The 55,620-nt window shown below is 74.0% G+C and carries 52 protein-coding genes (1 of these 52 cut by a window edge); 27 read left to right on the top strand and 25 right to left on the bottom strand.

Annotated features, from left to right (window positions below; genetic code table 11):
* The 3 genes in view from AB0C78_RS30830 to AB0C78_RS30820 are tightly spaced (at most 11 nt apart) and all read right to left on the bottom strand, a layout consistent with a single transcriptional unit that may run on beyond the window.
* Positions 1-510, bottom strand: the 5' portion of a protein-coding gene (locus AB0C78_RS30830) for a nitroreductase family protein (RefSeq protein ID WP_360754588.1). 138 nt of this gene lie to the left of the window's left edge; only the first 510 of its 648 coding nucleotides appear in the window; its start codon is at positions 508-510; the stop codon falls past the left edge of the window.
* Between the two features lie 11 nt (positions 511-521).
* Complete coding sequence (locus tag AB0C78_RS30825) at positions 522-1,025, bottom strand: MFS transporter (protein WP_360754585.1); 504 nt, start codon at positions 1,023-1,025, stop codon at positions 522-524.
* Complete coding sequence (locus AB0C78_RS30820) at positions 980-1,918, bottom strand: MFS transporter (RefSeq protein ID WP_360754634.1); 939 nt, start codon at positions 1,916-1,918, stop codon at positions 980-982. Before AB0C78_RS30820 ends, AB0C78_RS30825 begins: the two co-directional genes overlap by 46 nt.
* A 137-nt stretch (positions 1,919-2,055) precedes the next feature.
* On the opposite strand from AB0C78_RS30820, the gene AB0C78_RS30815 reads away from it, so the two are divergent.
* The gene (locus tag AB0C78_RS30815; protein ID WP_360754582.1) at positions 2,056-2,505 is read left to right on the top strand and encodes a MarR family transcriptional regulator; all 450 of its coding nucleotides are present in this window, start codon (positions 2,056-2,058) and stop codon (positions 2,503-2,505) included.
* Positions 2,506-2,567: 62 nt separating this feature from the next.
* On the opposite strand, the gene AB0C78_RS30810 is transcribed toward AB0C78_RS30815, so the two are convergent.
* From AB0C78_RS30810 to AB0C78_RS30800, 3 genes are all read right to left on the bottom strand, one after another.
* Complete coding sequence (locus AB0C78_RS30810; protein ID WP_151539842.1) at positions 2,568-2,918, bottom strand: MerR family transcriptional regulator; 351 nt, start codon at positions 2,916-2,918, stop codon at positions 2,568-2,570.
* Between the two features lie 123 nt (positions 2,919-3,041).
* A complete protein-coding gene (locus tag AB0C78_RS30805; protein ID WP_360754579.1) occupies positions 3,042-3,482 on the bottom strand; it encodes an Hsp20/alpha crystallin family protein in 441 nt (146 codons plus the stop codon).
* A 172-nt stretch (positions 3,483-3,654) separates the two neighbouring features.
* Positions 3,655-4,125, bottom strand: a complete 471-nt coding sequence (locus AB0C78_RS30800) for a MarR family transcriptional regulator (RefSeq protein ID WP_360754576.1) — start codon at positions 4,123-4,125, stop codon at positions 3,655-3,657.
* A 287-nt stretch (positions 4,126-4,412) separates the two neighbouring features.
* On the opposite strand from AB0C78_RS30800, the gene AB0C78_RS30795 reads away from it, so the two are divergent.
* Positions 4,413-5,504 (top strand): endonuclease/exonuclease/phosphatase family protein, encoded by a 1,092-nt coding sequence (locus AB0C78_RS30795; RefSeq protein WP_360754573.1) that lies wholly within the window; start codon positions 4,413-4,415, stop codon positions 5,502-5,504.
* 28 nt (positions 5,505-5,532) lie between these two features.
* Here AB0C78_RS30795 and AB0C78_RS30790 read toward each other — a convergent pair whose 3' ends face one another.
* A complete protein-coding gene (locus tag AB0C78_RS30790; RefSeq protein ID WP_360754570.1) occupies positions 5,533-6,198 on the bottom strand; it encodes a dihydrofolate reductase family protein in 666 nt (221 codons plus the stop codon).
* 208 nt (positions 6,199-6,406) lie between these two features.
* Here AB0C78_RS30790 and AB0C78_RS30785 point away from each other — a divergent pair, with 208 nt between their 5' ends.
* The gene (locus AB0C78_RS30785) at positions 6,407-6,538 is read left to right on the top strand and encodes a hypothetical protein (protein ID WP_264159695.1); all 132 of its coding nucleotides are present in this window, start codon (positions 6,407-6,409) and stop codon (positions 6,536-6,538) included.
* A gap of 25 nt (positions 6,539-6,563) precedes the next feature.
* Entirely contained in the window at positions 6,564-6,959 is a 396-nt protein-coding gene (locus tag AB0C78_RS30780) for a VOC family protein (RefSeq protein ID WP_360754567.1), read from the top strand.
* Between the two features lie 56 nt (positions 6,960-7,015).
* On the opposite strand, the gene AB0C78_RS30775 is transcribed toward AB0C78_RS30780, so the two are convergent.
* Positions 7,016-7,636, bottom strand: coding sequence for an acetate uptake transporter family protein (locus AB0C78_RS30775; RefSeq protein WP_151539838.1), 621 nt, complete (start codon positions 7,634-7,636; stop codon positions 7,016-7,018).
* A 428-nt stretch (positions 7,637-8,064) separates the two neighbouring features.
* Between AB0C78_RS30775 and AB0C78_RS30770 the strand changes: the two genes are divergently transcribed.
* Positions 8,065-8,898: a glycoside hydrolase domain-containing protein gene (locus AB0C78_RS30770; RefSeq protein ID WP_360754564.1), complete on the top strand. Its 834-nt coding sequence runs from the start codon at positions 8,065-8,067 to the stop codon at positions 8,896-8,898.
* A gap of 129 nt (positions 8,899-9,027) precedes the next feature.
* Here AB0C78_RS30770 and AB0C78_RS30765 read toward each other — a convergent pair whose 3' ends face one another.
* The 4 genes from AB0C78_RS30765 to AB0C78_RS30750 form a co-directional block, all read right to left on the bottom strand.
* On the bottom strand, positions 9,028-10,377 hold the full coding sequence (locus tag AB0C78_RS30765) for a HAMP domain-containing sensor histidine kinase (protein ID WP_360754561.1): 1,350 nt from the start codon (positions 10,375-10,377) through the stop codon (positions 9,028-9,030).
* Positions 10,374-11,048 (bottom strand): response regulator transcription factor, encoded by a 675-nt coding sequence (locus tag AB0C78_RS30760; protein ID WP_151539836.1) that lies wholly within the window; start codon positions 11,046-11,048, stop codon positions 10,374-10,376. Before AB0C78_RS30760 ends, AB0C78_RS30765 begins: the two co-directional genes overlap by 4 nt.
* A 135-nt stretch (positions 11,049-11,183) precedes the next feature.
* Positions 11,184-11,648, bottom strand: coding sequence for a DUF5666 domain-containing protein (locus AB0C78_RS30755; RefSeq protein WP_360754558.1), 465 nt, complete (start codon positions 11,646-11,648; stop codon positions 11,184-11,186).
* A gap of 103 nt (positions 11,649-11,751) precedes the next feature.
* Complete coding sequence (locus AB0C78_RS30750) at positions 11,752-12,351, bottom strand: TetR/AcrR family transcriptional regulator (RefSeq protein ID WP_360754556.1); 600 nt, start codon at positions 12,349-12,351, stop codon at positions 11,752-11,754.
* A 57-nt stretch (positions 12,352-12,408) separates the two neighbouring features.
* Between AB0C78_RS30750 and AB0C78_RS30745 the strand changes: the two genes are divergently transcribed.
* On the top strand, positions 12,409-13,755 hold the full coding sequence (locus AB0C78_RS30745; protein WP_360754553.1) for an FAD-dependent oxidoreductase: 1,347 nt from the start codon (positions 12,409-12,411) through the stop codon (positions 13,753-13,755).
* A gap of 45 nt (positions 13,756-13,800) precedes the next feature.
* Here AB0C78_RS30745 and recQ read toward each other — a convergent pair whose 3' ends face one another.
* Positions 13,801-15,639, bottom strand: a complete 1,839-nt coding sequence (gene recQ, locus AB0C78_RS30740; RefSeq protein ID WP_360754551.1) for a DNA helicase RecQ — start codon at positions 15,637-15,639, stop codon at positions 13,801-13,803.
* A gap of 45 nt (positions 15,640-15,684) precedes the next feature.
* Positions 15,685-16,338 (bottom strand): HAD family phosphatase, encoded by a 654-nt coding sequence (locus tag AB0C78_RS30735; RefSeq protein ID WP_360754548.1) that lies wholly within the window; start codon positions 16,336-16,338, stop codon positions 15,685-15,687.
* A gap of 196 nt (positions 16,339-16,534) precedes the next feature.
* Between AB0C78_RS30735 and AB0C78_RS30730 the strand changes: the two genes are divergently transcribed.
* Together AB0C78_RS30730 and AB0C78_RS30725 are read left to right on the top strand one after the other, a co-directional pair.
* Complete coding sequence (locus AB0C78_RS30730) at positions 16,535-17,047, top strand: hypothetical protein (protein ID WP_360754546.1); 513 nt, start codon at positions 16,535-16,537, stop codon at positions 17,045-17,047.
* Positions 17,048-17,161: 114 nt separating this feature from the next.
* Complete coding sequence (locus AB0C78_RS30725) at positions 17,162-17,554, top strand: phage holin family protein (protein ID WP_225992454.1); 393 nt, start codon at positions 17,162-17,164, stop codon at positions 17,552-17,554.
* Between the two features lie 88 nt (positions 17,555-17,642).
* On the opposite strand, the gene AB0C78_RS30720 is transcribed toward AB0C78_RS30725, so the two are convergent.
* The 3 genes from AB0C78_RS30720 to AB0C78_RS30710 form a co-directional block, all read right to left on the bottom strand.
* Positions 17,643-20,348: a hypothetical protein gene (locus AB0C78_RS30720; RefSeq protein ID WP_360754543.1), complete on the bottom strand. Its 2,706-nt coding sequence runs from the start codon at positions 20,346-20,348 to the stop codon at positions 17,643-17,645.
* Between the two features lie 115 nt (positions 20,349-20,463).
* Positions 20,464-21,480 (bottom strand): hemolysin family protein, encoded by a 1,017-nt coding sequence (locus tag AB0C78_RS30715; protein ID WP_360754540.1) that lies wholly within the window; start codon positions 21,478-21,480, stop codon positions 20,464-20,466.
* On the bottom strand, positions 21,468-22,886 hold the full coding sequence (locus AB0C78_RS30710; protein ID WP_360754538.1) for a hemolysin family protein: 1,419 nt from the start codon (positions 22,884-22,886) through the stop codon (positions 21,468-21,470). The genes AB0C78_RS30715 and AB0C78_RS30710 overlap by 13 nt, the downstream gene beginning before the upstream one ends.
* Before the next feature lie 298 nt (positions 22,887-23,184).
* Here AB0C78_RS30710 and AB0C78_RS30705 point away from each other — a divergent pair, with 298 nt between their 5' ends.
* Genes AB0C78_RS30705 through AB0C78_RS30675 form a run of 7 tightly spaced genes read left to right on the top strand, consistent with a single transcriptional unit; the run spans position 23,185 to position 32,535 of the window.
* A complete protein-coding gene (locus AB0C78_RS30705) occupies positions 23,185-24,432 on the top strand; it encodes a hypothetical protein (protein ID WP_360754536.1) in 1,248 nt (415 codons plus the stop codon).
* Positions 24,429-27,011: a tetratricopeptide repeat protein gene (locus AB0C78_RS30700; RefSeq protein ID WP_360754533.1), complete on the top strand. Its 2,583-nt coding sequence runs from the start codon at positions 24,429-24,431 to the stop codon at positions 27,009-27,011. The genes AB0C78_RS30705 and AB0C78_RS30700 overlap by 4 nt, the downstream gene beginning before the upstream one ends.
* A gap of 2 nt (positions 27,012-27,013) precedes the next feature.
* Positions 27,014-27,958 (top strand): PP2C family serine/threonine-protein phosphatase, encoded by a 945-nt coding sequence (locus tag AB0C78_RS30695; protein WP_360754530.1) that lies wholly within the window; start codon positions 27,014-27,016, stop codon positions 27,956-27,958.
* Positions 27,958-29,421 (top strand): VWA domain-containing protein, encoded by a 1,464-nt coding sequence (locus AB0C78_RS30690; RefSeq protein ID WP_360754527.1) that lies wholly within the window; start codon positions 27,958-27,960, stop codon positions 29,419-29,421. Before AB0C78_RS30695 ends, AB0C78_RS30690 begins: the two co-directional genes overlap by 1 nt.
* 5 nt (positions 29,422-29,426) lie before the next feature.
* Positions 29,427-30,143, top strand: coding sequence for an FHA domain-containing protein (locus AB0C78_RS30685; protein WP_360754524.1), 717 nt, complete (start codon positions 29,427-29,429; stop codon positions 30,141-30,143).
* Complete coding sequence (locus AB0C78_RS30680) at positions 30,140-31,675, top strand: hypothetical protein (protein ID WP_360754521.1); 1,536 nt, start codon at positions 30,140-30,142, stop codon at positions 31,673-31,675. The genes AB0C78_RS30685 and AB0C78_RS30680 overlap by 4 nt, the downstream gene beginning before the upstream one ends.
* Positions 31,676-31,692: 17 nt before the next feature.
* The gene (locus tag AB0C78_RS30675) at positions 31,693-32,535 is read left to right on the top strand and encodes a glutamate ABC transporter substrate-binding protein (protein ID WP_360754518.1); all 843 of its coding nucleotides are present in this window, start codon (positions 31,693-31,695) and stop codon (positions 32,533-32,535) included.
* 22 nt (positions 32,536-32,557) lie between these two features.
* On the opposite strand, the gene AB0C78_RS30670 is transcribed toward AB0C78_RS30675, so the two are convergent.
* Positions 32,558-32,908 carry an STAS domain-containing protein gene (locus tag AB0C78_RS30670; RefSeq protein WP_151546572.1) on the bottom strand — a complete coding sequence of 117 codons (351 nt, stop codon included), beginning with the start codon at positions 32,906-32,908 and terminating at the stop codon, positions 32,558-32,560.
* Between the two features lie 456 nt (positions 32,909-33,364).
* Between AB0C78_RS30670 and AB0C78_RS30665 the strand changes: the two genes are divergently transcribed.
* Positions 33,365-34,042, top strand: coding sequence for a lysophospholipid acyltransferase family protein (locus AB0C78_RS30665; RefSeq protein ID WP_360754632.1), 678 nt, complete (start codon positions 33,365-33,367; stop codon positions 34,040-34,042).
* Between the two features lie 24 nt (positions 34,043-34,066).
* Here AB0C78_RS30665 and AB0C78_RS30660 read toward each other — a convergent pair whose 3' ends face one another.
* Together AB0C78_RS30660 and AB0C78_RS30655 are read right to left on the bottom strand one after the other, a co-directional pair.
* The gene (locus AB0C78_RS30660; RefSeq protein WP_360754515.1) at positions 34,067-34,630 is read right to left on the bottom strand and encodes a hypothetical protein; all 564 of its coding nucleotides are present in this window, start codon (positions 34,628-34,630) and stop codon (positions 34,067-34,069) included.
* Between the two features lie 145 nt (positions 34,631-34,775).
* Positions 34,776-35,828 (bottom strand): DUF4267 domain-containing protein, encoded by a 1,053-nt coding sequence (locus tag AB0C78_RS30655; RefSeq protein ID WP_360754512.1) that lies wholly within the window; start codon positions 35,826-35,828, stop codon positions 34,776-34,778.
* Between the two features lie 137 nt (positions 35,829-35,965).
* Here AB0C78_RS30655 and AB0C78_RS30650 point away from each other — a divergent pair, with 137 nt between their 5' ends.
* The 7 genes from AB0C78_RS30650 to hisC all read left to right on the top strand — a co-directional run bounded on the left by AB0C78_RS30650 (position 35,966) and on the right by hisC (position 44,303).
* Positions 35,966-39,208, top strand: coding sequence for a BTAD domain-containing putative transcriptional regulator (locus tag AB0C78_RS30650; RefSeq protein ID WP_360754510.1), 3,243 nt, complete (start codon positions 35,966-35,968; stop codon positions 39,206-39,208).
* Positions 39,209-39,291: 83 nt separating this feature from the next.
* Positions 39,292-39,993 (top strand): hypothetical protein, encoded by a 702-nt coding sequence (locus tag AB0C78_RS30645; protein WP_360754507.1) that lies wholly within the window; start codon positions 39,292-39,294, stop codon positions 39,991-39,993.
* A 243-nt stretch (positions 39,994-40,236) separates the two neighbouring features.
* The gene (locus AB0C78_RS30640; RefSeq protein WP_151543093.1) at positions 40,237-40,419 is read left to right on the top strand and encodes a hypothetical protein; all 183 of its coding nucleotides are present in this window, start codon (positions 40,237-40,239) and stop codon (positions 40,417-40,419) included.
* Between the two features lie 113 nt (positions 40,420-40,532).
* Positions 40,533-41,879 carry an SPFH domain-containing protein gene (locus AB0C78_RS30635; RefSeq protein ID WP_360754505.1) on the top strand — a complete coding sequence of 449 codons (1,347 nt, stop codon included), beginning with the start codon at positions 40,533-40,535 and terminating at the stop codon, positions 41,877-41,879.
* Between the two features lie 133 nt (positions 41,880-42,012).
* Positions 42,013-42,687, top strand: a complete 675-nt coding sequence (locus AB0C78_RS30630; RefSeq protein ID WP_151543091.1) for an NUDIX domain-containing protein — start codon at positions 42,013-42,015, stop codon at positions 42,685-42,687.
* Positions 42,688-42,792: 105 nt separating this feature from the next.
* A complete protein-coding gene (locus AB0C78_RS30625) occupies positions 42,793-43,077 on the top strand; it encodes a DUF6401 family natural product biosynthesis protein (protein WP_151543090.1) in 285 nt (94 codons plus the stop codon).
* 146 nt (positions 43,078-43,223) lie between these two features.
* A complete protein-coding gene (gene hisC, locus AB0C78_RS30620; protein ID WP_360754500.1) occupies positions 43,224-44,303 on the top strand; it encodes a histidinol-phosphate transaminase in 1,080 nt (359 codons plus the stop codon).
* Between the two features lie 114 nt (positions 44,304-44,417).
* On the opposite strand, the gene AB0C78_RS30615 is transcribed toward hisC, so the two are convergent.
* Positions 44,418-45,047 (bottom strand): hypothetical protein, encoded by a 630-nt coding sequence (locus AB0C78_RS30615; protein ID WP_360754498.1) that lies wholly within the window; start codon positions 45,045-45,047, stop codon positions 44,418-44,420.
* Positions 45,048-45,837: 790 nt separating this feature from the next.
* Here AB0C78_RS30615 and AB0C78_RS30610 point away from each other — a divergent pair.
* From AB0C78_RS30610 to AB0C78_RS30600, 3 genes are all read left to right on the top strand, one after another.
* Positions 45,838-46,317, top strand: coding sequence for a MarR family transcriptional regulator (locus AB0C78_RS30610; RefSeq protein WP_360754496.1), 480 nt, complete (start codon positions 45,838-45,840; stop codon positions 46,315-46,317).
* Between the two features lie 106 nt (positions 46,318-46,423).
* Positions 46,424-47,521 (top strand): FAD-dependent oxidoreductase, encoded by a 1,098-nt coding sequence (locus AB0C78_RS30605; protein WP_360754494.1) that lies wholly within the window; start codon positions 46,424-46,426, stop codon positions 47,519-47,521.
* A 40-nt stretch (positions 47,522-47,561) separates the two neighbouring features.
* On the top strand, positions 47,562-48,476 hold the full coding sequence (locus AB0C78_RS30600) for an LLM class flavin-dependent oxidoreductase (RefSeq protein ID WP_360754491.1): 915 nt from the start codon (positions 47,562-47,564) through the stop codon (positions 48,474-48,476).
* A 53-nt stretch (positions 48,477-48,529) separates the two neighbouring features.
* On the opposite strand, the gene AB0C78_RS30595 is transcribed toward AB0C78_RS30600, so the two are convergent.
* Together AB0C78_RS30595 and murA are read right to left on the bottom strand one after the other, a co-directional pair.
* The gene (locus AB0C78_RS30595; protein WP_192809019.1) at positions 48,530-49,858 is read right to left on the bottom strand and encodes a transcriptional regulator; all 1,329 of its coding nucleotides are present in this window, start codon (positions 49,856-49,858) and stop codon (positions 48,530-48,532) included.
* A gap of 865 nt (positions 49,859-50,723) precedes the next feature.
* Entirely contained in the window at positions 50,724-52,010 is a 1,287-nt protein-coding gene (murA, locus tag AB0C78_RS30590; protein WP_360754630.1) for a UDP-N-acetylglucosamine 1-carboxyvinyltransferase, read from the bottom strand.
* 272 nt (positions 52,011-52,282) lie between these two features.
* Here murA and AB0C78_RS30585 point away from each other — a divergent pair, with 272 nt between their 5' ends.
* Positions 52,283-53,326 carry a suppressor of fused domain protein gene (locus AB0C78_RS30585; protein WP_360754489.1) on the top strand — a complete coding sequence of 348 codons (1,044 nt, stop codon included), beginning with the start codon at positions 52,283-52,285 and terminating at the stop codon, positions 53,324-53,326.
* A gap of 2 nt (positions 53,327-53,328) precedes the next feature.
* On the opposite strand, the gene AB0C78_RS30580 is transcribed toward AB0C78_RS30585, so the two are convergent.
* Both AB0C78_RS30580 and purB read right to left on the bottom strand, forming a co-directional pair.
* Positions 53,329-54,114, bottom strand: coding sequence for an MOSC N-terminal beta barrel domain-containing protein (locus AB0C78_RS30580; RefSeq protein ID WP_360754486.1), 786 nt, complete (start codon positions 54,112-54,114; stop codon positions 53,329-53,331).
* A gap of 31 nt (positions 54,115-54,145) precedes the next feature.
* A complete protein-coding gene (gene purB, locus AB0C78_RS30575; RefSeq protein ID WP_360754483.1) occupies positions 54,146-55,456 on the bottom strand; it encodes an adenylosuccinate lyase in 1,311 nt (436 codons plus the stop codon).
* Between the last annotated feature and the right edge of the window lie 164 nt (positions 55,457-55,620).

The following is a 55,620-nucleotide window of genomic DNA, read 5'->3' as shown; positions in this document are numbered from 1 at the left end:
TTCGTGTTCGAGGGGGCCTTGAGCGGTGGTCCAGGTGGTGCCGAGGCCGCGGGCGCGGGCGGCGAGCATGAAGCTCCAGGTCGCGGGCAGGATGGACCCCCACGTGCCGGACTGGACGGTCGTCGAGGCCTGATCGGTGCGTCCTTCGATGGCGGGGATGACGAACGCCGGGACGCGGTGGATGTTGTCGGTCAGGTGCCGCAGCCCGTCGAACACGCCCTGGGTGGAGCGCGGGGCGTGGTTCATGCGGCGGATGTCGTGTTCGTTCAGCGGGTGCCCCTCCGCGGCGGCGAGCGCGCGGCGGAAGATGTCGCCGACCTTGCGGCGCAGGCGCGGCTCGGTGACCACGATGAAGTGCCAGCGCTGCCGGTTGCGTCCGGTGGGCGCCTGGGTCGCCAGGTCGACGCACTCCTCGATGAGCCGGCGCGGGACGGGCCGGTCGAGGTCGAGCCGCTTGCGGACGGCGCGGGTGGTGGACAGCAGTTCGTCGGGGGTCAGGTCGAGGGTCATCGAGGTGCTCCTCAGTCTCGTGTGGAGGTCGGTGCGGTGGTCGCCGGTTCGTCTGCTGCGTGTTCGGTGGTCGTGGGTTCGGCGCGGGTCCGCAGGCCGAGGTAGGCGATGAGGGCGCCGAGCAGCGAGAAGGAACCGGCGGTCAGGAACGCCGCGCGGTACCCGTCCAACGCGGACGCCGGGACGGCCATCGCCGCCGCGAGCACCGCCACGCCGATGCCGGCCCCGATCTGGACGGCGGAGGTGACCAGGCCGGAGGCCAGGCCTTGGCGGTCGTCGGGCAGGCTGGAGACCGCGGCGATGTTGAGGCTGGGGAACGACAGGCCGTTGCCGACACCGTGCACGATGAGCGCGGGCAGCAGCACCGTCGCGTAGCCGCTGGACGTGCCCGTCCGCAGGAACAGCAGGATCCCGGCGCCTTGCACCAGCAGCCCGAGCGCCGCTGTGCGCCGCAGGCCCCAGCGTCCGATCAGCCGTCCGGCCAGGTTGGCGGTGACGACGATGGCCAGGCCCATGGGGACGATCCCCAGCCCGGTGTCCAGCGCCGAGTACCCGAGCACGCCCTGCAGGTACAGGACGTGCTCGGGTACTGCCAGCCGATCGTCGCGCACGCCCACGCCAGCGCCGCCAGGTTGGCAGAGGCGAGCCGCCGTGAGCGCAGCACGTCCAGCGGCACCAGCGGGTTCCGCCGGTGCCGCTCGATCGCCACGAACGCTCCGAGCAGCGCCAGCGCCGCCACGCCGGCGGGCCAGCTGGTCTCGGTGAGCGCGTAGACCAGCAGCAGGACGCCGCCTGTGACGGCGCCGGCGCCCGCCGTGTCGAATCCCGTGCGCGGGCCGGTGGCGCGTCCGGCCGGGATCACCTTGGGGGCGGCGGCGAGCACGAGCAGCGCGACGGGCACCGGCAGGAAGAACACCAGCCGCCAGCTCACCTCGGTGAGCAGCCCGGATGCGATCAGCCCGGCACTGTAGCCGGTCGCTCCGGCCAGGGCGTACACGCCGAGCGCCCGGTTGCGGCGCGGCCCCTCGGCGAACGTCGTGGTGATCAGCGACAGTGCCGCCGGGGCGGTCAGCGCGGCCGCGACGCCCTTCACCACGCGGGTGGCGACGAGGAGCGGGCCGTCGGAGAGCAGGCCGCCCGCGAGGCTCGCCGCCGCGAACACCGCCAGCGACGCCAGGAACATCCGGCGCCGTCCGAGCAGGTCGGCCAGCCTCCCGCCGAGGAGCAGGAAGCCGCCGTAGGCGACCGCGTAGCCGGACATCAGCCATTGCAGCGTGCCTTCGGGCAGCGCGAGGTCGGCGCCGATGGCGGGCAGTGCCACGCCCATCAGCGACAGGTCCATCGAGTCCAGGAACACCGCCGCGCACAGCAGGATCAGGGCCGCCGTCGCCCGGCGGTCGGGACGCATCACCGGAGCACCACTCCATCTTTGAGCAGACGATCTGCAACGAGACGAAACCGTATGCTCGCAAATGATCTGCTGTCAAACAATTGACCGGCAGATGGTTCTGGTAGCCTCGGGCGGGTCGACAGTGCAGGAGACCCATGCCTTCCAAGCCCGCCCGGCCGGCGTACTTCCCGACGCTGGCGGCCGAACGCCCGGACATCGCGATGTGCCGCGCCTCGGCGTCCCTGGCCCGCGCCGCCGACGCCCACGCCACCCGGCACGGCCTCGGCGTCGGCCAGCACCTGGTGCTGAAGATGCTCGACGCCGTCGGCCCCTGCTCCCAGCAGGTGCTCAGCGAGGAACTGCGCATCGACCGCAGCGTCATGGTGAGCGTGTGCGACGACCTGGACCGGTCCGGATTCGTCCGCCGCGAACGCAACCCCGACGACCGCCGCTCCTACGCCGTCACCATCACCGGCAAGGGCCGCGAACGCCTCGCCGAGGCCGAGAGCACCGTCTCCTCCTACCTGGACGAGACCTTCGCCCCTCTCACCGCGAGCGAACGCGCCCAGCTCACCGCCCTCGTCGGCAAGCTCATGCAGCTCTGATCACGAAACAGGTGGAGGAAGCTCCGGCCGTCCCCGGACCATGGAGCGGCTCGGACGTCGCGTCACTCTCCCGCCGGGCGGGGCCCGGGCCGGGCGGCGGGGTCCTGGCCGAGCGCGGTCAGGCGCGCGGCGAGCGCGTCGCGTTCGCGGGTGAGCTCGGCGAGCTCGTGCTGCAGCTCGAAGATCCGCCGGATGGCGGGCAGGGTCATGCCCTCACCCATCATGGTGACGACCTGCTGGATGCGGCCGATCTCGGCGCGGCTGTAGCGGCGCTGCCCGCCGGCCGAGCGCTGCGGCGAGACGATCTGGTGGGTGTCGATGCGGCGCAGGAACGCCTGCTGGACCTGCAGCATGTCCGCGACCTGCCCGACGGTGAACAGCGCCGCGTGCTCGTCGTCCATGGGCAGTTTCACCGGCGCTCCTTCTTCCTCGTGCCGCCCGCATGCGGAAGGTCTGCCCGGCCGGGGCCGGGCAGACCCTCGGGTGCCGTGCCGGTCACCGCGGATCCGTGGCGGGCCGGCCGTTCCGGCTCGCGGTCACGTGCGGATGGCCTTCTGGTCGGCGGCCTGGACGGCGATCTTGCGGGGCTTCGCCTGCTCCAGGACGGGGATGCGGACGGCCAGGACGCCGTTGTTGTAGGCGGCCTCGATCGCGTCGGCGTCCAGGTGCTCCGACAGGTAGACGCGGCGGGTGAAGGCGCCCATCGTGCGCTCGCGGACGAAGACGCGCTCGTCCTCGCCGAACTCCTCCTCGCGCCGGGCGCTGACCGTCAGCACGCCGCGGTCCACGGTGACCTCGATCGAGCCGGGGTCGATCCCGGGCAGGTCGAACCGCAGGACGACGTCGTCGGCGCGGCGGATCCCGTCCATCGGCATCCCCGCACCCTCGCCGCGGCCGCTCAGCCCGGCCTGCCGGACCGCGCGGTCGAACTGGCGCTCGAACTCCTGCACGAACGGGTCGATCGACGTCAGCAGCATCGCTCGCTCACCTCCGAAGATCCCCGGGGCCTCCACGCCCGGGATTTGTCTCTGCCTCGCAGGGAGGAAGAACCCTGCAACTAGAATTATAAGTACCTTGCCGCGGCGTTCGTCAAACATCGACCGGCGCCGGCGGCGCGCTCGGTCGAGCCGTCTGCGTGAGAGCCGCTGGTCAGGGAGAGGCGTCGGCGGTCGGCACGGGCCCGCGGGCGCGGGCGTGGCGGGTGAAGGCGTCCAGGCCGCGCTGGAGATGGGTGCGTTCGGTGCCGGTCATGTGTTCCAGGACGGTCTGCAGGTCGGCGCTGCGGTGCCGGCGCAGGTCGTTGAAGAGGTCCGTGCCGTCCGGGGTGAGGTGAAGGGCGACCTGCCTGCGGTCAGCGCGGGCGGGGGCGCGCTCGAGCAGCGAGGCGGTCTCCAGGCGGTCGCACAGGCGGCTGGCAGAGGAAGGGAGGATGCGTAGTTCGTCGGCGAGTTCGCTGAGGGTGAGGCCGGGACGGACGGCGACGACCTCCATCGCGTCCAGCTGTACCGGTGACAGGTGCCCCGCGACGGTGCGGCGGGCCCGATGCCAGACGGCCAGCAGGGCACGGGCCGCTTCTTCCAGAGCCGAAACGCCGGGGGAGCTGCTGGATTCGGGTGCCATGCGAGGAGCGCACCGACCCTCCTGCGTATAGACGGTCACGGTCTGTGGCTTTGCGACGACAGTTCCCGGCGTCGCGAGCCTTATGCGTGACGAAAGCGGCCGGTGCGGCGCGTGTGCGCGGTTTTCGATACGCCGACGATATGCGTCGCTTCGTAGCATCGGGAGCCGAGACACCAGGTCAAGGGTCGGTTGGTCCTTGGCCCGTGGTCATCACTCGGCACGAACGACGACCCGCCGGATTCGCTGGCTCCTCGCGGCCTGATCACGGCAGTGAACGAGGACGGACGATGGCACAGGCGGACACCGCGGAGACCGAACGCGACGACGCCGAGGAGCGGCCCGCCGACGCCGGGACCTGGCGCGGGGGCGTCCGCGCGCGCGTCCGGCGGGTGGTCCGCGCCGGCTCCCGGCCGGAAAGTTGGAAACGCGGCCCGGTGCTCGTGGCGCTGGCGCTGCTGCTGGGCCTGGTCATGCTGCTGCACGCGGAGATCCCGAACCGGATCGGGAACCTCGGCAGCCTGGTGGAGAACCTGCTGCCATGGCTGGGCCTGTTCGTCCCCGTCCTGCTGGCCGGGGCGGTGTGGCGCCGTTCCCCCTCCGCGGTGGTCGCGTTGCTGCTGCCGGTCGCGGTGTGGCTGAACCTCTTCGGCGGGTTGCTCACCGACAAGTCCCACCCGGGCGCCGACCTCACGGTGGTCAGCCACAACGTCGGCGCCGACAATCCCGACCCGGCGGGCACCGCCCGCGACCTGGCCGCTTCCAAGGCGGACGTGCTGGCACTGGAGGAGTTGACCCAGCAGGCCAAGGGCACGTACGAGAAGGAGCTGGCGAAGGCGTATCCGTACCACGCGGTGCAGGGCACGGTCGGGTTGTGGAGCAAGCTGCCGCTGTCGGACACACGGCCCGTCGACATCGAGACGGATTACGGGCCGCTGGCGGCGACGAAGCCGGAAGCCCTCAAGCTGTCCTATTCCCGGGCGCTGCGCACCACGGTCGCCACGAAGCACGGACCGCTGGCGGTGTACGTGGCCCACCTGGGGTCCGTGCGGGTGAATCCCAGGGCCGGCTTCTGGACGGACTCGCGCGACCGGAACGCGCAGGCGCTCGCCAGGGCCATCGCCGCGGAGCAGAACAAGCGGGTCGTGCTGCTCGGCGACCTGAACGGCACCACGGACGACCGCGCGTTCGCCGGCATCACCTCGCGGCTGCGCTCCGCCCAGGTCGCGGCCGGCGACGGCTTCGGCTTCACCTGGCCCGCGGAGTTCCCGATGGTGCGGATCGACCAGATCCTCGTCCGCGGCGTGAAGCCGGAGAGCTCATGGGTGCTGCCCGCCACCGGCAGCGACCACCGGCCGGTCGCGGCCGGTATCGGCTGGTGAACGAGGTCCCAGCCCCGCCTGACCGGGTTCAGACTCCCCGGTCGGGCGCGCTCATGTCCCCCGTCGCCGGCGTGCCGTCGGCGAGCCCGTAGCGCAGGTACACGGTGCCCTTCGGGGTGGCCGCCGGCGGTTCGAGCAGCGTGACGTTCGCGGGCACCGCGCCGCCGTCGAACACCTTCTTCCCGACCCCGAGGACGATCGGGTGCACCCAGAGGTCGAGGCGGTCGAAGAGCCTCTCGCGCAGGAGGGTCTGCACCAGGTCCAGGCTCCCGACGACCTTCACGTGCTCGTGCCGGTCGCGGATCTCGCGCACCGCGGCGGGCAGGTCCGGGCCGAGCTGTGTGGACCCGGCCCACGGGAGGTCGGGCTCGCCGCGGGAGGCCACGTACTTCGGGACGCTGTTGAACAGCGTCGCGATCTCGTTGTCCTGCCCGCCCTCCTGGTACGGCCAGTAGGCGGCGAAGATGTCGTACGTCCGGCGGCCGAGCAGGAGCGCGTCGGTGCCCTCGTAGGCGGCGCCGATCTGCGCCCCGGCGACGTCGTCCAGCAGGGGCGCCTGCCAGCCGCCGAACGGGAAGCCCGCCGGGTCCTCGTCGGGGCCGCCGGGCGCCTGCCCGACGAGGTCGAGGGTCGCGAACAGTTCGATGTGGATGAGGCCCATGCCCACTCCCGCTGAGTCGGTCGGATCGGTCATGGGATAGACCTGCCCGCGCCGCCGGACTCATCGCCGCGCCGACCTGGGGATTCGGGCGGTGCCGGATTTTAGCTGACTTCGAACTTGTGTTCGATATCTCTGGCCTGGTCCTGGGTACGCTCCCCGTCGGAGGGGGCCGAACGGTGGACGTGGCACGTCCGTCCGGGAGGCGTCCCCGTGGACAGGCGGGAGAGGGAGGGTGATCTGGATGAGCAAGCCCCACCGTCGCTGGAACTGGCGGCAGATCGCGGCTTTCGCCGCTCTCGGGCGTTTCGCGCTCGAGGCCGCGCGCATCGCCTGGGACTGGCTGAACGACGACGGCCCCGGCCCGTCCCTCTGACCGGCCCGGCGGGGACACTGGGCGGGTGCGACTCGAACTGATCACGATCGTCGTGGACGACTACGACCGGGCCATCGCCCACTTCACCGGGGCGCTCGGATTCGACCTGGTCGAGGACTCGCCCTCGCGCACCAACGACGGGCGTCCGAAGCGGTGGGTCGTCGTCCGGCCGCCCGGGGCCCAGACCGGCGTGCTGCTCGCCCGGGCGGACGGGCCGCGCCAGGCCGCCGCCGTCGGCGAGCAGGTCGCCGGACGCGTCGGGTTCTTCCTGCGCGTCGACGACTTCGACGCCGCCCACGAGCGGATGGCGGCCGCGGGCGTCGAGTTCGTCACCGCGCCGCGGGACGAGCCCTACGGGCGGGTCGCGGTGTTCCTCGACATCGCCGGGAACCGCTGGGACCTGCTCGGCCCCGCGCTCTGAGCGGGGGACGGCGAAGGCCCCTCGCGAGGTGCGCGAGGGGCCTCCGGACGGGCGGGTCAGGGCTTGGTCGGGGTGAGGTTGAACATCGGCTTGCCGACGAACAGCGCGGTCCGGCCGAGCATGCCGTTGATCACGCCCGCGGCGGAGGTGTACCAGGCGACCAGCGCGGTGATCACCCCGATGTAGCCGCCGACCTTGATCGTCGTCTCGTTGGTGGAGAAGTTCCCGATGAACAGCACGATCTCGGTGATCTCCAGGGTGAGGAAGACGCCGAAGACGGCGAGGTTCACCTGCGTGCTCCACAGCAGCATGTACGTGTTGAAGATCGCGAAGGCGAGCAGGATCCAGCCGAGGTCGTTGGCGACCTGGTCGGCGTTGCCCTCCTTGGCGACGAGCAGGATGTACAGCCCGAGCCCGATCCAGAAGCCGCCGTACGTGGAGAAGGCGGTCGAACCGAACACGTTGCGGTTGCGGAACTCCCACATCCCGGCGAGGAGCTGGACGAGGCCGCCGTAGCCGAGCGCGTAGCCGAGCCAGGCGTCGGTGCCGTCCGTCCACTGGGCGTTCTTGGCGGAGAGAAGGAACGTGGTGAGGGCGAACGCGGCCAGCCCGAGCGGGGCGGGGTCGGCGACCGCGGGCGGGGTCTGAGGAGTGGACTCTTGCTCGACGTAGGTCATGTTGCCTCCTCGCTGGAGTCCCCACGTCGCGGCTTGCTCGGGAGCAGGCGGGGATGGACGAGGGAACGCGGGAACAGACGTTCGGAAAGGCCGCACCGGCGGGACAGGGACTCGCCTTGCCGCATGCTGGTCCGACCTCACCGTCATGCCGTGCATCTGGCGCGAGGTTGGACGCGCGTCAGATGCGCCCAGTAACTGCGGAGACCCGTAGTGTCGCTGGCCTCGAAGCGATCATAACTCCGCATGTGTCTCAGGTCACTGTCCTGTTTCACGTCGCTTCACCAAAGAATCGCCAGAAGATGACGGACGTCCGGTGCCCGATGCGGCGTTCGGACGGCGATGTGCTGAACAACGCGGAACATCGGTGGTCGTGGCGGTTCGCGGGGTGTTGCCTGCCTCCGACGGACCCCCGGTGAAGGGACGACGGGATGAGCGTGTTCGGTGTCGACTACGCGTGGGGACGCCCGGGTGCGTCCGCGCTGCGCAACGCGGGGGCGAAGTTCGTCTGCCGCTACCTCTCGCACGACACGACCGGCAAGAACCTGACGGCCGCCGAGGCGCGGGAGCTGTCGGAGGCCGGCCTGTGGCTGGTCGTCGTGTGGGAGAGCACGGCGTCGCGGGCGCTGTCGGGGCGGGACGGCGGCGCCGCGGACGCGCGGGACGCCGCCGCGCAGGCGAAGGCCTGCGGGATGCCCGGAGACCGGCCGATCTACTTCGCGGTCGACTTCGACGCGACGCCGCAGCAGCAGGCGGCGATCAACGCGTACGCGGACGGCGCGGCGTCCGTCCTCGGACGCGGGCGGGTGGGCCTGTACGGCGGGTACTGGCCGGTCAAGCGGGCTTTCGACGCGAAGAAGATCACGTTCGGGTGGCAGACGTACGCGTGGTCGGGCGGGAACTGGGACTCCCGCGCGCAGCTCCAGCAGTACTCCAACGACCACCGGATCAACGGGGTGGGGGTCGACTACGACCGGGCCGTCCACGACGACTACGGGCAGTGGAAGGTGGGCGGGGCATCGGCGCCGCACGCCCCGGCGTGGCCCGGACGGTACATCACGCAGCCGCCCGTCATGCACGGCGACGACGTGCGGACGTGGCAGACGCGGATGAAGGCGCGCGGCTGGTCCATCGCGGTGGACGGTGCGTACGGCCCGGCGTCGGAGGAGGTGTGCCGGGCGTTCCAGCGCGAGAAGGGCCTCGGCGTGGACGGCGTCGTCGGCCCGGCGACCTGGAAGGCGGCCTGGGACGCGCCGGTCACCTGACTCGCGAGGGCGGTTCCGGAAGGGGCATGACGCGCCGGTCACCTGACCCGCGAGGGCGGCTCCGAAGGGGCATGACGCGCCGGTCACCTGATCCGCGAGGGCGGCTCCGGAAGGGGCATGACGCGCCGGTCACGGGGCGGGCGGGGGCACCTCGGGGAGGGTGATGCGGACGGTCGTCCCGCCGGACGGGCGGGTGAGGAGCTCGGCGCGCCCGCCGTGGGCGGCGGCTATGGCGGCGACGATCGGCAGGCCGAGGCCGGCGCCGGTGCTGCCCTGCTCGGCGCGGTGGAAGCGCTCGAACGCGCGGGCCGCGTCCTCGGGCGCCATGCCGGGCCCCTCGTCGGCGACCTCGATGACGCCGGGCGCGAGCCGGAGCGTCGCGGGCGTGCCGGGCGGGGTGTGGGCGGCGACGTTGGCGAGCAGGTTCGCGAAGACCTGCCGGATGCGGGCCTCGTCGACGGTCGCGACGAGCTCGCCGGGCGCGTCGAGCCGGACGGGATGGCCGGGCGCGGCGGCGGTCGCGTCCGCCACCGCGTCCCTGGCCAGCGCGACGAGGTCGGTCGGGGCGGGCTGGACGGCGGCCTCCCGGTCCAGGCGGGCGAGGTCGAGCAGGTCGCTGACCAGCCGGTTCATCCGGCCGGCCTCGTCCTCGATGCGGCGCATCGCGTCGGGCAGCTCGTCCGGGCCGAGGGCGCCGTGCCGGTACAGCTCGGCGTAGCCCTGGATGGTGGTGAGCGGGGTGCGCAGCTCGTGCGAGGCGTCGGCGGCGAACGCGCGGACGCGGGCCTCGGAGCGGCTGCGGGCCCAGAACGCCTGCTCGATCCGGTCGAGCATCACGTTGATGGCGGTCGCGAGCCGGGCGGTCTCGGTGCGGTGGCCGGGGCCGGGCATGCGGGCGCGCAGGTCGCCGCCCGCGGTGATCGCCTGCGCGGTGGCGGCCATCCGGTTCAGCGGGAGCAGCCCGCGGTGGATCAGCCACCGGCCGAGCAGGGTCAGCACGGCGAGCAGCAGCGCGCCGGTGGCGACCTCGGTGAGGACCAGGTTCCGGACGGCCGAATGGATCTCGTCCAGCGGGGACGCGACGACGACGGTGCCGTTGCGCCAGGGCCGGGCGACGGCGCGCAGCCCGGGCAGGGAGAACGGTTCGAGCGACCGGGCGCGCGCGGCGAGGCCGGCGGTGCCGAGGTGCTCGACCTCGCTGACCGCGTGGTCCGGCGCGGGCGCGTCGCCGCTGAGCACCCGCACCCGGCCGTTCGGGCCGACCGCGAGCACGACGAACCGGGCCGGCGCGACGCCCTGCTCGGGCAGCCCGGGACGGACGAGCCGGGCGACCGCCCGGTCGCGGGTGGCCTGGAGCTGCCCGTCCACCCGGTGCATCAGGTAGCCGTGCAGGACGAGCGCGCTGACCAGCCCCATGATCGTCAGCCCGGCGAGGGTGACGGCGAGCAGGCCGGCGAGCAGCCGGGCGTTGAGCGTCATGGGCGCAGCGCGTACCCGACCCCGCGCTGGGTGTGGATGAGCGGCGTGCCGAGCGGGTCGAGCTTGCGCCGCAGGTAGCTGATGTAGGTCTCGACGACCTGCGGGTTGCCGTGGTCCCAGCCCCACACGCTCTCCAGGAGCTGGCCGCGGGACAGCACCATCCCGGCGTTGCGCATCAGGTGCGCGAGCAGCCGGAACTCCGTCGGGGACAGGTCCACCTCGACGCCGCCGCGGCGGACCGTCCACTGGCCCTCGTCCAGCTCCAGGTCGGCGACGCGCAGCACCCCGCCGGCGGGCGGCGCGGCGCGCCGCAGCACCGCCCGCACCCGGGCGATCAGCGCCTCGATCGAGAACGGCTTGGTGACGTAGTCGTCGCCGCCGAGGGTGAGCCCGGTGACGGTGTCGGACGGGGTGTCCCGCGCGGTCAGGAAGATCACCGGGACCTGGTCGCCGCCCGCGCGGAGCCGCCGGCACACCTCGAACCCGTCGAGGTCGGGAAGCATGACGTCCAGCAGGACGAGGTCGGGCCGCTCGGCGGCGGCGGCGCGCAGCGCGTCCTCCCCGGACGCCGCCGTGACGGTGGCGAAGCCGTGGAAGCGCAGCGCGACCTCGATGAGGTCGCGGATGTTGGCCTCGTCGTCCACGACGAGCACGCGCCGGTTCTCGCTCATCGGCTCCCGCCGTCGGCCTCCGGCCGGGCACCGCGCCCGGCCGCCGTCCTGCCTCGAAACTACCTTCCGCCGGCGGTCGACCGGCCGCACGGCCCGGCGGCCCGGCGGGCATGGGCCGCCGGGCCGCGGCGGTGGTCAGTTCTTCTTCGGCTCGCGGATGAGCTTGGCGGTGCGGGTGTCGCCCGTCCGCTCGCCCAGGACGAACACCTGCGCGCCGCTCGCGAGCGCGGACACCGTCGACTTGCCGCCGTCCTTGCGGACGCGGGTGTCGCCGTTGGTGGTCCAGGTCCAGGTGGCGCCGTCGGCGCTGCGGACGGTGAGGGTCGTCCCGGAGATGCCGGTGATCTTGCCGCGCTGCCAGTCGGCGAGGCGGAAGCCGTCCTTGGTGCGGACGGTGGCCTCGCCGTGCACGCCGCGGACGCGGCGGAGGGCGGCCAGGCGCTTGCCGTGGCCGGGGTGCGCCTTCGGCGCGGCGCTCGTCGCGGAGGGGGAGGGGGACGGGGCGGAGTTCGCGGCGGCCGGGACGGCGAGGTACAGGCCGAGCCCGAGCAGTCCGGCGGCGCCGGCCCCGGCGGCGATGGTCTTCCTGTTGGTTCGCATGACGGCCATTGAAGCGGGGGCGGCTGGCAGAAGTCCGTGGCGGATCCTGGGAGAACCCTGGGAATCGGCTGCGCGTCTCCCGACCGTCCCGTCTCCGGGGCGGTCAGTTGAAGGTGCGCACGCCCTTCAGCATCGCGACCACCAGCCGGACGGCCTGGTCGCGGGCCCGTGCCGGGTCGTCGGCGTCGGCGATGGTGAGGGCGAGCTCGGTGAGCGCGCCGTAGAGGGCGGTGGCCGTGAGGGGCAGCGGATGCGCGGGGGCGGCGCCGAGGATCGCGGTGAGGCCGTCCTCCAGGAGGCCGCCGAGGTAGCGCCGGTCGAGCTCGCGCCAGCGCGGCCAGCCGAGCGCGATGGGGCCCTGGAGCAGCACGATCTGGCGGTAGCCGGGCTCGGCGCAGATGTCGAGGAACGCGCGGATCCCGGCGGTGCCCCGGCGCCACGCGTCGCCGCCCGCGCCGGTGATCGCGGCGGCGATGCGCTGGGCGGCCTCGTCCTCGAGCTCCTCGAAGACGGCTTCGAAGAGGCCCTGCTTGCCGTTGAAGTGGTGGTAGAGGGCGCCGCGGGTGAGGCCGGCGGCGCGGACCAGCTCCTCGGCGGAGACGTCGGCGAAGCCGCGCTCGGCGAAGTGGCGGCGGCCGGTGCCGAGGAGGGCCGCGCGGGTGCTCTCGACGTACTGCTCGCGGCGGCTCTTGACAGGCTCCACGCGGTATGTATAACACATACAAGACGTATGTGAGATTCAAAGCGTACGGGAGGCGCCATGGAGGCCGATGTCGCGATCGTCGGCGCGGGTGCGGCGGGCCTGGTCGCGGCCCGCGACCTCGTCCGGGACGGGCACGACGCCGTCGTCCTGGAGGCCCGCGACCGCGTCGGCGGCCGCCTGCTGAACGGCGAGCTCCCCGGCGGCGGGACGATCGAGGTCGGCGGCCAGTGGGTCGGGCCCGGGCAGGACGAGGTGCTCGCGCTGATCCGCGACCTCGGGCTCACCACCTACCCGACCTACGACGAGGGACGGCACATCGCCGAGTTCGGCGGCCGCCGCAGCGCGTACAAGGGACGGGTCCCGCGCCTCTCCCCGGCCGCGATCCTCGACATCGGCCAGGGCTCGGCGCGCCTCGACCGGCTCGCCCGCCGCATCCCGGTGGACGAGCCGTGGGCCGCGGCGCACGCGGCGCGGCTCGACGGCGCGACGTTCGGCACCTGGATCCGGCGCAACCTGCACACGCGCGCGGGCCGCTCCTTCATGCGGCTGATCACGCAGGCGGTGTTCGCGGCGGAGCCGGACGACATGTCCGCGCTGTGGGCGGGCTTCTACGTCGCGTCCGCCGGCGGCCTCGACCCGCTGATCGAGACGACCGGCGGCGCGCAGCAGGACCGCGTCTCCGGCGGCTCCCAGCGGATCGCGCTCGCGCTGGCCGACGAGCTGGGCGAACGGGTCGTCCTCGACGCGCCCGTCACCGAGATCGAGTGGACCGACGGTTCCGTCCGGCTCCGAACGCCCCGCGCGGAGGTGCGGGCGCGGCGCGCCGTCATCGCCGTCCCGCCGCCGCTCGCCGCCCGGATCCGGTACGCGCCCGGCCTGCCGGGCGACCGCGACCAGCTCGTCCAGCGCCTGCCGATGGGCCGCGTGATCAAGGTGAACGTCGTGTACGACGAGCCGTTCTGGCGCGCGGACGGCTTCAGCGGCCAGGCCAACAGCGACCGCCGCGGGTTCGCCGTCGTCTTCGACAACACGCCGGAGAGCGGGGCGCCCGGGGTGCTCGTCGGGTTCCTGGAGGGCCGGCATGCCGACGCCGCCGCGCGGCTCGACCCGGCGGCGCGCCGCGAGCGGGTCCTCGCCGACCTCGCCGGGTACTTCGGCCCCCGCGCCCGCGACCCGATCGCGTTCATCGAGCGGGACTGGGCGGAGGAGGAGTACTCGCGCGGCTGCTACGGCGCGTTCGCCACGCCCGGCACGCTGACGCGGTTCGGACCGGCCCTCCGCAGGCCCGTCGGGCCGCTGCACTGGGCCGGCACCGAGACCGCCACGCGCTGGGCCGGGTACATGGACGGCGCGGTCGAGTCCGGCCACCGCGCCGCCCGCGAAACCGCCGCCGCCCTCTCCTAGAGCTCAACGTCGCCTGCCGGGGACTACCCCCGCCCCTGGCAAGAGTCAGGCGGTTTCGGCGAGGGTCTCGAGGACCTGCTCGCCGTACTTGGCGAGCTTGTTCTCGCCGACGCCGCTGACCTTGCCCAGCTCGGCCAGGGACGACGGCCGGGCCGTCGCGATCTCGCGGAGCGTCGCGTCGTGGAAGATCACGTAGGCGGGGACGCCCTGCTCCTTGGCGGTGGCGGCGCGCCAGGCGCGGAGCCGCTCGAACAGCGGCGCCGCCTCGGCGGGCAGCTCGACGGGCGCCTTGCGGTCCTTCGCGGCCTTCGCCGCCTTCGCCGGGGCCCGTTCGGGTTCGCGGCGCATCGGCACCTTGCGCTCCCCGCGCAGCACGTCCGCGCTCGCCTCGGTCAGGACGAGCGTGCCGTGGTTGCTCTCGACCGCGACGAGCCCCTGCGCGAGCAGCTGCCGGACGACGCCGCGCCACTCCGCCTCGCGCAGCTCGGTGCCGATGCCGAACGACTTCAGCGCGTCATGGTCGAACTGGATGACCTTGGCGTTCTTCTTGCCGAGCAGGATGTCGATGATGTGCCCGGCGCCGAACTTCTGCCGCCGCTCCCGCTCGAGTCGGACGATCACCGACAGCACCTTCTGCGCCGGGACGGTCGCGTCCCACGTCTCCGGCGGGGACAGGCACGTGTCGCAGTTGCCGCACGGCTCGCCGGACTGCCCGAAGTAGTTCAGCAGCTGGACGCGGCGGCACTCGACGGTCTCGCAGAGCGCCAGCATCGCGTCCAGGTGCAGGGACTGGCGGCGGCGGAACGCGGCGTCGCCCTCCCCGGAGTCGATCATCTTGCGGAGGTTGACGACGTCCTGCAGCCCGTAGGCGAGCCAGGCCGTGGACGGCAGGCCGTCGCGCCCGGCGCGGCCCGTCTCCTGGTAGTAGCCCTCGACGGACTTCGGCAGGTCGAGGTGCGCGACGAACCGGACGTCCGGCTTGTCGATGCCCATGCCGAACGCGATCGTCGCGACGATGACGAGGCCGTCCTCGCGCAGGAACCGCGCCTGGTTCGCGGCGCGCGTCTCGGCGTCGAGGCCCGCGTGGTACGGGAGTGCCTCGATGCCGTTCTCGGTGAGGAACGCGGCGTGCTTCTCGACCGAGTTGCGGGACAGGCAGTACACGATGCCCGCGTCGCCCTTGTGCTCGGTCTGCAGCAGCCGGAGGAGCTGCCGCTTCGTGTCGGTCTTCGGCTCGATCCGGTACTGGATGTTCGGGCGGTCGAAGCTCGCGACGAAGTGCCGGGCGTCCTCCAGCCGGAGCCGGGACGCGATCTCGGCGCGGGTCGCCTCCGTCGCGGTCGCGGTCAGCGCGATGCGCGGCACGTCCGGCCAGCGCTCGTGCAGGCCGGACAGCATCAGGTAGTCGGGCCGGAAGTCGTGCCCCCACTGCGACACGCAGTGCGCCTCGTCGATCGCGAACAGCGCGACGTCGCCCCGGTCGAGCAGCTCGACCGCCGCCGGGACGCGCAGCCGCTCCGGCGCGAGGTAGAGCAGGTCGAGCTCGCCCGCGAGGAACTGGGCCTCCACGACGCGGCGCTCGTCGAGGTCCTGCGTGGAGTTGAGGAAGCCGGCGTTGACGCCGAGCGCGCGCAGCGCGTCCACCTGGTCCTGCATGAGCGCGATCAGCGGCGAGATCACGACGCCGGTGCCCTTCCGGACCAGCGACGGGATCTGGTAGCACAGCGACTTGCCGCCGCCGGTCGGCATCAGGACCAGCGCGTCCCCGCCCCCGACGACGTGCTCGATGATCTCCCGCTGCCCGTCCCGGAACGCGTCGTACCCGAACACGCGCCGCAGCGTGTCCAGTGTCTCCGGGGTCTCGAGGAACTCGGGGGAGGCCATCGGCCCATACTATGAGCGCCCGCCGACAACCGTCCCCGGGACGCTTCAGAGGGCGGCGAGCATCTCCGGGGTCAGCTCGTCCAGATCCTTCGCGACGTGCGCGGCGAGCGCGAGCGCGTCGTCGGACGGCGGGTGCGCCTCGCGCGGGATCGCGACCACCGTCATCCCGGCCGCGTGCGCGGAGCGCAGGCCGTTGCTGGAGTCCTCGATCGCGACGCAGTCCCCGGGCGGGACCTCCATCTGCCCGGCGACGGCGAGGTAGCCGTCCGGTGCGGGCTTGCCGGCGTCGACCTCCTCGGTGGACAGGGTCGCGCGGAACAGCCCGTCCACCCCGAGCTGCCCGAGGACCAGGTCGATGAGCGCGCGCGGGGACGAGCTGGCGAGGCCGAGCGGCCGGTACGCGGCGAGGCGGTGGACGGCGTCCTCCGCGCCCGGCAGCAGCGGCAGGCCCCGCGCGTACCGCTGGGACATCTCGTCGATCACCGCGTACGCGACCTCCTCCGGGGTGACGCCGTCGACAAGGTCCGTCGCGATGTAGCGGGCCCACTCCTCGGTGCTCATGCCCATGAGCCGCTGCTGCGTGTCGGGCAGCCACCGCCCGCCGAGGGACGCGACGTAGCCGCGCCGCACCTCCTCCCACACCGGTTCGGAGTCGATCAGCACGCCGTCCAGGTCGAACACGATGGCCTCCAAGGGCATGGCCCCTCCCGGGAATCGGCGCCGCCTACGGCAACGATCATTACCCAGCGCGCTCGGCGGGCAACCTCGGGTCGTCAATCGGACTAAAGGTCACTGACCTGGATTTTTGCGGCGAATTCGACATGATCGGCTTCGCGTCTGGCATGGTGGTGGGCCTCCGCACCCCCTCCGGAGTCACCGCAGAGGAGATCTGCACATGGCGTTCATCGGACTGCTCCTGCTCGCCGCGGCCGGCGTCGTGGCCGCCGGGATCATCATGGACAACACCGACCCGTCCCACCTCACCGCCTTCGGCCAGGCCATCCCCGGCATCCACAACGAATGGCAGGTGTTCCTCGCCGGCGCGGGCGTCGCCGTCGTCTTCGTCGTCGGCATGATGCTCACCTTCGCCGGCGCCGGACGCCTCCTGTGCGCCCGCCGCGACCTGCGCTACCTGCGCGAGGAGCACGAGGAGTCGCTCACCACCCTCGAGATGGAGAAGCGCCGGCTCCAGCGCGAACTCGCCCGCGCCCGCCAGAACGGCGGCCCCGCGCCCGCCGGGCCGTCCGGTGCGGGCGCGCCGCCGCTCTCCCGCCGCGGCCCCGCCGCGCCCAGCCCCGCCGCGCCCGCTGCCCCCGCCGCTCCTGCCGCGCCCGGCGCGCAGGCGACCCGCGTCGGGCCGCGCTCCCAGGTCTCCGCGCGCTCCCCGTTCTTCGACCGCGCCGACTGACGCCCGCGAGCGCCCCGGGCCACCGCCCGGTCGTTCCGGATGATGAGCGACGCGCCCGGCGAATCGCCGCGCAGAGGGATGAAATTCGCGATCACCCCCTACCATCCTCGAGTTGTGCGCATCCTCATCAAGGTCGTCATCACCGCGATCGCCCTCTGGGCCGCCACCGCGCTGATCGACGGCATCACGCTCACCGGCCGGGACACCGCCCACCGGGCGCTGACACTGCTCTGCGTCGCGGTCATCTTCGGCCTGGTCAACGCCGTCATCAAGCCGATCGTCAAGACGCTCGGCTGCGCCTTCTACATCCTCACCCTCGGCCTCATCGGCCTCGTCGTGAACGGCCTGCTGCTCTGGCTGACCAGCGCGCTCGCCGGCCGCCTCGACCTGCCGTTCCACGTCAGCGGGTTCTGGCCGGCCTTCTGGGGCGCGATCGTCGTCGGCATCGTCGGCTGGCTCCTGCACGTCCTCGTCCCCGGGGACGACGACGATGACGACGACGACTGACCGGCGCCTGGAGCGGAGCTCCAGCGGAGCGGAAGGCGCCGGTCGGTCCGTCCTCGCCGGGGGGTGTCCCCCCACACGAGGTACTGACTTACGGAGCGTCCTCCGCTAGCCGGGGTGCGGCGACCGCGCAGCGTGCGAAGGTCCCGTGCCCCGGCTGCTCGTCCTCGGGCGAGCCCACGAGGATCCAGCGGCCCGCCCTGACGGCGCCGACGAGGAAGTCGGCGTCGTCGAGCGCGCCCACGGCGACGAGCGCGCCGAACCGCTCGTCCGGCACGGCCGCGCCCACGCCCACCGGCGTCCCGATCACCAGGTCGGCGGCGGGCAGCAGTGCGGCGCCGTCCACCTCGCCGTTCTCCAGCAAGCCGCTGAGCTCCTCGATCCGCGCCATCGCCGACCGGCGGCGCTCGCCGATCACGTCCGGATCGTCCGCAGGGTCCGCCCCGAACACGTCCCGGACGTTCTCCCGCGCGCGCGCCTCCGTCTCCACCGCCGCCCGCAGTTCCGCCTCACCGGCGGTCGTCTCCGCCTCACCCTGCGCGCTGCGCCGGTCGAGCTCCGCCCGCGTCTCCGCGGCGCGAGCCACCGCCGCCTCCGCGTCCGCACGCGCCTGCGCCACCGCGGCCAGGGCCTCCTCCCGGCCCGCCCGCGCGGCCTCCACCCGCTCCTCGATCACCCGTGCGGCCTGCTGCGCCGCCCGCGCCTCCAGGCCCGCCTGCGTCGCCCGGTCCACCGACTCCGCCGCGCGCCGCGCCTGCTCCCGATGCTCCGCGCCCGCCGTCTCGCGCTCCGTCGCCAGCCACGCCAGCTCCGTCGTCAACCGCTCCTGCGCCTCCCGCGCCGTCGCGAGCCGCGGCCCGCTCTCCGCCACGAACGTCGCGAGGCCCTGCCGGTGCGCCTCCGCCCGCTCGGCGGCGTCCTTCGCCTCCTGCGCGCGCTTCGCCGCCTCGTCCGCGTCCCGCGTCCGAGCCCGCACCTCCGCCCGGATGCTCTTCAGGTCCGACGGAGGCGCCGCCACGTGCAGTCGCTGCGTCAACGTCATCTTCCGCCGCACCGCCGCCAGCGCCGACTCCGCCGACACCAGCCGGTAGTAGGCGGCATGCCCCTCCGCCGACGCGTCCGCGTCCACGGCGGCCAGCCTGTCCGCCTCCTCCATCGCCGCCGGCAACGCCTCCTGCGCGCGCGCCAGCTCGTCCTTCAAGGACGCCTCTACCTGCTGGGCGCCCCGGAGCTCGTCCTGCGCCTCGCGAGCCCGCTGATCCAGCTGCGTGCACCGCGCGTACGCCTCGTCCGCCACCCGCGTCAACTCGCTCGCTTCGGCGCCCGCCGCGTCCGCGGCCGCCTGCAACCGCTCCGCTTCCGCGCGGGGCCCCACCAGCTCCTCTTCCGCCTCGTGCTGCACCGCGACGAGCCGTTCCGCCTCGGCCTCCGCTTCGGCGGCCCGCTCCTCCGCGCTCTGCGTCGCGTCCCGCGCCTCCTCGATCCCAGCCGCCAGCGCCGCCAGCTCCGCGTCCAGCGCCTCCTTCCGCGCGGCCACTTCCGCCCGGACCGCCGCGAGCGCCTCCGCGTCCCGAGGCCACTGCTCCAGCAGCATCAACCCGCGCCGCAGCACCCCCGCCTCAGTTCGCCACATCCGAGGCCACCCCTCGCCGACGGCCCGCAGCCCGGCTCCCATGACCCACGTCTCCGGAGCGCCACTGCCCAGCAACGCCTCGGACACCCCATGCCCAGACCCCTCACCCGCGTCGTGCGCGGGCTCATCCGCCGGACGCGCCGGGTCCGGGGCCTCGGCGTCACTCGCGACGACGGGAAGCGCCTGGGTCTCCGCAGACGGGGCGCCGGCGCTCGCGTCGGGGCTGAGCTGCTCGGCCGGCGTCACCTCCGGGACGTCCGCCTCGGGGGCGATGGGCTGGGCGTACCAATCGGCCGGTGAGCTTTCCCTCGGCTCCGCGCCGGGCGGGACGTCGTCGTCAATGGGGCCGGGCAGGGGCTCGGCTCGGGTCGTTTCCGCGGGGCTCGCCTCGCCTGCGGGCGGTGCGGCGGGGGGCGGGGCGTCGGCCTGCACGGGGGCGGGGAGGGGCTCGGCTCGCGTCACGCCTGCGGCGGCCGCGCCGGGCTCGGGGAGGCCGGTCACCGGCTTGAACTCGACCGTTCCGTTGGAGCCGAAGCCGTCCCTGGACGTCACCGCGGCGGCCTCGTCCGGCGTGTCCGGGGACGCGGTGTCGGGGAGCGGCGGGAGCTGGAGGGTCCCGTCGGGCGTGGCGGGCGGACGGGGCGGGTGGGTCTCGATGAGGAGGGTGCGGACCTCCGCGTCGTCCTGGACGGCCTCGACGAGCTCGGTGGCCTTCTCGGAAGTCGGAGCGAGGAGCAGGGTGCGCTCGCCGGCGGCCTTGAGGGCCGTGACGAGGGACCGGACGGTCCCCGGTTCGTCCGCCGTCCGGACGAGGCGGACGGCGCCGGTCTCGTCGAGGGTGCCGGGGGCGACGAGGAGGCGGGCGAGGGTCTCCCAGTCGCCGGCGACCTGCCCGGTGCGGAGGGCGCGGAGGGCGGCGACCTGGGCGGTCCAGCCGAGCGCGTCGTCCTGGAGCAGGGTCTGGAGGTGCTCATACCGGTCGGTCAACTCCGCGTAGGCGGTCTCGACGAGTTCGGCGCCGCCCCAGGGCACCTCTTCCACGCCCAGCGGCGGGGTCTCCTCGGCGGCCGGCTCGGTCAGCGGCAGCGTTTCGAGGTCGGGGCGGGCGTCGGCCTCGGGCTCCGGCGCGCCGTCCGGCCCGTTGGGTTCCGTTGAGTGGTTCACCGACGCCATCCCGTCCGAGTTCGACCCCGGGGCCGTATGTGTCCCCTTCTGCCCGCGTCTAACGTCTCACATGGAAACGATCATCTGCGCGGGCGTGATGATCTTCACCCGGCGGTCAGTGCGGGTTGGTGGCCAGGAGCTCCGCCAGGAGGTCGTCGAGGGTGACGATGCCGGCGAAGCCGCCGCGGTCCCCGTTGACGACGGCGAGCTGGGCGCGGGCGCGCCGCATCCGGCTGACGGCGTCGAGGACGGTGGTCTCCGCGGTGAGGGCGGGCGCCGGGTAGGCGAGGTCGCCGGCGGAGCGGTCGCCGTCGGGTTCGGTGATGGCGGCGCGGACGTGCACGATGCCGGTCGCGGCGCCGTCCGGACCGCGGACGAGCAGCCGGCTGTGGCCGCTGGCGGTCGCGGTGCGGCGGATGTCGGCGGCGGACGCGCCCGCGTCGATGGTGGTCACCGACGAGGCCGGGATGACCAGGTGCCGGACGGTCGCCTCGCGCGCGGAGATCGCGCGGCGGAGCAGCTCGTGGTCGTGGCGCCCGATGAGGCCGAGGCGGCGGGACTCGCCGACCAGGTGGCTGAGCCGGGCCGGGTCGGTGTGGTCGTCGAGCTCGTCGCGGGGGGTGACGCGGACGAGCCGCAGCAGCCCGTTGGTGGTGGCGTTCAGCGCGGCGAGGATCGGGCGGGACACCTTCGCGAACCCGCGGAACGGCAGCGCGAGCAGGACCGCGGAGCGTTCCGGGTTCACGATGGCCCACGACTTCGGCGCCATCTCGCCGACGACCATGTGCAGGAACGTGATGACGCCGAGGGCGCAGGCGAGGGCCGCGGCCTTGGCGCCCGCCTCGGGGACGCCGATGGCGTGCAGCGGCGGTTCGAGGAGGTGCTCGAACGCGGGCTCGGTGACGATCGCGAGGCCCAGCGAGCACATCGTGATGCCGAACTGCGCGCCGGCGAGCATCAGCGACAGCTCGCGGACGCCCGCGACGGCCGCCGCGGCGGGGCGGCTGCCCTTGCCGGCGGCGCGTTCGAGCTGGGACCGGTTCGCGGCGACGAGCGCGAACTCCGACGCGACGAAGAAGCCGTTCCCGATCAGCAGCAGGACGGTGACGAGCAGGGAGGTCAGCGGGTCCACGACGCCTCCTCGGGGCGCGGTGCGGCGCAGGGCGGGTCGGAGATCGCGGGGCGGTCCGCCGGCGCCGGCGCGGCGGTCGTGCGGATCCGGATCTTCTCGGCGACGCGGCGGGCGACGCTGACGACCTCCAGCTCGGCGTGCCCGGACGCGCCGTCCGGCTCGGCGTGCCCGGACGCGCCGTCCAGCGCGACGGTGAGCCGGTCGCCGGGGCAGGGGAGGCGGCGCAGCTCGGCCATGACGAGGCCGCCGAGCGTGTCGTAGGCGTCGCCCTCGGGCAGGTCGAGGCCGGTGAGGCGGACGACCTCGTCGATGCGCATGCCGGCGTCGACGAGCCAGGACCCGTCCGGGCCGGTGGTGGGGGCGTCCTCGCGGGCGTCGGTCTCGTCGGCGATCTCGCCGACGAGCTCCTCGGCGACGTCCTCGAAGGTGAGGATGCCGGCGAGGCCGCCGTACTCGTCGACGACGCAGGCGAACTCCTCGCCGGACTCGCGCATCCGCTCGATGACGCCGTACAGCGGCTGGCTGCCGGGGACGAGCAGCGCGGGCCGGGCGATCCGCCCGACCGGGGTGGCGGGGTCGAGCGCGTCGTCGGCGACCTCGCGGACCCCGGCGACGCCGATGACGTCGTCGACCTCGCCGTCGTAGACGGGGTAGGCGCTGTGCCCGGTCTCGCGGATCAGCGCGACGAGGTCGGCGGCCGGCGCGGTGGACGGCAGCGTGCTGACCTGCGGGCGCGGGACCATGACCTCGTCGGCCGTGAGGTCGCCGAACGACAGGGCGCGGTCGAGGAGGCCGGACAGGTCGGCGGGCAGGTGCCCGGAGCTCTGCGACTTGCCGATGATGTCGCCGAGCTCCTCCAGGGTGGCGCCGCTGTGCAGCTCCTCGACGGGTTCGACGCCGACGGTGCGCAGCAGCCGCGTGGCGGCGCGGTCGAACAGCCGGATCAGCGGCCCCGCCACCGTCAGGTAGACGAGCGTGGACGAGGCCAGCGCGCGCGCCAAGGACTCGGCGCGGGCCAAGGCGAGGTTCTTGGGGAACAGTTCGCCGAGCAGCATCTGGATCAGCGTCGCCAGGACGAACCCGGCGGCCAGCGCGATCGCGCCGGTCGCGCCCTCGGGGATCCCGGCGGCGTCCAGCAGCGGCTGGATCAGCCCGGCCAGGGCGGGCTTGGCGATGAACCCGACGACCAGCGTGGTCATCGTGATGCCGAGCTGCGCGCCCGACAGCATGAACGACAGCCGCCCGATCACCTTCACGGCCCGGCGGGCGGACGCGTCACCGCGCGCCGCGGCCTGCTCGAGGGCCGCGCGGTCGGCGGCGACGTAGGCGAATTCCTGGGCGACGAAATATCCGGTGGCGGCGGTGAGAACGATCACCGCGAGCAGTCCCAGCGCCGCGCTCAGCATGGGGCACCGGGTCTATGACTGGGGTCCGACACCGCGGACTCACCACTCCTCTCATCTGGGCCTACCTGCGTAACGCCGCCTCGGGCGGCGAGGTTCCCGGCGCACCAGGGTACGGGCCCGCGCCGATCGTCCCACCCCCGCGGGGGCCTGTCCCGCGAGGACAGGCGCTTGTGTCGCCAAGTGTCACGGATCACACTTGTTGGAGAGAGCGTGCCCGATACTTGAGCGGTCCTTTGCTCCCAGGCCGCCGGGACAGGGGGCGCGCACGGGGACCGAGAGAACCGAACGCGGGGCTGAGGTGGACGAGAGCGGGGCCGGGGCCGCCGCGCCCATGAGCCGGGAGGGGGTCGACCATGCCCTCCGGACGCTCGGCGCGGAGCGGGAGCGGATCGCGGCGTCCCTGCTGGAGCTCGACGGCCACACCGGCGTCCGGCTGCTGAAGGGCGCCCGGCTCGCGGGCGAGACGTGGCGGCGGTGGGAGAAGGTGCGGGCCCGGCTGACGCTGCTGTGGCGGGTCTTCGACGCCTACCAGCGGGTGCTGGACGAGGCGTGCGCGCTGCGCGACCGGTCGTCGCGCCCGGACGTCGCGACGCTGGTGGAGCTGACTGGGATGCTGTCGGGGCGGTCGGTGGAGCTGCCGGACGGCGAGATCCCCCTCGAGGACCGGACGCTGCTCGGCCCGCAGGAGAAGCGCGCGACGCTGGACGAGGCGGTCGGGATGATGTCCGACGCGTTCGCGTTCGTGGCGAAGGAGGTCGCGGCGGCGGACGCGGCGTGGTCGGCGCTGCTGCGGCCGCTGGAGGAGGCGGAGGAGAGCTGGCAGCGGACGGCGCGGCTGGCGCACTCCCTCGACGGCACCCGGCATCCGGACCTGGACCGGCTGGGCCGCGAGCTGACCGCGCTCGGCCGGCTGGTCCGCACCGACCCGCTGTCGCTGTGCCCGGACGGCAGGCCCGACACGTCCCGGCTGGACCGGGTGCGCGCGTCGCTGCGCTCGATCGAGGACGAGCTGGCGGGCGTGGCGCGGCTCCGCGACGAGTACGCCGAGCTGGTCGCGGGCCTCGCCGAGGCGATCGGCCGGGTGGAGGACACCGAGCGGCGGGCGTGCGAGGCGCACGCGACGGTGCTGCTGAAGATCCACGCGCCGAACGTGCCGCCGCCGGCGCGGGGGCTCGGGGACGGGCTGCGGCACCGGCTCGCGGCGCTGGAGCGGCTGCGGGAGGCGGGCCGCTGGGTGGAGATGGCGGGCCGGGTCGCGGCGCTGGAGAGCGCGGCGGCGGAGGCGCTGGAACGGGCGCGCGACGATCTGCGTCTCAGCGAGGGGCTCCTCGACCGGCGGGGCGAGCTGCGCGGGCGCCTGGAGGCGTACCGGGCGAAGGCGGCGCGGCTCGGGCTCGCCGAGGACGAGGCGCTCACGGCACTGCACGGGCGGGCCCGTGACGTGCTGTGGTCGGCGCCGTGCGACCTGCGCCGGGCGACCGCGCTGCTGGCCGAGTACCAACGCGAGATCAGGGCGCGCGAGAACGACGGGACGGGGACCACATGACCCGATGCACCCAGCCCGGCTGCACCGGCGAGGTCGGCGGGGACGGCTTCTGCGACGTGTGCGGGATGGCGCCGCTCGCCGAGCCGCCGCCCGCGGACCCGGGGGGTTCGGGCCCGGTGGCGGCGCCGCCGTCCGGGCCGCTCTCAGGGCCGATGGCCGGGCCGCTCTCCGGGCCGATGGCCGCCGGTTCGGTTCCGGCGCAGGCGCGCGGTCCGGCACCGGCTTCCGCGCAGGCTCCCGCTCCGGTGACGGTGGTGAACGCGCCGGCGACGTCGGTCGAGCGGCCCGCGTCCTGGCAGGGAGGCGGCGGGCCGGGTGCCGGTGCGCCGCCGGGGACGCGCCCGTCGGGCACCGGCGCCCCGGCGTCGGGCACGGGTCCCGGCTCGGGGACGGGGCCGTCCGGTCCGTCCGGTCCGTCGGGATCGGCAGGATCGGCGGGCTCGGGCAGCGAGCCGACCGGCGGGTCCGGGGGCTCGGGCCGCACCGCGTCGCGCGGCGGCACGCGCGGGACGGGCTCCACCGGGTCGGCGCGGCGCGGGATGCTCGGCGCCGGGCTGGTCGAGGTGCCGCCGGTGCCGTTCCGCGACCCCGCGTCCGCGATCATGGAGAACCCGGAGGTCCCGGAGAACCGGCGGTACTGCAGCCGGTGCGGCGAGAAGGTCGGCCGCGGCCGGGACGGGCGGCCGGGCCGCACCGAGGGGTTCTGCGCGTCCTGCGGGCACCGGTTCTCCTTCACCCCGAAGCTGAAGCCCGGCGATGTGCTCGGCGGGCAGTACGAGGTGCTCGGCTGCCTGGCGCACGGCGGGCTCGGCTGGGTGTACCTGGCGCGCGACCACAACGTCAGCGAGCGGTGGGTGGTGCTGAAGGGCCTGCTGGACACCGGCGACGCCGACTCGCTCGCCGCCGCGGCGGCCGAGCGGGCGTTCCTCGCCGAGGTCGAGCACCCCAACATCGTCAAGATCTACAACTTCGTGCGGCACGGCGACTCCGGCTACATCGTGATGGAGTACGTCGGCGGCCGGTCGCTGAAGGAGATCCTGCTCGCGCGCCGCGACGAGGAGGGCGACCAGGCGGCGCTGCCGCTCGGCCAGGTGCTGGCCTACGGCCTGGAGGTGCTGAGCGCGCTCGGCTACCTGCACGGCGTCGGCCTGCTGTACTGCGACTTCAAGCCGGACAACGCGATCCAGTCCGAGGAGCAGCTGAAGCTGATCGACCTCGGCGGCGTGCGGCGCGCGTTCGACGTGGACAGCCCGATCTTCGGCACGCCCGGCTACCAGGCGCCGGAGATCGGCTCGACGGGGCCGTCGATCGTGTCGGACCTGTACACGGTCGGCCGGACGCTCGCCGTGCTGAGCTTCCCGTTCCGCGGCTACACGCGGCGGCACCTGCGCAGCCTGCCGCCGCGCGAGGAGGTGCCGCTGTTCCAGCGGCACGAGTCGTACCACCGGCTGCTGCGCCGGGCGACGCATCCCGATCCGGAGCGCCGGTTCCAGAGCGCCGCGGAGATGGCCGAGCAGCTGACGGGCGTGCTGCGGGAGGTGCTGTCGGCGGAGGACGGGAAGGCCCGTCCGGCGCCGTCGCCGCTGTTCGGGCCCGAGCAGCACACCGCCGGGACCGACATCATCGACCCCGATCCGGCGCGGAACGGGGCGACGCCGGTGCTGGCGCCGCTGGAGCCGGCCGCGGCGGCGATCGCGCTGCCCGTCCCGCTGGTGCACGGCTCGGACCCGGCCGCCGCGTTCCTCGCGGGCCTCACCGCCCGCGACCCGGGCGACCTCGCGGCGGCGCTGGCCGCGGCGCCGGTGGCGTCGCGGGAGGTGCGGTTCGCGCTGGTCCGGGTCCGGATCGAGCTGGGCGACCTGGACGTCGCCGCGCGGCTGCTGCAGGAGCTGGAGGCCGAGCAGCCCGACGACTGGCGGGTCGACTGGTACCGGGGCGCGCGGGCGCTGGCGGACGGCCGCGCCGCCGACGCCGCCGCCGTGTTCTCCGACCTGTACGACCTGATGCCGGGCGAGCAGGCGCCGAAGCTGGCGCTCGGCTTCTGCAAGGAGCTGCTGGGCGAGCACGTGGCGGCCGGGCGCTTCTACGCGACGGTCTGGCGCACCGACCCGACGCACGTCAGCGCCGCGTTCGGGCTGGCCCGCGCGTACCTGGCGGGCGGCGACCGGGGCAGCGCGGGACGCGTCCTGGACTCGGTGCCGCGGATCTCCAGCCACTACCTGGCCGCGCAGCTCGGCGCGGTCGGGGCGGCGGTGCGGGGCCGTCCGGCGGCGGAGCTGAACGCGGCGGCGCTGGTGGAGGCGGGGCGGCGGCTGCGGTCGCTGCGGCTGGACACCGAGCGGTACTCGGCGTTCGTCGCGGAGGTGCTGGAGGCCGCGCTCGGCTGGCTGCGGGCCGACCGGACCCCGGCGCAGCTGCGGCCGGAAAAGGACATCCTCGGCATCCCGCTCGAAGAGCCTCGACTGCGGGCGAAGCTGGAGGAGACTTACCGGGTGCTCGCCAAGCTCGCGGACGGCCCGGGACACCGCCACGCGATGGTGAAGCGCGCCAACGCCGTCCGCCCGAGGACGCTGTTCTGACGATGAACGGGGACCGGAACGCGGGCGCGCACGGCGGCGCCGCCTGCCGCGACTGCGGGAGCTGGGCCGTCACGGCGGACGGGTTCTGCGAGGCGTGCGGGTTGCGGCAGCCGGGCGCGGACGAGCACGCCGAGGCGCACCTGGTGGTGGACGGGCGGCCCGCGCTCGGCGCCGGCATCAGCGATCCGGGGCTGCGCCGCGTCCACAACGAGGACGCGTTCGCGCTGGCGCGGCTGCCGGACGGCGCGTGCGGGGTGGTCTGCGACGGCGTCGCGACGGCGCCGGGGTCGCGGGAGGCGGCGCGGGCGGCGGCGCAGACGGCGTCGGCGGTGCTGCTGGACCGGATCGCGGCGGGCGCCGGGCCGGGAGAGGCGATCCGGGAGGCCGCGGGACGGGCGGGCGAGGCGGTCGCGGCGCTCGCCGACGGCGACGGCGGGCCCGGCCCGGCGTGCACGTTCGTCTCGGCGGTGGTGGCGGCGGGGCGGGTCACGGTCGGCTGGCTGGGCGACAGCCGCGCCTACTGGCTGTCGGCGGGCGAGTCGTACCCGCTGACCACGGACGACTCGTGGGCGGTGCAGGCGGTCGCGCGGGGCGAGCTGACCGCGGCCGCGGCGTGGGCGGACCGCCGCGCGCACATGCTGACGGCGTGGATGGGCGCGGAGGCGGGCGCGTTCGAGGCGCATCTCGCCGCGTACGAGCCGGACGGCCCGGGGCTCGTGCTGATCTGCAGCGACGGGCTCTGGAACGATCTTCCGGACGCGGCGGCGCTGGCGTCGGTCGCGCTCGGCGGGGCGAGCGGTACCGGCGGGGAGGCGGCCGGGGAGGCGGGGCCGCTGGGGGCGGCGCGGCGCCTCGTGCGGGCGGCGCTGGACGCGGGGGGACACGACAACGTGACGGTGGTGGTCATCGAGTTCCCGCCGCCCGACCCGACGAGGGAGCCCGGCTGATGAGCGAACGTCCCGAGTTCACGATCCGCGTGGACCAGAACCCCTACCTCCCGGCGGGCGGGCGGGAGATGCACGCCATCGTCACCGTCGAGGCCCGCTCGGACGGCGTCGACGACGGCCCGCCCGCCGAGGGCGGCGCCGCGGAGATCATCATCATCGACACGTCCGGGTCGATGTCGTACGGCGGCAAGATGGCCGCGGCGCGGCGCGCGGCGAAGGCGGCGGTCGGGGTGCTGCGCGACGGGGTGCGGTTCGCGGTCGTCGCGGGCGCGAACCGGCCGCGGATGATCTACCCGCAGGGGGAGCGGCTGGTCGAGGCGAGCGCGTCGACGCGGCGCAGCGCGGCGAACGCGGTCGGCCGGCTGGAGGCGGCGGGCGGCACCGCGATCGGGTCGTGGCTGCGGCTCGCGGACCGGCTGTTCGAGGGCCAGGACGGCGCGGTGAAGCACGCGATCCTGCTGACCGACGGCAAGAACCAGCACGAGAGCGCCGAGGAGCTGGACGCGGCGCTGCGGCACTGCTCCGGGCACTTCCTGTGCGACGCGCGCGGCGTCGGCACCGACTGGGAGGTCGCCGAGCTCCGCAAGATCACCTCGGCGCTGCTGGGCGGGTTCCTCGACGTCCCCGACCCGAAGGACCTGGAGGCCGACTTCCTCGCGATGACGCGGTCCGCGATGAGCAAGCACGTCGCGGACGTGGCGCTGCGCGTGTGGACGCCGCAGCACGCGGAGCTGCGGTTCCTCAAGCAGATGGTGCCGACCGTGGACGACCTGACCGCCAAGCGGGCGGAGTCGGGCGCGCAGACCGCCGACTTCCCGCTCGGCGCGTGGGGCAGCGAGAACCGCGAGTACCACCTGTGCGTGGAGGTCCCGCCGGGCGACATCGGGCGGCAGATGCGGGCCGCGTGGGTGAAGCTGATCGCGCCGGGCTCGGGCGGCGAGGCGGAGCGGGAGCTGGCGTCCGGGAACGTCCTCGCCGAGTGGACCGACGACGAGGCCCGCTCGACGCGGATCAACGGGCGCGTCGCGCACCACACCGGGCAGTCGGAGCTGGCGGACGCGATCCAGGAGGGGCTGGAGGCCCGGCGGGACGGCGACGAGGACACCGCGACGGCCCGGCTCGGCCGCGCCGTGGTGCTGGCCCGCGAGGTCGGCAACGAGCAGATCGCGGGGCTGCTCGACAAGGTGGTGGACGTCATCGACCCGGCGACGGGCACCGTCCGGCTGAAGGCGGACGTGGCGAAGGCCGACGAGATGTCGCTCGACACCCGTTCGGTGCGGACCGTCCGGACCGCCCGCACCCGCAAGAACGACCTGCCCCCGGCCGCCCCCGCGCCGCCTGCCGACACCCCGGCCGCGCCGCCGCAGGACGCGCCCCCCGCCGCGCCGCAGGACACGCCCCCGGCGCAGGACGCGCCGCCCGACGGGCCGCCGGGCACGCCGCCGGACGAGGCCGGGAGCTGAGGTCCATGCCGGTCTGCGCGAACGGGCACGTGTCCGCCGCCGACGACTACTGCGACGTGTGCGGCGACCTCATGGAGGGGGCGCCGCGCGCGGAGTACACCATGGTCGAGCACGGCGCCGTCTCGATCGCCGAGCCCGCCGCGCCGGGCGCCGCCCCAAGCCCGGCGCAGGAGGAGCCGCCGCCCGAGGCCTGCCCCGACTGCGACACCCCCCGCAGCGGCCGGTTCTGCGAGAACTGCGGCTACGACTTCGCGACGGGCACCGCGCAGGCCGGCGAGGAGCCCGCACCCGCGCCGGACGCCCCGGCTCGCTGGTCCGCGGTGATCACCGCCGACCGCGAGTACTACGCCTCGGTGATCGCGCAGGAGGGCCCCGACTCGGGGTCCCTGGAGTTCCCGCCGTACTGCCCGGAGCGCCGCGTCCCGCTGCTCGGCGAGCAGATCAGGATCGGCCGCCGCAGCGCGTCCCGCGCGACCGTCCCGGAGATCGACCTCGGCGGCCCGCCCGAGGACCCCGGCGTCTCGCACCTGCACGCGGTGCTGCTCGCCCGGCCCGAGGGCGGCTGGCTGCTCGTCGACCCCGGCTCCACCAACGGGACGACGGTGAACGGCGGCGCCGACCCGATCGCCGTGAACACGCCGGTCCCCCTCGGCGACGGCGACCGCGTCCACGTCGGCGCCTGGACGACCATCACGCTGTCCCTTCAGGAGGGCTCCCCATGACGATGACGCCCGCGCAGCCGGCGGCGCCGCCCGGGGCCCGCCCGCCCGGCGCGCCCGCGCCCGCCCCCGGTTCGGACGCCGTGCCCGCCGCTCCCCCGGCGCGCCGCGGCCGGCTGGCCACGTTCGCGCGCGGCCGCTGGCTCCGCACGATCCCCGGCCGGATCCGCGCGCACGTCGCGCTCGTCCTCGCCGCGCTCGTCGCGCTGCTCGCCGTGCTGACGGTCGCGGTCGGGAACGCGCGCGACTCCGTCCAGACGATCGGGCACGACGCGGGCCCGCAGGTCGTCGCGACCAGCACGCTGTACTTCGCGCTCAGCGACATGGACGCGCAGGTCTCCAACATCCTGCTGATCGGCCGCCAGCACGACCTCGGCAGCGGCTACGACCGGATGATCGGCGCCTACGAGCAGCGCCGCGCGGACGCCGACGCCGCCGCCGTGCAGGCCGCGCAGCTCGCCGGGCGCGACCCGGCGCTGCGGCAGACCGTCCAGGACGTCCTCGACGGCCTCGGCCGGTACGAGCGGCTCGTCGGGTCGGCGATGCAGCTGAACCAGCAGGCCGACCATCCGGCGGGGGAGCCGCCGAAGGAGGTCGTCGACGCCTACCGGCAGGCGACGGACCTGATGAAGCTGGAGCTGCTGCCGAAGGCGTACAACATCACGCTCGACACCGGCGCGCACGTCCGGCAGGCGTACGAGTCGAAGCGGACGGCGGTGCTGGCGGGCCGCGACTGGGTGATCGTCGCCGGGGCGGCGGCGCTGCTGCTGCTCGTCGCGACGCAGCTGTACCTGGCGCGGACGTTCCGGCGCCTGCTGAACCCGGCGCTCGTCCTGGCGACGCTCGGGACCGTCGCGCTCACCGCCGCCGGCGCGGGCCTGCTCTCGGCGCAGGCGGGGCACATCAGGAAGGCGAAGGAGGACGGCTTCGACTCCGTCCTGTCGCTGTCGCGGGCGCGGTCGGTCAGCCACAGCGCGTTCGCGGACGAGAGCCGCTACCTCCTCGACCCCGGCCGCGCCGACACCTACGAGCAGACCTACCTCGACAAGTCCCTCTCGGTGGTCTATCCGGACATCGGCGACAAGCCGCTGAACCTGGAGAACTACTACGCGGGCCTGGAGCAGAAGGTCGGGCCGTACCGTCCGCACAAGGGCGCGGCGCCGTTCCTCGGCTTCTTCGCGGACGAGGCCGCCGCGGTGCGCAACGCCCGCGAGGCCGACGCCGTGCAGCGGACGCTGCGCGCGTACATCGTCGTCCAGCGCGACGACCAGAAGATGCGGTCGCTCGCGGCGTCCGGCGACCGCAACGGCGCGATCACGATGCGGATGGGGCGCCAGTCCGGCGCGATCCACGACTTCGACGCCTACGACGCCGCGCTCGGCTCGCTGATCGCCGTGCACCAGGACGCGTTCACCAAGCAGATCAAGGACGCGGACGGCGGGCTGCGCGGCTGGAAGGCCGTCCCGCCGGCCGCCGCCGTCATCGCCCTGCTGATCGTCGCGGGGGTCCGTCCCCGGCTGGCCGAGTTCCGCTGACCGGAGGAGACCGACCCATGCGCGCCACCCGTGCCCGTTCGTTCCGTGCTGCTGCCCTGGCCTTCGCCGTAATGTCCGCCGCCGGGACGCTGTCGGCGTGCGGGCTCGGCGGCGCGGACCAGCCGACCATCGCCCACAAGCACACGCTGACCATCGGGGTGAAGGAGGACCAGCCGAGCCTCGGCGTGAAGGAGAAGAACGGGACGTACCAGGGCTTCGACGTGGACGTCGCCACCTACATCGCGGGGAGGCTCGGCGTGCCGAAGGACCGGATCACCTGGCGGACGACGAACTCCTCGGTCCGCGAGAAGGCCCTCGCCGACGGCACCGTCGACATGATCGTCGCGACGTACTCGATCACCGCCAAGCGCAAGCGGGTCGTCACGTTCGCGGGGCCCTACTACGTCGCGCACCAGGACACGCTGGTCGCGCCGGGCAACACGGCGATCCACGCCGTCCGGGACCTGAAGGGCCGCAAGATCTGCGCGGTGACCGGGTCGAACTCGTGGCGGCGGGTGATCGAGGAACGCAAGATCGCCGCGGTGCCGGTGCAGGCGCCGACGTACGGCGCCTGCATGGACGACCTCGCCGCCGGGAAGCTGGACGCGGTGTCGACCGACGACCTGATCCTCGCCGGGTTCGCGGCCGGTCGCCCCGGCAAGATCATCAACGCGCCGTTCACCGACGAGAAGTACGGGGTCGGGCTGAAGAAGGGCGACCTGGAGGGCTGCGAGCAGATCAACCGGGCCATCACCGCGATGTACCAGGACGGCACGGCGGCGCGGCTGCTGACCAAGTGGTTCGGCAAGTCCGGGCTCAAGCTCACGACGAGCGTCCCGCAGTTCGAGGGCTGCAGCTGAGGCGCTGGTCGGGCCTTCGCGGTCAGGCCGTGGTGGACGGCAGCGCGCCGATCGCCTCCCGCAGCGTGTCGTAGATCGGGACGAACTTGTCGATCCCGGTGATGCGGAAGACGCGCTGCACGCGCGGCGGCAGCGCCACCAGCGCGACGGTGCCGCCGTGCTGCCCGGCGCGCCGGTTCGCCGCGACGATCGCGTTCAGGCCGGTCGAGTCGCAGAACGTGACCTGCCGCATGTCGACGACCATGGGCTCGCCCGCGTCCACCACCTCGAACAGGGCCTCCTCGAAGCGCGCCCGGGAGACCACGTCGATGTCGCCCTGCACCCGGACGAGGGTGCAGCGTTCGTCCTTCATCAGGCTGATGTCGAAGTCCATGGCCACCTCTCGCCCCGGCTCCACGGGCATCCTGGTTCCACGCACCTGGTGACCCACCTCAGGTGACTCCTCAGGATTGCGCACCCGTGCCCGCAATCCAAGCACTTCCAGGGATAAGGACCGGGTCGCCCTCCCGCGTCCCGGACCGTAACACCCGGCCCCGCCCGGGCCGCGCGGGGCCGGTGCCCGCGTTCCCCGGCGTGCCGCCACCGGCGCCCCGAATAACTTACTCCAGAGGAACTTACCGGATGGTAGGAAATGGTTTCACGATTGCCGCACCTCCCCAATGTGACCGAAGTCCCACCCCGGGATCAAGGCCCCCAATAGTCTGCCGGCGCCCCCCGTGACCAGCGGTTGAACCATTTCTTACCTCCCGTCCGCCCGGAAAAGCAGGTGCTGACCCGGGGACGGATCGGCGCAGAGGTTACAGTGGCGGTGCGAATGACAGGAGGCTGGGTGTTCTACACGTTCATGACGCGAGTGGTGCGTCCGATCCTCTGGCTGCTATTCCGCCCGAGGGTGATCGGCGGGGAGAACGTGCCCGCCTACGGGCCGCTCATCGTGGCCAGCAACCACCTGTCGTTCATCGACAGCTTCATCATCCCCCTCGCCGTCCCGCGGCCGGTGACCTACATCGCCAAGGCCGACTACTTCGTCGGCGGCGGCCTCAAGCGCGGCTTCGTCCGCTGGTTCCTCACGAACCTCGGCCACGTCCCGGTCAAGCGCGGCGCCCGCCGCGCCGCCATGGGCGCCCTGGAGCAGGCCGGCGACGTCCTCGCCAACAGCGGCGCCTTCGCGATCTACCCCGAGGGCACCCGCTCCCCGGACGGCCGCCTCTACCGCGGCCGCACCGGCGTCGGCTGGCTCGTCCTCGCCTCCGGCGCCCGCGTGCTGCCCGTCGCGCTGGAGGGCACCGAGAAGATCCAGCCGATCGGGGCGTCCAAGCCGCGCGTCTTCGGCCCCCGCCCCACCGTCCGCATCGGCCCGCCGATGGACTTCTCCCACTACCGCGACCTGCCGCCCGCCAAGGCCCGCCGCGCCATCACCGACGAGATCGTCGAGACCATCCAGAAGATGTCGGGCCAGGAGTACGCCCCCATCTACAACGAGCGAGCCGACGAAGAACAGAAGTAGCGCCGCGGGGCGCGCTCGGGCGGGTCAGCCGCCTAGGTTGGGGGACTTCTCCTGGATGTTCGCGCCCGCCTGGTTCTTGGCGTCGGACTTCAGGCCGTCCACCGCCGAGCCCACCGAGCCGATCTCCGACGGGTCGAGCTGCCCCGACTTGAACTTGCCGGCCAGCGACCCGAACATCCCCGCCACCTTCTCCGCCGGGACCTTCAAGGCCTTGCAGAGCTTCGGGTCCGCGCCGATGAGCTTGCGCGCGGCGTTGATCCGGTTGGCGGCGAACAGCCCGGCCGCGGCGGCCTTCGCGAACGCCTTCGTCCGGCCGTCCGCGCCCTGCTTGAAGCTGCCCGCCTGGTACGGCTTCCAGATGTAGCGGTGGAAGGCGCCGAACGCGAGGCCGGCGTCCGCGGCGAACCGCGTCTTCGCGAAGTGCTTCGTCGTCTCGGTCGGGCAGGACGACGGCGACGCGGCGGGCGAGCTCGCCGCCGCGCCCCGCCCCGCGGCGACGTTGTCGGCGCTCTTGCCGCCTCCGCCGCACCCGGACGCGGCGACCAGCGTCAGCAGCAGGACGGGCAGCACCAGAACTCTGCGGAACATTCTCTTCTTCCCCCGGCATGTGCTCATGCGCCCGGTCCCGGACGCCGCCCCGGGCCCTACCCAAAGATCACGGATAGTCACAGAGTGAACGCGGACGGTGGCGCGGGCGTGCCGCGCCACTGTCGCGATCGGAGCGTCCGCCAGGTCAGCGGCGGCGGGCGGCGCGCAGGAGCAGCAGGCCCGAGGCGAGCACCGCCGCGGCGGTCGCCCCGTGGACGCCGAACGCCGTCGCCTTGGAGCCGTGGTGGGCGAGGACCGTCACCATGTCGCCGGCCGCGATCGTCGAGAACGCGCACATCACCAGGCCGAGCGCCTCGCGCTGCCCGCGCGCCAGCAGCGCGAGGACGGCGAGGCCGGTGCCGAGGTCCCGGACGCCCTTGATGTTCAGCCAGGCGGTGGCGTCGCCGGACGGCACGGACGGCAGCCCGAACCCGGCCCCGGTGCCCGCCGGGTCGAGGATGTACGAGAGCCCGACGTAGCCGATGCCGGCGCCGGTGAGCAGGGCGATGGCGGTGCCGGTGCGGGACGTGCGGACGTCCTCGCGTAGGCGCCGCATCCGGGCGGCGTGGTGGCGCTCGCCGTAGAGCCGCCAGAACGCGCGGGCCGGGGCGGGCAGCCCGGAGAGGAACTCGGCGCGCTCGTCCGGCGTCGCGTCCTCCAGGACGACGCCGAGGAGCGTGAGGATCTTCGTCTTGGGGGTGTGCTGGACGAAGTGGTCGCCCTGGGCGTTCCACTCGTCCTCGGTGAGGTGGCGCTCGGCGAGCGGCAGCAGGTTCGCCTCCTCGTCGTCGAGGTGCTCGGCGAGGACGGCGCGGTGCTTGGTGAGGGCGGCGACCAGGGCGTCGCGGCCGGCCGCGTCCGCCGACCGCGCCCAGGGTCCGGCGAGGTCGTGCAGGCGGGCGATGGTCGCGGCGACCTTCTCGTGCTGGGCCTCCATCCGCAGGACGATGTCGGCGTCGAGGTCCACGCGGGACAGCAGCAGCGGCCAGATCAGCTCGTCCTCGCCGTGGTGGTGGTTGTGCAGGCCGAGCAGGTAGTCGCCGAGGTGCGCGGTGAGGGCGCGGGCGCGGCGGCGGTCGCCGGGGCGGGTCGCGCCGATCAGTTCGGTGAGCAGGCGCGCCTCGCGGCGCATGCCGCGGTGGATGACGATCATGGAGCGGGTGAAGGTGAGGGCGGTGCGGGCGGTGTCGGTGTTCATGCCGCCAACGCTGCCCGGGCCGTCTTGGAGCCGTCTTGGAGCGCGTCTTGGAGCCCGGCTTGGAACCGCGGTCGGCACCCGGCTCGGAGCCTGGCTCGGCACCCGGCTCGGGGGCCGGTGGCTACGATCTGTCCGGGATGGTGCGGATTCGGGTGCTCGGGGCCTTCGAGGCCGAGGTGGCGGGGGTGCGCGCGGCGCTGGGCGGGCCGCGGCAGCGGGCCGTGCTGGCGCTGCTGGTCGCCGCGCGCGGCGAGGTCGTGCCCGTCGACCGCATGATCGAGGACCTGTGGCGCGGCGAGCCGCCGGCGCAGGCCGTCACGTCCCTGCAGGCCTACGTCTCCAACCTGCGCAAGCTGCTGGAGCCCGATCGTCCGCCGCGGGCCCCGGCCCGCGTGCTGGTGTCCGCCGCGCCCGGCTACGCGCTGCGGCTGCCCGACGAGGCGGTGGACGCCTGGCGTTTCGCCGCGCTCGCCCGGGACCCGGAGCGGGCGGCGGAGGCTCTGGCCTTGTGGCGCGGCCCGGCGTTCGCCGAGTTCGCCGACGAGGAGTGGGCGCGGGCGGAGATCGGCCACCTGAACGAGCTGCGCCTGGCCGCGCGGGAGCGGCACGTCGCGGCCCTGCTGCGCGCGAGCGACGCCGCTGCGGCCGTGCCGGAGGCGGAGCTCCTCACCCGCGACGAGCCGCTCCGCGAGGAGGGCTGGCGGCTGCTGGCGCTGGCGCTGTGGGGGGCGGGGCGCCAGGCCGACGCGCTCGCCGCGCTCCGCGAGGTCCGCGGGCTGCTCGCCGACGAGCTGGGCCTCGACCCGAGCCCGGCGCTCGCCGACTTGGAGACGGCGATCCTCCAGCAGCGCACCGGGGCGTTCGACCTCCCCGCCCCCGCGCCCATCCCGGTCCCTGAGCCCGTTCCCAGGCCGGCCCCTGAGCCCGCGCCTGACGGGCCCGCCTTCCTGGGCCGCGACGACGAGCTCGCCGCGCTGACCGGCCTCGCGGCCGAAGGCGGCGTGCGCGTCGCGCTCGTCACCGGCGAGGCCGGGCTCGGCAAGACCGCGCTGCTCACCCGGCTCGCGGGCGTGCTGGAGCGGGAGGGGCGGCTCGTCGTGACGGGCCGCTGCCCGGAGAGCGAGAGCGCGCCGCCCGCGTGGGCGTGGACGGAGGCCCTCACCGCGCTGGACCGGCACGTCCCGGCGCCCGCCGAGGCGGCGCCGCTGCTGCGGGACGCGTCCGCCGCCGAACCCCGCGACACCACCGCCGGGCGCTTCCGCCTGCACCGGGCCGTCTGGGCGTGGCTGAACGAGGCGGCCCGGCGGCGCCCGCTGGCGGTCATGCTCGACGACCTGCACTGGGCCGACGCCGAGACCCTCGCCCTGCTGGCCGCCGTGTCCGGCGACGCGCCGCTGCTCGTGGTCGCCGCGTTCCGCGCGGACGAGGTCGGGACGCGCCTCACCGAGACCCTCGCGGTGCTGGCCCGCCGGTCGCCGCTGCGGCTGCCGCTCAGCGGGCTGCCGGAGCCGGCGGTCGCCCGGCTCATCGCCGCCGAGTGCGGCGCCGATGTGGACGAGGCGACGGTCTCGGCCCTCGCCGAGCGCACCGGCGGCAACCCCTTCTACGTGCGGGAGAGCGCCCGGCTGCTGAGCAGCGAGGGCGCGCTCGTGGCGACGTCGGAGGTCCCCGAGGGGGTGCGGGACGTGCTGCGCCGCCGCCTCGCCCGCCTGCCGGAGCCCGCCGTCGCGGTCCTGCGGCTGGCCGCGCTCGCCGGCCGCGAGGCCGACGTGGACGCGCTCGTCCTGGCCGCCGACGCCGGCGAGGACGCGGTGCTGGACGCGCTCGACGCCGGTCTCGTCGCGGGCCTGCTCACCGAGCGGGCCCCGGGCCGGGTCCGGTTCGCGCACGCGCTCGTCCAGGACACGATGGTCGCCGACCTCAGCGCGCTGCGCCGCACCCGCATGCACGCCCGGCTCGGCGCCGCGCTGGAGCGGCTGGCCCCCGACGACGCGCCGGCGCTGGCCTACCACTTCCACCGGGCCGCGTCCGCCGCGACGGCCGCGAAGGCCGTCGAGTACGCCGTCCGGGCCGCCGACCTCGCCGAACGCCGGTACGCGCACGAGACCGCCGTCGAGCTGCTCACCCAGGCGCTGGAGTCGTTCGAGCGGCTGCCGGGCCGGGACGCCGCGGACCGCGTCGACCTCCTGGGCCGCCTGCTCCGCGCCCAAGCGCGCGCAGGCGCCGTCCAGGACGCCCGCGCCACCCGGCGGCGCGCCGTCGACCTCGCCGAGGAGGCCGGGAGCGACGACCTGCTGCTCGCGGCGTTCACCGCGTGGACCGAGCCGGCGCCCTGGCAGCTCCGCCCGTACGGGGCCGTCGACGACCACCTGGTCGGCCTGCTCTCCCGGCTCTTGGACCGCGACGATCTCGCGCCGGACGTCCGGTGCCGCCTCCTCGACGCCTACGCCGCCGAGCTGGCGGGCACGGGGGACGCGCGGGGACGGGCCGCCGCCGAGGAGGCCGTCGAGATCGCGCGGAACCTCGGCGACCCGAAGCTGCGCGTGCTGACGCTGTTCACGCTCGGCCGCGAGCGCGACTACCGCGGGCACGACGACCGCGAGACCCGCCGCCAGGTGGCGCAGGCCCGCGAGCTGCGCGCCCTCGGCACCGAGCACGACATGCCCGCGGCGCTGTGGTCGGGCACGTTCACCCTCGCCGCCGCCGCCGTCTGGGAGGAGCGCCCGGACGAGGTGCGCGCCCGGATCGCCGAGGCCGCGGAGCTGGCCCGCCGCTACCGGATGCCCGAGGCGAGCGTCGTCTGCGAGATCGCCGGGGCCGCGCTCGCCCTCGCCGAGGGCCGGACGGACGACGCGGAGCGCCGCTACGCCGCCGCGACGAGGGCCATGGCGGCCCAGGGGTCACTGCACACCATCGGGTTCGACCTGGTCGCGCGCGCGACGCTGGCGGTGTCGCGCGGCACGCTGGCCGCGTTCGCCGACGACGCCGGGACGCTCCCGCCCGACGTGTCGTCGCTCGCCGCCGACGTCCTCGCCGCCGCGCACGCCGCCGCCGGCCGGTTCGCCGAAGCACGCCGCCTCCACGCGTCCGCCCCGCCGATCCAGCCCGACTACCTCTTCACGATGTTCTGCACGTTCCGCGCCATGACCGTCGTCGCGCTCGGCGACGAGCGGGGCGCCGCGGAGCTGTACGAGGCGCTGCTGCCGCACCGGGACGGCCCGCCCGCCGGGCTGGAGAGCCTGGCGGTCGCGCTGCCGCCGCCCGCCCGCACCCTCGCCGATCTCGCCCGCCTCGCCGGCGCGGACCCGGCCCCGCACGAGCGGCGCGCCGCCGAGATCGCGGCCCTGTGGAATGCCCCGCATTGGGGGTCCACGGGCTGATTCCCGCCCGCTTGGGGTGCTCCTGCCGCCCGCACAGCGTGTCGGCCGGGTGATGCGCGCGCCGGGCGCCTAGGGTCGCGGGCATGGCGCACAGGCTCCTCCCGATCGCGGTGCTGGCGACGGTCGCGGCGGCGTCCGCCTGCGGCGGCTCCGGCGGCGGAGGCGCCGGGCAGGTCCGCGGCCCCGCCCGCGCCGCGCCCGCCGGCACCGGCTACACCTCCGACCAGCTCGGGCAGGCGCTGCTCCAGCAGGTCACCGGCTACCGGCGCGGCGAGCCCGACTCCGGCGAGTACGGCTCGCTGAAGGCGCTGCGGAACGCCGCGCAGGTGCGCCAGGAGGCGACGCTCGACAAGCCGAAGTGCGCGGACGCCCAGTCCGGCGGCGGGCAGGTCGCCGCCGACGTGCCGACCGCGCTCGTCACGTTCGTCAAGGGCGACGGCCAGACCGCGACGGAGACCCTCATGGGCGTCGCGGACGCCGACGCCGAGAAGCAGGTCGAGGCCCGCGTCCCCGCCGGCTGCCTGACGTTCCGCACCCGCCTCGGCGGCAGGTGGGCCGAGCACCAGGTCACCGAGACGCGGCGCGGCGACGTCGGCAACGGCTCCCGGACGGTCGGCGTCACCACCACCAGCGGCGACCAGCGCACGAACACCTGGTACGTGGTGTTCGAGGGCCGCCACTACCTCGGCACCGTGACCGTCTTCGGCCCGAACGCGACCCGCGCCGAGGCCGAGGCCCTCGCCCGCGCCTCCGTCGCCCAGGCCCACCAGATCCTCGGCAAGTAGCCCCGCCATCCTTGGTGAGCGGCCCGCCTTCACCGAACCCGCGTGGACCTCTAGTGTCGTGATCGCGAGCGGAGCCGGATTCGAGCTTGCGAGAATCCGATCGCGCAGCGAGCCTCTAGGCGAGCCGGAGCGATGCAGCGATCACACACAGCGCCCGTTGAAGGGAGGGCCCCCAGGGCCCGACCGCCGAGGGCGATGAAATCGAGTACGGGGGGTTTCCCTTTGATCGGCAAGGAGGGCCGGGTGACCGGCCGGATCGGCCCCGGGCTGGTCGGCGAGGTCATGATCGCCATTCGCGGCGGCTCGGAGGCCTTCTACGCGCATCCGGTCGATCCGCGCGAGGAGATCCCGGTCGGGACGATCGTCGTGGTGGTCGAGTACCACCCGCCGCGGACGGTGTACGTGGCGCACGCGCTGGGTTCCTGAACACTGCCCCAAAAGGGGCGAACCAACGGCGGGTCCCCTGCGTCTACTGGAAAACGCGGACGGGACCCGCCACCGGGACGGGCCGGCCGCCCGCCGCAGAGTGAGGAGGCCGCATGCCCATCGTCGCGGTGGCGATCGCCGTGGTCGTCGCCATCATCGTGCTGATCGTCCTGTTCAAGATGGTCTGGCGCGTCGCGGAGCCGAACGAGGCGCTGATCATCTCCGGTCTGGGGGCCAGGTCCAAGCCGATCGACGGGGTGGAGAGCCTCGGCTTCAAGATCGTCACCGGCAAGGGCACCTCGGTGCTGCCCGGTTTCCAGACGGCCCGCCGGCTCCGGCTGGACAGCCGCGCCGCCAACCTCGAGGTCCACTGCGTGACGCAGCAGGGCATCCCGGTGAAGGTCCGCGGCGTCGTCATCTACAAGGTCGGGGACGACTTCGTCTCGATCGCCAACGCCGCGCGCCGCTTCCTGGAGCAGCAGAAGTCGATGGACGGGGCGATCCACGAGCTGTTCACCGGCCACCTCCGCTCGATCATCGGCAACCTCACCGTCGAGGACCTGATCCTCAACCGGGAGCGGCTCACCTCCGAGACCCGCGGCTCGGCCGCCGACGAGATGAGCAAGCTCGGCCTGGTCGTCGACTCGCTGCAGATCCAGGAGATCGACGACGAGACCGGCTACATCACGAACCTGGGCCGCCCGCACGCCGCGAAGGTCGCCGCGGAGGCCCGCATCGCCGAGGCCGAGCGGGACCAGGAGGCCACCCGCAAGGAGCAGGAGGCCATGCGGGAGAACGCCGCGGTGATCCGGGACACCGAGATCAAGAAGGCGGAGTACGAGGGCCAGGTGCAGCAGGCCGCGCAGCAGGCCCGGCAGGAGGTCATCCTCAAGGAGACCCGCAACGCCGAGCTGGAGGCCGAGCGCACCGAGAAGCGGCTGGAGAGCGAGATCCGCAAGCCGGCCGACGCGCGCGCGTACGAGCAGGTGAAGCTGGCGGAGGCCGAGCGGGAGGAACGCATCTCCTACGCGCAGGCCGCCGCGACCGAGACGCAGCTGAAGGCGCAGCGCGAGGCCGAGGCCACCCGGCTGATAGGTGAGGCGCAGGCCGAGGCGACCCGGCAGAAGGGCCTCGCGGAGGCCGAGGCGATCAAGGCCCGCGCGGAGGCGCTGGCGCAGAACACCGACGCGGTCATCGCCCAGCAGCTCGCCGAGAAGTGGCCGGAGATCGTCCAGGCCGGTGCGGGCGTGTTCGGCAACGTCGACAACATGGTCGTGCTGAACGGCGCGGACGGCATCGAGGACATGCTCGCCAAGGCGCTGACGCTCGGCGGCACCGGCCTCGGGCTGGCCCGCCAGCTGCTGTCGGGGATGAACGGCCAGAACGGGCAGGCGGCGGTGAACGGGCACGCCGGTCCCGTCCCGCCGGTCCCGGCGCCGTCGGGTCCCGACGAGGGCTGACGCGCACGACGGAAGGCCCGGCCGGCGCGGCCGGGCCTTCCCCATGCCCGCCCCCGGGTTCCCTGGCCGCCGGGCGCCGCGGGCCGTTGCGCGGGCGGGGTTCCGGGGCGCCGCTCCCCAATAGACTCCAGGCATGTCCGTGCCGCGGCTCGCTGTCTCCGTCGATCTGGTCGTGCTCACCGTGCGGGAGCAGCGGCTGTCCGCGCTGATGTGGCGGCGGGACCGGGCGCCCTACGACGGGGCGTGGTCGCTGCCCGGCGGGTTCATCCAGCTGGACGAGGACCTGCCCGCCGCCGCGTCCCGGCTGATGGCGGAGCGGGCGGGGCTCGCGGACGTCCGGATCCACCTGGAGCAGCTCGCGACCTACGGGTACCCGGACCGGGACCCGCGGCAGCGCGTCGTGAGCGTCGCCTACCTGGGCCTCGCGCCGGACCTGCCCGCGTCCAGCCGGGCGCAGGTGCTGTGGACGGCGGTGGACGACCTGATCGACAACGACCGGGCCGCGTTCGACCACCGGCGGATCCTGTGCGACGGGATGGAGCGCGCGCGGGCGAAGCTGGAGTACACCTCGCTGGCGGCGGCGTTCTGCCCGCCCGAGTTCACCGTCGCGGAGCTGCGCCGCGTGTACGAGATCGTCTGGGGCACCGTCCTCGACCCGCGGAACTTCCACCGGAAGGTGACCGGCGCCGACCGGTTCCTGATCCCGACCGACCGGACGACGACGCGGGACGGCGGCCGTCCGGCGCGGCTGTACCGGCGCGGCGACGCCGAGCAGCTGCGCCCCCCGATGCTCCGCCCCCGCGGCTAGGTGCGCCGGGGGCGGTTGGCCGGTCGCGGCCACGAGGGTAAAAGATCCCCGTCTGACCTGGGGTGACGTCGCGGGCATCCGGGCGGGATTGCTAGCTTGCGACCTATGAACGGTGACTCGTCCGAAGTGCTGGGCCTGCTCGTCAGGGACATCGGGGAGGCCGGCGTCGCGGAGATGGCCGGGTCCCCCGGGCTGGCGGCGGCCGTCGACCAGCACGTGGCGAGCCTGCGCGACGAGCTCGGCGAGCCGGGCGAGGACGAGCTGATGGGCTACCTGCGGTCGTTCGCGGAGGAGGCGTTCAACCGCGGCTGGTGGCCGGACAGCACCCGCGACTGGGAGTTCGTCCGGATCGTCGCCGTGTGCTGGATGATGCGCGAGGCCACGGCGTGACGCGAGGCCACGGCATGATCCGGGAGGCTGTGGCGTGATCCGGGAGACCGCGGCCTCCTGAGCGAGGCGTGTCCCGCTTTGGCCCGGGACCTGGTGCATTCCGTAGGCTTGACCCCAACACCCCTGTGCAGACCTGGAGGACAACGGTGTCCGAGGCAACCACTCCGCGCTTCCGCTCCGTCCTCGACCGGTTCGTGGCTTACAAGCCCGGGAAGGTCGTGGTGTCGCCCGAGGGCCGCTCGTTCAAGCTCTCGTCCAACGAGTCGCCGGAGGGGCCGCTCCCCTCGGTGCTGGACGCGATCGCCGCGGCGGCGCGGAACGTCAACCGCTACCCCGACAACAACGCGACCGCGCTGACGGAGGCGATCGCGGCGTTCTGCGGCGTGTCCGCCGATCACGTCGCGGTGGGCTGCGGGTCGGTCGGCATGACGCAGATGCTGCTGGAGGCGGTCGCCGAGCCCGGCACCGAGGTCGTGTACGCGTGGCGGTCGTTCGAGGCGTACCCGCTGCTGGTGTCGCTGTCCGGCGCGACGGGCGTCCAGGTGCCGCTGAAGGACGAGACGCACGACCTGCCGGCGATGGCGGACGCGATCACCGAGCGGACGCGGCTGGTCTTCCTGTGCAACCCGAACAACCCGACCGGGACCGTGGTCCCGCGCGCGGAGATCGAGGCGTTCCTCGACCGGGTCCCCGAGGACTGCCTGGTCGTGCTGGACGAGGCGTACCGCGAGTACGTCCGCGACGACGCCGTCCCGGACGGGCTCACGATGTACGGCGACCGGCCGAACCTGGCGGTGCTGCGGACGTTCTCGAAGGCGTACGGGCTGGCGGGGCTGCGGATCGGGTACCTGGTGGCGCACCCGATCGTGGCGGGCGCGATCCGCAAGACGTTCCTGCCGTTCAGCGTGAACTCGGTGGCGCAGGCGGCGGGCATCGCGTCGCTGGAGGCGACGGACGAGCTGCTGGAGCGGGTCGAGCGGACGGTGAAGGAGCGCGACCGGGTCCGCGGGACGCTGCTCGCGGACGGCTGGACGGTCCCGCCGACGGAGGCCAACTTCGTGTGGCTGCGGCTCGGCGAGCGGACGATGGAGTTCTCGGCGGCGTGCGACGCGCAGGGGGTGAGCGTCCGCCCGTTCGACGGGGAGGGCGCGCGCGTCTCGATCGGCTCGCCGGAGGAGAACGACGCGTTCCTGGCGGTGGCCAAGGCGTTCCCACACCGCAACTGACGCCGCGCACCGGGACTGACCCTGGGCACCGGGACTGACCCTGTGCACCGCAACTGACGCCGTGTACCGGGCCGTCCTGCCCGTCCGGAGGGGCGGGACGGCCCGGTCACCGGGTCAGCCGGTGGCCCAGAGTTGCTGGCCGCCGCTGCCGACGAGCTTGAAGGCGGCGGTCACCGTGGCCGTGGCGGGGCAGAGGAAGGATCCGCTCTGCTTGGTCACGGTGCCGTTGGTGATCTTGGCTTCGGCCTGGGCGACGGAGGTGTCGGGCCGGTTGGGGTTGTTCGGGTTGTAGCCGTCGCCGGTGAGGGTCCCGGAGTAGACGCAGCTGAGCCCGAAGGTGGTGGCGCCGACGGTGTAGTGGGCGACGGTGATGGTGCCGTCCCGGCCGCCGGCGACGGGGGCGTAGACGACGGAGCCGCCGGTCCACGGCAGGCTCTGGGCGGTGACGGTCACGGCGCCGAGGCTGCTGGTGCACCCGGTGAACGACGCCGACGTGACGTTCAGGGCGGTGCCGTTCGAGTTGATGGTGCCGTTCTGGATGGCGGACGTGCAGGTGGCGTTGCTGAGCGAGGTGACGACCGAGACGTTGCCGAGGTTGGTCGCGACGACGCCGCCGGAGTAGGCGGGGCCGGTGGCGCTGCCGCTGTGGATGGTGGTGCCGGCGGCGGACGCCGGGGCCATCGTCAGCGCGAGGACGGAGGCCGAAGCGGCTCCGACGACTGCGAGCTTGCGGACACGTGACACCTGTGGCTCCCTTCGCGAGGTGTCAAGGGGGTGGTACCGCGATTAAGCACATCTCCGGCGGGTGAATTCAAGGGCGTGGCCGGATTGAGACACTCTCTGGTTTCTAATTAAACCGAGCGCCTAATAACCGTTTTCTGGCAGGCGGAAGCGCGCGCTCACTGAATGGCGCGTGTGCGGAGCGGAAATGGCGGGGCGCGAAAAAGGCGGGGTGGGGTGGCCGGGGTGCGACGCGGTGCGATCGCGTCCCCTGGCGGTGCGACTCGGTGCGCGGACTCCCGGCGCCGAGCGGTCGGGACGGCGGTCAGGGCGGGCGATGGACCTGCCCGGCGAAGGCCTGCGGGGACGGCGGGCCTGCGCGGCTCGGCGGCAGGCGCACCGCGCGGGCCGCGGCGATCGGGCTTGTCGAGTGCACGGCGCGCTCCACGAAATCCGGATACAGCGGGAACCGGTACGAGGGCACGCGCCCAGCGCCGAGGAATCCGGCCGCGGAGGCGGGCCGGAATCAGCGATGATGCCTCACGTGACCGCCATCATGAACGGCGAAATTTGATCGGTCAAGACCGTTTCCGGTGCGGCCGATCCGGGCGGCCGGAAGCCCGTTTCCGGATGTCCCGGGCGCCGGTGCCGGGACGTCCGCGCGGCGGCGGCGCGCCGACCGCGTTCGCGCGGCGCGGGCCGCGTCCGGCGGACTCGGGATGCCGGCGGGCGCCGCCGTCCGGGGCGAGGCCCAGGGCGCATCGGTGCAGTTCGCGGTGCGAATTATCGAGCCGTCCGGTGTTAGTCTGGCCGCGTGGTCAAAGAAGATGACGGTCGGATCGGGGTCGTGGCCGCGCTGGTGCGGTCCTCCTTCCTGGTGGACGCCGTGTACGCGGCCTCGGCCCGCGAGTACGGGCTGACCCAGCAGCAGGGGCAGCTGCTCTGCGTGCTGATGGGCAGGTCGTACGGGATGGGCGAGCTGGGCGCGACGCTGGGGCTGGCGAAGTCGAGCCTTACCGGCCTGGTGGACCGCACCGAGCGCAACGGGCTGGTGCGGCGCGAGCCGGATCCGCGGGACACGCGGGCCGTGCGGGTCGCGCTGACCGAGCGCGGCGCCGGGCTCGTGGACGAGTTCTACGCCGAGACCTGCAAGCGGATCGACGATCTGGCGGCCGGCCTGAGCGCCGCCGAGCGGGACGCGCTCGCCGGGCTGCTCGGCCGCGTCGTGCTGGACAACGAGGTTCCGGTGGTCTTCCAGGAGCCGGACGAGGGGGCCGCCGCCGGCGCGCACTGACGCCCGGGGAATCGTTCTCCCGTGCCGCGAGGTTGTTGTTCGTAGTACGAACTGATACCGTTCGTACTACGAACTCAAGCTTTTCGGCAACGGGAGTGATGTCATCATGAGCCGTACGGTCGCGGTCATCGGCGGAGGGTACGGCGGCGCGGCGGTCGCCAAGGCGCTGCAGCCGGAGGCGGACGTCGTGCTGATCGACCCGCGGGACGCGTTCGTCAACGCGGCGGCGTCGCTGCGGGCGCTGACCAGGCCCGACTGGGCCGCCAACATGTTCTTCCCCTACGCGACGCTGCTCACCGAGGGCGGCCGGCAGATCCGCGACCGCGCGGTCTCCGCCGACCCCCGCGGCGTCGACCTCGCGTCCGGCGGCCGCGTCGACGCGGACTACCTCGTGCTGGCCACCGGTTCCAGCTACGCCTACCCCGCCAAGCCCGGTTCCGACACCGTCGCGGAGGCCCTGGACGATCTCCGCCGCACCCACAAGGAGCTGCGGGGCGCCGGCCGGGTGCTGATCCTCGGCGCCGGGCCGGTCGGCCTGGAGCTGGCCGGCGAGATCAAGGAGACCTGGCCGGACAAGCACGTCACCGTCGTCGACCCGGCCACCGAGCTGCTGCCCGGCTTCGAGCCCGAGATGGTCGCCGACCTGCGCCGCCAGCTCGCCGAGCTCGGCATCGAGGTGCGGCTCGGCACCGCCCTCGCCGCGCCGCCCGCCACCGAGCCCGGCCGCGCCGGCGCCTTCACCGTCACCACCGGCGGCGGCGAGGAGATCACCGCCGACATCTGGTTCCGCGCCTACGGCGTCCGCACCAACAGCGGCTACCTCGCCGACGGCCGGCTCACCACCCTGAACCCGCAGGGGCAGGTCGGCGTCACCGCGTCCCTGAACGTCGCCGGGCACGACCACGTCTACGCGGTCGGCGACCTCACCGACGTCGCGGAGGCGAAGATGGCCGGGTGGGCGACGCGGCACGCCGAGGTCGTCGTCGCGAACATCAAGGCCCAGCTGAACGGCGAGCGGCCCACCGCGACGTACCGGCCGCAGCCGCACCCGATGATCCTGCTCCCGCTCGGCACCCGCGGCGGCGTCGGGCAGCTCCCGACCCCGGACGGCCCGTCCGTCGCGTCGCCCGCGATGGTCGCCGAGTACAAGGGCGCGGACCTGTTCACCGGCCGTTTCGTCGGCCAGTTCGGCCCCACCGCCTGATCCCGGCGCCCTCGACCCTCCTCGAACGAAAGGCGGAGCCATGACCGCACAGGAAGTCGTCTTCGGTTTCGGCGCGCACAGCACCATCGACGAAGGGCCGGCGCTGCTGCGCAAGGTCCTCCGGGCCGACCGCGACGGGCTCGACCTGTTCTCCCTCTCCGACCACCCCTACATCGGCGCGCGCCTGGACGCCTACGCCACCATCGGGTTCCTCCTCGGCCGGACGGACCGCATCGCCGGGTTCGCCAACGTCACCAACCTGCCGACCCGCCCCGCCCCGATGCTCGCGCGGGCGGTGACGACGCTGTCGGCGCTGTCCGGCGGGCGCGTCGTGCTCGGCATGGGCGCGGGCGGGCTGTGGGACCGGATCGCCGACATGGGCGTCCCGCCGCTCGGGCCCGCCGCCGCGGTCGACGCCTTCGAGGAGGCGATCGTGCTGGTCAGGAAGCTGTCCGGGGGCGGCGAGCCGGTCACCTTCGAGGGCCGCCACTACCGGGTCAAGGAGATCGAGCCGGCGCCGGTGGACGCGCCGCCGGTCTGGACGGGCTCGGTCGGCCGGCGGTCCCTGGCCGCCACCGGTCGGGTCGCGGACGGCTGGATCCCGGGCCACGCGGCGGACTGGCTCAGCGAGCGGTACCGGACGTCGCGCCCGGTCATCGACGAGGCGGCCGCCGCCGCGGGCCGCGACCCCGCCGCGGTCCGCACGGTCTTCAACCTGCCCGGACGCATCACCGACCGGCCGCTGCCCGCCACCCGCGACGGCGACGGGCGCTGGATCGGCGGGTCGGCGGACCAGTGGGCGGAGGAGCTGACGGGCGCCGTCCTGGAGCACGGCGCGTCCGGGTTCATGCTGTTCTCGCCGGAGGGCGGCACGCAGGACGACGTCTCCCTCGGCCGCTGGGGCGGGGAGATCGTCCCGGCGGTGCGCGAGGCCCTCGCCAAAGAGGCGGGCTGAGCCGGTCGGCCGGGCGCGGTCGGCCGATCTGGCGGGGGCCGGGCCGGGCGCGGTCAGCCGGCCTTCGCCGGGCCGAGCTTCTCGACGATCAGGCGGTAGAGCTGGCGGGGACGGCCCGGCTGCGGGGTGCGGTTCGGGGGGAGCGGCCAGGCGAGCCCCTCCTCGACGAGGGTGCGCAGCAGCCGGCGGGCGGTGCGCGGCGTGACCCCGAGCATCTTCCCGGCGTTCTCGGCGTCCACGATCAGCGGCTGCTCCTGGTCGCCGAGCTTGTCGGCGAGCCGCGCGAGGATCTCCAGGCCCTTCGGCTTCGCCTGCGGCTGGCTGCGCGGCGGGGTGCGCGGCGCCGGGACGAGCGCGCGGCCGTCCCGGTCGAGCGCGAAGCCCTGCGCGCGCTGGGAGCTCTGCGAGCGGGCGAGCGCGGCGCGGGCGTGGTTCTCCGCCTCGTGCGCGGTGCGTCCCATCCCGATGCCGACCTCGATCGCGAGGCCGAGCTCCTCGCGGACCCGCTCGACGAACGGCGGCGTCCGGAAGCCCTCGGTGGACGCGGTGACGGAACCGCGCGTCGCGATCACCAGGTAGCTGTGGTCGTCCAGCGGCCACACCGACGCGTTCATCCGGTGCGCCTCCTGCAGCAGGACGCGGTGCAGCGCGAGCTTCAGCTCGTCCCGCCAGTAGCGCGGGGTGACGCGGCGCGGGGTCTCGCGGAGGGTCGGGACGTCGACCAGCACGACGACGAGCTGCGACTCCTCCAGCCGGTGGTGGGCGCCGAGGAGCGCGGCGGTCTGCAGGGAGCTGCGGATGGACGCGCCGGTCGGGCGGACCCGGATGGTCGGCACCCCGGCCATCTCCATCCGCTCGGCGGTGGCGTGTACGCAGGTCATCGCGACGGTGGTCGCGCCGCGTCGCCACAGCCGCTCGTGGAAGGCGGCGAGCGTGCCGGGGCCGGCGGCCTCCTCGCGCAGGTGGACCTGCTCGGTGCCGAGGCTGATCTCGGCGTAGGCCTCCTCGACCTCGGCGCGGCCGAGCACGTCGATGCTGACCCGGGACGGGTCGAAGCGCTCGTCGAGGGAGGCGCGCAGCAGCGCGCCCTGCAGCGCGGCGCCGTTCAGCGGGACGTAGGTCGCGGGCATGGTCAGCACGCCGGCCTTGCGCGCGAAGTCGTAGGGGACCGGGCTGGCGAACAGGCAGACGTCCACCCCCGAGCCCAGCCGGACGACCTTGTCGGCCGCCTCCTGCTCGTCGCGGTAGGCGGCGGCCACCAGCCGGCTCGGCACCGGCGTGGGGCCGTGGCCCATCAGCATGACCCGCTCGACGAGGTCATGGGGGCCCACCACGCCGATGGTCAGGTCAGGCGTGACCGAGCCCGTTCGTGCCGCCGTCATCGATGATCGCTCGCTTCCGGTCCATCCTCTCGGGGGCACGGCCCCGGCCACGCGTTCGCGCACGCTCCGCCCAACGGTCGTCTCATGGCTTGTCGCCCCTGCCTTCTGACCCAGCACCGCAGTTCCCGTGCGATTCGTTCCTCAGTGGGCAGATCGGGTCAGGGCGGCGATGTGTGACGCCCAGACGCGAAATCGAATCAAGAGTGCGGCGAAAAAGTAACCTACGCGACCCCCTGGTCAGTAATTTGTCACCAATCGGTCAGTCTTGATCCTGCATCTTCGGACGTCCGAAGTTGAAAAACAAGACCCGAAAACCCCGGGAGGGCCTCCTCGCGGCGCTGACGGGCACTGAGGAGACCCCTGCGGTGACCGATTGGTTTACCCGCGGGGCGAAACTTGATCAACCCGATGTCGGGCGCCCCGGAAAGACGAGCGATCCGTCCGGAGGGCCCGCGACCGCCGTCCCCGTGATTTTTCAACGCGTCCCGGAGTGCCGCTTCTGGATCGGTCCATCCGGTTTTCTCCGCTGGTCAGGGCGCCGCGCGTCCCCGCTGGTGGAACGCGGTGGCCCGACTTTGCGTGACCGCCCGGTGACCACTGGTCCACCCGGTTTCCCGCCGCGCTGTGACAAGCCCGGTAAGGAACCACTCCCGATTGGGTCAGAGTCGAGGCCACATGCGGACGATTCGCCCCGCCGGAATGACCACTCAGTCAGCAGCAGACCGGCCCGGCGGGATCATCCCGCCGGGCCGGTCCGAAACGCACCTGCGTCGTGTCTCCGGTGGGGGGACGACCTCCACGCCCCCCGGCAAAGACAGACTGACCGGCGCCTTCCGCTCCGCTGGAGCTCCGCTCCAGGCGCCGGTCAGTCGGCCTCGCGGACGATGTCGGCGCCGAGCTGGGAGAGGCGCTCCGCGGTGTGCGCGTGGCCGCGGTCCAGGTAGTAGGCCGAGGTGATCGTCGTCTCGCCCTCGGCGGCCAGGCCCGCGAGCACCAGCGCGCTGCCGCAGCGCAGGTCGTGCGCCTCGACCTCGGCGCCGCGCAGCCCGCGCGGGCCGTTGACCTTGGCGCGGTTGCCGTCGACCTCGATGTCGGCGCCCATCTTGCGCAGCTCGTCGGCCAGCTTGAACCGGCCGTCGAAGATCCGCTCGTAGATGTAGGACGGGCCCTCCGCCAGGCAGGACAGCGCCATGATCGGCGACTGCAGGTCGGTGGCGAAGCCCGGGTACTCGTCGGTGATCACGTTGATCGGGCGGAGCGTGCGCTCCCGCCGGACCTGCAGCACCGCGCCCTGCTGGTGGAACTCGACGCCCATCTGCTCGAGCTTGTCGGCGGCGACGCCGAGGTGCTCCAGCGTGGCGCCGACGAGGTTCAGGTCGCCGCCGGTGATCGCGGCGGCCATCACGAAGACGCCGGCGTCGATCCGGTCCGGCATGACGGTGTGCTCGACGGCGGTCAGCTCGTCGACGCCCTCGACGGTGATGAAGCCGGTGCCGCCGCCGCTGATCTTCGCGCCCATCGCCTGCAGGATCGCGATGTTGTCGAGGACCTCCGGCTCCAGCGCCGCGTTCTTGATCAGCGTGGTGCCGTGCGCCAGCGCGGCCGCCATGATCAGGTTCTCGGTGCCGGTGTGCGACGGCGTGTCGCAGTACAGCGTGCCGCCGCGCAGGTCGCCGGCCTTGATGTGGATGATGCCGTCGCCGTTGTCGGCCACGTGCTCGGTGACCGTGGCGCCCATCCGCTTGAAGCCGTTGTAGTGGAAGTCCAGGTTGCGGCTGCCGAGATTGCAGCCGCCGACGCCCTCGATGACCGCCTCGCCGAGCCGGTGCAGCAGCGCCGGCACGAACAGGAACGAGCCGCGGAAGCGGGAGGCGATCTCGGCGGGCAGCACCGGGCTGCTGAGCGAGGAGGCGTCGATCACGAGGGTGCGTTCGGTCTCGTGCAGCTCGGCCTTGGCGCCGACCGCCCGGGCGAGCTCCACCGCCCGCCGCACGTCCTCGATGATCGGAACGTTCCGGAGCACCGTGCGTCCGCGGGAGGCCATCAGCGAAGCACCGATCATCGGCAGGACGGCGTTCTTGGCGCCCTGGACGAAGACGGTGCCGTGCAGCTGCCGGCCGCCGCGCACGCGATACCGAACCTCGTGGCCCATGCTCATTCCGCCATATCTCCTTTGAAACGCGGTTAAGGTGCCTGCCCGATGAAGGTGGGACCACGGGGGCCGGGCGCGCCGATCGGTCCCGCTGCGCCAACGCGCCCCCAGTAAACCACCGGCCCGGGGGTGGGGTGTCCGCATGCGCCACCCTTGCGCCAGTCTGCTTGGTGAGACCCCCAGAGCGGCCCAAAGGTTCGCATTCCCGAGGAAAATCCGAGCTGAGGCGTCCGGCGGACGGGTGCGGGCCGGCGGGTCTAGGGTGATCATCCATGGACGAGTCGCCCGGCTGGGACGCCATCGACGCCGCGCTTCGCCCCCTCTACGGGGACGCCGAGCCGTACCACTTGGGCACCCTGGTCAAGTGGGCGCTGGGCGGCCCGGATCCGCTCGACGGGATCAGCATCTACGCGCGGACGGAGCCCGTCCCGCACTGGCATTTCATTTCGTACGGAATGTCCGAGTTGTACAGCAAGGAGTCCGGCGACCCGGACGAGTCCGGCTGGGGATTCGAGTTCACCTTCCGCCTCGCCCGCGACCCCGCGGAGAGCGAGCCGCCGGTGTGGGCGGCGAACCTGCTGCAGAACCTCGGCCGGTACGTGTTCAGCTCGGGCAACTGGTTCGAGCCCGGCCACCACATGAACGTCAACGGCCCGATCGCCGCCGACCGCGAGGACTCCGACATCCGCGCCGTCGCGTTCGTCACCGACCCGGAGCTCGGCGAGATCGGCACGCCGCACGGCCGCGTCCGGTTCCTCCAGGTCGTCGGGCTCGCGTCGGAGGAGTACGAGGCGGTCCGACAGTGGGACGCCACGTCGTTCCTGCGGGCCGTCGAGCCGCACCTGCCGCTGTTCGTCACCGACATCGACCGGCGCTCGCTCCTCGCCGTCCCGGAGCTGGCCCGCGCCGTCCGCGAGGGCATCGCGCGCGACGGGTCGAGCAGCGGCGCCCTGTACGTCACCACGGCGCACTGGGACCTGGACGGCGCGTCCACGACCCTGCGGATCGGCGCGCTCCAGGCGGAGGCGATCGCGCAGTCGCTGCGGGGCCGGCTGCCGTTCGGCCGCACGCTGCTCCTGCAGACCGAGGACACCCGCATGGTGTTCCAGCCCGCCGGCGCCTACGCGGTCGTTGAGCCCGAGGACGGCCGCCTCGACGTGAGCATCCCGCCGGACGGCCTGGACGACGTCGTCGCCGCGCTCCGCCCGGTGGCGGGCCGCACCCCGATCGCGTCGCTGCCGGGGCTGACCGTCGAGATCGTCCCGACCCACATGCGCGACCGCTTCGGCGACGAGACCGGCGAAGTCGTCGGCTGACCTCAGCGGACGCGTTCGAGGATCTCCACCTCGTCACCGACCGCGAGGGTGCCGAGCGTGCGCGGGACGGCGTTCTGGCCGAACCGGATGCCGCGGTCGATGGTCCGGTAGGACGCCAGCGTCCGCAGCGGCTCGCGGCCCCGCTCGCCCGTCTCCTGGTCGGTCGTCGTGATGACGCACCGCGCGCACGCCTTGACCATCTCGATGACGGTCCCGCCGACGCGCAGCAGCCGCACGGAGTCCTCCGCGTAGGCGCCGAGCCCCTCGATGACCAGGCTCGGGCGGAACCGGTTCATCGGCAGCGGCGCGTCCAGCCGCGCGTTCAGGTCGGCGAGGGACTCGGCGGAGATGACCAGCAGCGGGTAGCCGTCGGCGAACATCACCTCGCCGCCGCCCCGCGACGTGGGCCGGTGCCCGGTGAAGCGGACCAGCCGGCAGTCGGCGTCCAGCAGCGCCGAGAACCAGGCGGCGGCCTCGTCGCCCTGGTCGACGCCCCGGGTCTCGTGCCGGTGGACGGTCACGTCCAGCACCTCGCCGTCGTCCACCGCCTTGTGGACGAGCCGGGAGGCGCCGGGCGCGTCGACGGTGAGGACCTCGCCGTCGTAGGACGGCCGCAGCAGCGCCATCCCGGCGAGGTCCCGCTGCGACAGGAACCGGCCCGACGGCGCGACGAGCATGAACTCCCGGTCGTGCGGCAGGCCCCGCGCGGTCAGCTCGGCGGTGCGCAGCGCGGTGCCGCCGCCGCTCTTCAGCGGGTAGGCGTTCAGCTCGGTCAGGGTCGCCGTCACGGTCGCTCCGGGAGATCGGGCCAAAGGCGGGTCAGGTCAGCGCGGCGAGGCGGTCGAAGACGGTGTCGAGGCGCTTCACGAACCGCTCCGGCCGGCACACCTCGTCCAGCCGCGCCTCGTCCAGTGTGAGGCCCGCCTCCGCGGCGTGCTTGCGGAGGGTCTCGCGGAACGGGACGCCCGTCTCCCATGTCTCCATCGCGGCCTTCTGGACCAGCGGGTACGCCTCGTCGTCGCGCGACATCCCCGCCTCGACCAGCTCCAGCAGCACCGTCGAGGTGTAGATGAGGCCGCCGGTCGACTCGAGGTTCGCCGTCATCCGCGCCTCGTCCACGACGAGCCCGGACATCAGCCGGTTCGTCAGGTTCAGCATGTAGTCGAGCGCGATCGACGCGTCCGGCAGCGCGATCCGCTCCGTCGACGAGTGCGAGATGTCGCGCTCGTGCCACAGCGGGATGCCCTCCAGCACCGGGACGATCTGCGCCCGCACGATCCGCGCCATCCCCGCCAGCCGCTCGGAGATGATCGGGTTCTTCTTGTGCGGCATCGCCGACGAGCCCTTCTGGCCCTTGCCGAACGGCTCCCACAGCTCGCGGACCTCGGTGCGCTGCCCGTGCCGGACCTCCAGCGCGATCGCCTCGCACACCGTCGCCATGATCGCCAGCGCGGACGTCCACTCGGAGATGCCGTCGCGCATCACGACCTGCGTCGACACGTCCGCGCTCTTCAGCCCGAGCTTGCGCGCCACGTGCAGCTCGACGGCCGGGTCGATGTTGGAGTACGTCCCGACCGCGCCGGAGATCGCCATCACGCCGACGGCCTCGCGGGCGCGGCGCAGCCGGTCCCGGGACCGGGCCATCGCGAACGCGAAGTCGGCGACCCGGTGGCCCCACACGTCCGGCTCGCCGTGGATGCCGTGCGTCCGGCCGACCCGCAGCGTCGCCTTGTGCGCCAGCGCGTGGTCGCGCAGCGTCGCGACCAGCGTGTCCGCCTTCGCCAGCAGGATGTCGGTCGCCTCGACGAGCTGCAGCGCCAGCGCCGTGTCCAGCAGGTCGGACGAGGTCATGCCGAAGTGGACGTACCGCGCCGCCTCGCGCGGCTCGGTGTTGTCCGCCCACGCCGACAGGAAGGCGATCACGTCGTGCTGCGTGACCGCCTCGATCTCGTGCACCGCCTCCGGCGTCGGCGGCGGCGCCTTGCGCACCGGCTCCACCACCTCCGGCGGGATCGTGCCGGCCTCGGCGTGGGCCTCGACCACGAGGGTCTCGACCTGGCACCACAGCTCGTACTTGTGCGCGTCGCTCCAGACGCGCCCCATCTCCGGAAGTGTGTACCGCTCGATCACGACGTTGATTCTCCCATCCGGCCCAGGGGGCGACCCCCTGGAACCCCCGTTGCGACGGACAAGGTGTTTCCCGCTCCGCTGGCGCTCCGCGCGAAAACACAAAACCCACCAGCGGGCGGGGGCGCCCGCGGCCGCGCCGCCGGACCCCGCGCAGCCCCCCCCGC

The sequence above is a fragment of the Actinomadura sp. NPDC048394 genome, from assembly GCF_040651755.1.
Lineage (GTDB): Bacteria > Actinomycetota > Actinomycetes > Streptosporangiales > Streptosporangiaceae > Spirillospora > Spirillospora montaniterrae.
The sequence above is the reverse complement of the archived record's forward strand: the minus strand, read 5'-3'. Positions and strand labels throughout refer to the sequence as shown.

What these genes read in the sequence shown, in the direction of transcription:
- AB0C78_RS30815 (WP_360754582.1), top strand. Translation starts at nt 2,056, where the DNA reads ATGCCTTCCAAGCCCGCCCGGCCGGCGTACTTCCCGACGCTGGCGGCC.
- AB0C78_RS30755 (WP_360754558.1), bottom strand. Translation starts at nt 11,648, where the DNA reads ATGCGAACCAACAGGAAGACCATCGCCGCCGGGGCCGGCGCCGCCGGA.
- AB0C78_RS30770 (WP_360754564.1), top strand. Translation starts at nt 8,065, where the DNA reads ATGAGCGTGTTCGGTGTCGACTACGCGTGGGGACGCCCGGGTGCGTCC.
- AB0C78_RS30635 (WP_360754505.1), top strand. Translation starts at nt 40,533, where the DNA reads ATGCCCATCGTCGCGGTGGCGATCGCCGTGGTCGTCGCCATCATCGTG.
- AB0C78_RS30645 (WP_360754507.1), top strand. Translation starts at nt 39,292, where the DNA reads ATGGCGCACAGGCTCCTCCCGATCGCGGTGCTGGCGACGGTCGCGGCG.
- AB0C78_RS30775 (WP_151539838.1), bottom strand. Translation starts at nt 7,636, where the DNA reads ATGACCTACGTCGAGCAAGAGTCCACTCCTCAGACCCCGCCCGCGGTC.
- AB0C78_RS30605 (WP_360754494.1), top strand. Translation starts at nt 46,424, where the DNA reads ATGAGCCGTACGGTCGCGGTCATCGGCGGAGGGTACGGCGGCGCGGCG.
- AB0C78_RS30825 (WP_360754585.1), bottom strand. Translation starts at nt 1,025, where the DNA reads ATGGGCCTGGCCATCGTCGTCACCGCCAACCTGGCCGGACGGCTGATC.
- AB0C78_RS30735 (WP_360754548.1), bottom strand. Translation starts at nt 16,338, where the DNA reads ATGCCCTTGGAGGCCATCGTGTTCGACCTGGACGGCGTGCTGATCGAC.
- AB0C78_RS30700 (WP_360754533.1), top strand. Translation starts at nt 24,429, where the DNA reads ATGACCCGATGCACCCAGCCCGGCTGCACCGGCGAGGTCGGCGGGGAC.
- AB0C78_RS30765 (WP_360754561.1), bottom strand. Translation starts at nt 10,377, where the DNA reads ATGACGCTCAACGCCCGGCTGCTCGCCGGCCTGCTCGCCGTCACCCTC.
- AB0C78_RS30630 (WP_151543091.1), top strand. Translation starts at nt 42,013, where the DNA reads ATGTCCGTGCCGCGGCTCGCTGTCTCCGTCGATCTGGTCGTGCTCACC.
- murA (WP_360754630.1), bottom strand. Translation starts at nt 52,010, where the DNA reads ATGGGCCACGAGGTTCGGTATCGCGTGCGCGGCGGCCGGCAGCTGCAC.
- AB0C78_RS30790 (WP_360754570.1), bottom strand. Translation starts at nt 6,198, where the DNA reads ATGACCGATCCGACCGACTCAGCGGGAGTGGGCATGGGCCTCATCCAC.
- AB0C78_RS30585 (WP_360754489.1), top strand. Translation starts at nt 52,283, where the DNA reads ATGGACGAGTCGCCCGGCTGGGACGCCATCGACGCCGCGCTTCGCCCC.
- AB0C78_RS30655 (WP_360754512.1), bottom strand. Translation starts at nt 35,828, where the DNA reads ATGAACACCGACACCGCCCGCACCGCCCTCACCTTCACCCGCTCCATG.
- AB0C78_RS30650 (WP_360754510.1), top strand. Translation starts at nt 35,966, where the DNA reads ATGGTGCGGATTCGGGTGCTCGGGGCCTTCGAGGCCGAGGTGGCGGGG.
- AB0C78_RS30690 (WP_360754527.1), top strand. Translation starts at nt 27,958, where the DNA reads ATGAGCGAACGTCCCGAGTTCACGATCCGCGTGGACCAGAACCCCTAC.
- AB0C78_RS30595 (WP_192809019.1), bottom strand. Translation starts at nt 49,858, where the DNA reads ATGACGGCGGCACGAACGGGCTCGGTCACGCCTGACCTGACCATCGGC.
- AB0C78_RS30710 (WP_360754538.1), bottom strand. Translation starts at nt 22,886, where the DNA reads ATGCTGAGCGCGGCGCTGGGACTGCTCGCGGTGATCGTTCTCACCGCC.
- AB0C78_RS30800 (WP_360754576.1), bottom strand. Translation starts at nt 4,125, where the DNA reads ATGGCACCCGAATCCAGCAGCTCCCCCGGCGTTTCGGCTCTGGAAGAA.
- AB0C78_RS30670 (WP_151546572.1), bottom strand. Translation starts at nt 32,908, where the DNA reads ATGGACTTCGACATCAGCCTGATGAAGGACGAACGCTGCACCCTCGTC.
- AB0C78_RS30730 (WP_360754546.1), top strand. Translation starts at nt 16,535, where the DNA reads ATGGCGTTCATCGGACTGCTCCTGCTCGCCGCGGCCGGCGTCGTGGCC.
- AB0C78_RS30805 (WP_360754579.1), bottom strand. Translation starts at nt 3,482, where the DNA reads ATGCTGCTGACGTCGATCGACCCGTTCGTGCAGGAGTTCGAGCGCCAG.
- AB0C78_RS30680 (WP_360754521.1), top strand. Translation starts at nt 30,140, where the DNA reads ATGACGATGACGCCCGCGCAGCCGGCGGCGCCGCCCGGGGCCCGCCCG.
- AB0C78_RS30685 (WP_360754524.1), top strand. Translation starts at nt 29,427, where the DNA reads ATGCCGGTCTGCGCGAACGGGCACGTGTCCGCCGCCGACGACTACTGC.
- recQ (WP_360754551.1), bottom strand. Translation starts at nt 15,639, where the DNA reads ATGGCCTCCCCCGAGTTCCTCGAGACCCCGGAGACACTGGACACGCTG.
- AB0C78_RS30660 (WP_360754515.1), bottom strand. Translation starts at nt 34,630, where the DNA reads ATGTTCCGCAGAGTTCTGGTGCTGCCCGTCCTGCTGCTGACGCTGGTC.
- AB0C78_RS30795 (WP_360754573.1), top strand. Translation starts at nt 4,413, where the DNA reads ATGGCACAGGCGGACACCGCGGAGACCGAACGCGACGACGCCGAGGAG.
- AB0C78_RS30625 (WP_151543090.1), top strand. Translation starts at nt 42,793, where the DNA reads ATGAACGGTGACTCGTCCGAAGTGCTGGGCCTGCTCGTCAGGGACATC.
- AB0C78_RS30785 (WP_264159695.1), top strand. Translation starts at nt 6,407, where the DNA reads ATGAGCAAGCCCCACCGTCGCTGGAACTGGCGGCAGATCGCGGCTTTC.
- AB0C78_RS30820 (WP_360754634.1), bottom strand. Translation starts at nt 1,918, where the DNA reads ATGCGTCCCGACCGCCGGGCGACGGCGGCCCTGATCCTGCTGTGCGCG.
- AB0C78_RS30600 (WP_360754491.1), top strand. Translation starts at nt 47,562, where the DNA reads ATGACCGCACAGGAAGTCGTCTTCGGTTTCGGCGCGCACAGCACCATC.
- AB0C78_RS30760 (WP_151539836.1), bottom strand. Translation starts at nt 11,048, where the DNA reads ATGAGCGAGAACCGGCGCGTGCTCGTCGTGGACGACGAGGCCAACATC.
- AB0C78_RS30745 (WP_360754553.1), top strand. Translation starts at nt 12,409, where the DNA reads ATGGAGGCCGATGTCGCGATCGTCGGCGCGGGTGCGGCGGGCCTGGTC.
- AB0C78_RS30695 (WP_360754530.1), top strand. Translation starts at nt 27,014, where the DNA reads ATGAACGGGGACCGGAACGCGGGCGCGCACGGCGGCGCCGCCTGCCGC.
- AB0C78_RS30675 (WP_360754518.1), top strand. Translation starts at nt 31,693, where the DNA reads ATGCGCGCCACCCGTGCCCGTTCGTTCCGTGCTGCTGCCCTGGCCTTC.